General features: G+C 72.7%; 50 protein-coding genes (1 of these 50 only partly in view). 26 read left to right on the top strand and 24 right to left on the bottom strand.

Annotated features, from left to right (window positions below; translation table 11 throughout):
- On the top strand, positions 1–208 hold the final stretch of the coding sequence (locus tag ACIPEQ_RS10415; protein WP_402715081.1) for a substrate-binding domain-containing protein. It extends 842 nt beyond the left edge of the window; only the last 208 of its 1,050 coding nucleotides appear in the window; its start codon lies beyond the left edge, outside the window; the stop codon is at positions 206–208.
- 9 nt (positions 209–217) lie between these two features.
- Here ACIPEQ_RS10415 and ACIPEQ_RS10410 read toward each other — a convergent pair whose 3' ends face one another.
- Positions 218–2,242: a glycoside hydrolase family 127 protein gene (locus tag ACIPEQ_RS10410; RefSeq protein WP_402715080.1), complete on the bottom strand. Its 2,025-nt coding sequence runs from the start codon at positions 2,240–2,242 to the stop codon at positions 218–220.
- A gap of 139 nt (positions 2,243–2,381) precedes the next feature.
- Between ACIPEQ_RS10410 and ACIPEQ_RS10405 the strand changes: the two genes are divergently transcribed.
- From ACIPEQ_RS10405 to ACIPEQ_RS10380, 6 genes are all read left to right on the top strand, one after another.
- Entirely contained in the window at positions 2,382–3,386 is a 1,005-nt protein-coding gene (locus ACIPEQ_RS10405; protein WP_402715079.1) for a LacI family DNA-binding transcriptional regulator, read from the top strand.
- Positions 3,387–4,108: 722 nt separating this feature from the next.
- Positions 4,109–5,851 (top strand): xylulokinase, encoded by a 1,743-nt coding sequence (locus ACIPEQ_RS10400; protein ID WP_402715078.1) that lies wholly within the window; start codon positions 4,109–4,111, stop codon positions 5,849–5,851.
- The gene (locus tag ACIPEQ_RS10395; RefSeq protein WP_402715077.1) at positions 5,848–6,558 is read left to right on the top strand and encodes an L-ribulose-5-phosphate 4-epimerase; all 711 of its coding nucleotides are present in this window, start codon (positions 5,848–5,850) and stop codon (positions 6,556–6,558) included. The genes ACIPEQ_RS10400 and ACIPEQ_RS10395 overlap by 4 nt, the downstream gene beginning before the upstream one ends.
- Positions 6,555–8,081 carry an L-arabinose isomerase gene (gene araA / locus ACIPEQ_RS10390; RefSeq protein ID WP_126890516.1) on the top strand — a complete coding sequence of 509 codons (1,527 nt, stop codon included), beginning with the start codon at positions 6,555–6,557 and terminating at the stop codon, positions 8,079–8,081. The genes ACIPEQ_RS10395 and araA overlap by 4 nt, the downstream gene beginning before the upstream one ends.
- Before the next feature lie 10 nt (positions 8,082–8,091).
- Entirely contained in the window at positions 8,092–9,351 is a 1,260-nt protein-coding gene (locus ACIPEQ_RS10385; protein ID WP_402715076.1) for a D-arabinono-1,4-lactone oxidase, read from the top strand.
- A gap of 583 nt (positions 9,352–9,934) precedes the next feature.
- Positions 9,935–10,837: a cation-transporting ATPase gene (locus tag ACIPEQ_RS10380; protein ID WP_402715075.1), complete on the top strand. Its 903-nt coding sequence runs from the start codon at positions 9,935–9,937 to the stop codon at positions 10,835–10,837.
- An 18-nt stretch (positions 10,838–10,855) separates the two neighbouring features.
- On the opposite strand, the gene ACIPEQ_RS10375 is transcribed toward ACIPEQ_RS10380, so the two are convergent.
- The gene (locus tag ACIPEQ_RS10375) at positions 10,856–11,812 is read right to left on the bottom strand and encodes a DUF5937 family protein (protein WP_402715074.1); all 957 of its coding nucleotides are present in this window, start codon (positions 11,810–11,812) and stop codon (positions 10,856–10,858) included.
- A gap of 56 nt (positions 11,813–11,868) precedes the next feature.
- Between ACIPEQ_RS10375 and ACIPEQ_RS10370 the strand changes: the two genes are divergently transcribed.
- The 5 genes from ACIPEQ_RS10370 to ACIPEQ_RS10350 all read left to right on the top strand — a co-directional run bounded on the left by ACIPEQ_RS10370 (position 11,869) and on the right by ACIPEQ_RS10350 (position 18,926).
- The gene (locus tag ACIPEQ_RS10370; protein WP_402715073.1) at positions 11,869–13,149 is read left to right on the top strand and encodes an MFS transporter; all 1,281 of its coding nucleotides are present in this window, start codon (positions 11,869–11,871) and stop codon (positions 13,147–13,149) included.
- 407 nt (positions 13,150–13,556) lie between these two features.
- The gene (locus ACIPEQ_RS10365; RefSeq protein WP_402715072.1) at positions 13,557–15,224 is read left to right on the top strand and encodes an ABC transporter substrate-binding protein; all 1,668 of its coding nucleotides are present in this window, start codon (positions 13,557–13,559) and stop codon (positions 15,222–15,224) included.
- Positions 15,221–16,996, top strand: coding sequence for a dipeptide ABC transporter ATP-binding protein (locus ACIPEQ_RS10360; RefSeq protein WP_402715071.1), 1,776 nt, complete (start codon positions 15,221–15,223; stop codon positions 16,994–16,996). The genes ACIPEQ_RS10365 and ACIPEQ_RS10360 overlap by 4 nt, the downstream gene beginning before the upstream one ends.
- On the top strand, positions 16,993–17,931 hold the full coding sequence (locus tag ACIPEQ_RS10355) for an ABC transporter permease (protein ID WP_402715070.1): 939 nt from the start codon (positions 16,993–16,995) through the stop codon (positions 17,929–17,931). The genes ACIPEQ_RS10360 and ACIPEQ_RS10355 overlap by 4 nt, the downstream gene beginning before the upstream one ends.
- A complete protein-coding gene (locus tag ACIPEQ_RS10350; protein ID WP_402715069.1) occupies positions 17,928–18,926 on the top strand; it encodes an ABC transporter permease in 999 nt (332 codons plus the stop codon). Before ACIPEQ_RS10355 ends, ACIPEQ_RS10350 begins: the two co-directional genes overlap by 4 nt.
- A gap of 107 nt (positions 18,927–19,033) precedes the next feature.
- On the opposite strand, the gene ACIPEQ_RS10345 is transcribed toward ACIPEQ_RS10350, so the two are convergent.
- From ACIPEQ_RS10345 to ACIPEQ_RS10335, 3 genes are all read right to left on the bottom strand, one after another.
- Positions 19,034–20,362, bottom strand: coding sequence for a GNAT family N-acetyltransferase (locus tag ACIPEQ_RS10345; protein WP_402715068.1), 1,329 nt, complete (start codon positions 20,360–20,362; stop codon positions 19,034–19,036).
- Between the two features lie 211 nt (positions 20,363–20,573).
- Positions 20,574–22,049: a cryptochrome/photolyase family protein gene (locus ACIPEQ_RS10340; RefSeq protein ID WP_402715067.1), complete on the bottom strand. Its 1,476-nt coding sequence runs from the start codon at positions 22,047–22,049 to the stop codon at positions 20,574–20,576.
- A gap of 114 nt (positions 22,050–22,163) precedes the next feature.
- Positions 22,164–23,933 (bottom strand): hypothetical protein, encoded by a 1,770-nt coding sequence (locus ACIPEQ_RS10335; protein WP_402715066.1) that lies wholly within the window; start codon positions 23,931–23,933, stop codon positions 22,164–22,166.
- 191 nt (positions 23,934–24,124) lie between these two features.
- On the opposite strand from ACIPEQ_RS10335, the gene ACIPEQ_RS10330 reads away from it, so the two are divergent.
- Positions 24,125–25,009, top strand: a complete 885-nt coding sequence (locus ACIPEQ_RS10330; protein ID WP_402715065.1) for an aminoglycoside phosphotransferase family protein — start codon at positions 24,125–24,127, stop codon at positions 25,007–25,009.
- Between the two features lie 12 nt (positions 25,010–25,021).
- Here ACIPEQ_RS10330 and ACIPEQ_RS10325 read toward each other — a convergent pair whose 3' ends face one another.
- Positions 25,022–25,576, bottom strand: a complete 555-nt coding sequence (locus ACIPEQ_RS10325) for a TetR/AcrR family transcriptional regulator (protein ID WP_402715064.1) — start codon at positions 25,574–25,576, stop codon at positions 25,022–25,024.
- Positions 25,577–25,644: 68 nt separating this feature from the next.
- Between ACIPEQ_RS10325 and ACIPEQ_RS10320 the strand changes: the two genes are divergently transcribed.
- Positions 25,645–26,385, top strand: a complete 741-nt coding sequence (locus ACIPEQ_RS10320) for a hypothetical protein (RefSeq protein WP_402715063.1) — start codon at positions 25,645–25,647, stop codon at positions 26,383–26,385.
- A gap of 67 nt (positions 26,386–26,452) precedes the next feature.
- Here ACIPEQ_RS10320 and ACIPEQ_RS10315 read toward each other — a convergent pair whose 3' ends face one another.
- Entirely contained in the window at positions 26,453–27,331 is an 879-nt protein-coding gene (locus ACIPEQ_RS10315; RefSeq protein ID WP_402715062.1) for an NAD(P)H-binding protein, read from the bottom strand.
- Positions 27,332–27,416: 85 nt separating this feature from the next.
- Here ACIPEQ_RS10315 and ACIPEQ_RS10310 point away from each other — a divergent pair, with 85 nt between their 5' ends.
- Positions 27,417–28,172, top strand: a complete 756-nt coding sequence (locus tag ACIPEQ_RS10310) for a TetR/AcrR family transcriptional regulator (protein ID WP_402715061.1) — start codon at positions 27,417–27,419, stop codon at positions 28,170–28,172.
- A gap of 32 nt (positions 28,173–28,204) precedes the next feature.
- On the opposite strand, the gene ACIPEQ_RS10305 is transcribed toward ACIPEQ_RS10310, so the two are convergent.
- Positions 28,205–28,747, bottom strand: coding sequence for a hypothetical protein (locus ACIPEQ_RS10305; protein WP_402715060.1), 543 nt, complete (start codon positions 28,745–28,747; stop codon positions 28,205–28,207).
- Between the two features lie 99 nt (positions 28,748–28,846).
- On the opposite strand from ACIPEQ_RS10305, the gene pnuC reads away from it, so the two are divergent.
- Together pnuC and ACIPEQ_RS10295 are read left to right on the top strand one after the other, a co-directional pair.
- Positions 28,847–29,512, top strand: coding sequence for a nicotinamide riboside transporter PnuC (pnuC, locus tag ACIPEQ_RS10300; protein WP_126890539.1), 666 nt, complete (start codon positions 28,847–28,849; stop codon positions 29,510–29,512).
- A gap of 82 nt (positions 29,513–29,594) precedes the next feature.
- Positions 29,595–30,227 carry a TetR/AcrR family transcriptional regulator gene (locus ACIPEQ_RS10295; protein WP_250367928.1) on the top strand — a complete coding sequence of 211 codons (633 nt, stop codon included), beginning with the start codon at positions 29,595–29,597 and terminating at the stop codon, positions 30,225–30,227.
- An 82-nt stretch (positions 30,228–30,309) separates the two neighbouring features.
- Here ACIPEQ_RS10295 and ACIPEQ_RS10290 read toward each other — a convergent pair whose 3' ends face one another.
- The 6 genes from ACIPEQ_RS10290 to ACIPEQ_RS10265 form a co-directional block, all read right to left on the bottom strand.
- Positions 30,310–31,536 (bottom strand): ABC transporter permease, encoded by a 1,227-nt coding sequence (locus ACIPEQ_RS10290; RefSeq protein ID WP_402715059.1) that lies wholly within the window; start codon positions 31,534–31,536, stop codon positions 30,310–30,312.
- Complete coding sequence (locus ACIPEQ_RS10285) at positions 31,533–32,498, bottom strand: ABC transporter ATP-binding protein (RefSeq protein WP_402715058.1); 966 nt, start codon at positions 32,496–32,498, stop codon at positions 31,533–31,535. The genes ACIPEQ_RS10290 and ACIPEQ_RS10285 overlap by 4 nt, the downstream gene beginning before the upstream one ends.
- 224 nt (positions 32,499–32,722) lie before the next feature.
- The gene (locus tag ACIPEQ_RS10280; protein WP_402715256.1) at positions 32,723–34,384 is read right to left on the bottom strand and encodes a glycoside hydrolase family 13 protein; all 1,662 of its coding nucleotides are present in this window, start codon (positions 34,382–34,384) and stop codon (positions 32,723–32,725) included.
- 59 nt (positions 34,385–34,443) lie between these two features.
- Positions 34,444–35,349 (bottom strand): carbohydrate ABC transporter permease, encoded by a 906-nt coding sequence (locus ACIPEQ_RS10275; RefSeq protein ID WP_174234680.1) that lies wholly within the window; start codon positions 35,347–35,349, stop codon positions 34,444–34,446.
- On the bottom strand, positions 35,349–36,299 hold the full coding sequence (locus tag ACIPEQ_RS10270; protein WP_402715057.1) for a carbohydrate ABC transporter permease: 951 nt from the start codon (positions 36,297–36,299) through the stop codon (positions 35,349–35,351). The genes ACIPEQ_RS10275 and ACIPEQ_RS10270 overlap by 1 nt, the downstream gene beginning before the upstream one ends.
- 10 nt (positions 36,300–36,309) lie before the next feature.
- Entirely contained in the window at positions 36,310–37,608 is a 1,299-nt protein-coding gene (locus ACIPEQ_RS10265) for an ABC transporter substrate-binding protein (RefSeq protein WP_402715056.1), read from the bottom strand.
- 134 nt (positions 37,609–37,742) lie between these two features.
- Here ACIPEQ_RS10265 and ACIPEQ_RS10260 point away from each other — a divergent pair, with 134 nt between their 5' ends.
- Together ACIPEQ_RS10260 and ACIPEQ_RS10255 are read left to right on the top strand one after the other, a co-directional pair.
- Positions 37,743–38,942 carry an ROK family protein gene (locus ACIPEQ_RS10260; RefSeq protein WP_402715055.1) on the top strand — a complete coding sequence of 400 codons (1,200 nt, stop codon included), beginning with the start codon at positions 37,743–37,745 and terminating at the stop codon, positions 38,940–38,942.
- 39 nt (positions 38,943–38,981) lie between these two features.
- A complete protein-coding gene (locus tag ACIPEQ_RS10255; protein WP_402715054.1) occupies positions 38,982–39,416 on the top strand; it encodes a hypothetical protein in 435 nt (144 codons plus the stop codon).
- 24 nt (positions 39,417–39,440) lie between these two features.
- Here the strand turns inward: ACIPEQ_RS10255 and ACIPEQ_RS10250 are convergent, their stop codons facing one another.
- The gene (locus tag ACIPEQ_RS10250) at positions 39,441–40,451 is read right to left on the bottom strand and encodes a threonine aldolase family protein (protein ID WP_402715053.1); all 1,011 of its coding nucleotides are present in this window, start codon (positions 40,449–40,451) and stop codon (positions 39,441–39,443) included.
- Positions 40,452–40,510: 59 nt separating this feature from the next.
- Here ACIPEQ_RS10250 and ACIPEQ_RS10245 point away from each other — a divergent pair, with 59 nt between their 5' ends.
- Positions 40,511–41,431, top strand: coding sequence for a metallophosphoesterase (locus tag ACIPEQ_RS10245; RefSeq protein WP_402715052.1), 921 nt, complete (start codon positions 40,511–40,513; stop codon positions 41,429–41,431).
- A 188-nt stretch (positions 41,432–41,619) separates the two neighbouring features.
- On the top strand, positions 41,620–42,681 hold the full coding sequence (locus ACIPEQ_RS10240) for an NADP-dependent oxidoreductase (protein WP_402715051.1): 1,062 nt from the start codon (positions 41,620–41,622) through the stop codon (positions 42,679–42,681).
- Between the two features lie 78 nt (positions 42,682–42,759).
- Here the strand turns inward: ACIPEQ_RS10240 and ACIPEQ_RS10235 are convergent, their stop codons facing one another.
- The 7 genes from ACIPEQ_RS10235 to ACIPEQ_RS10205 form a co-directional block, all read right to left on the bottom strand.
- Positions 42,760–43,602 carry an ABC transporter permease gene (locus ACIPEQ_RS10235; protein WP_402715050.1) on the bottom strand — a complete coding sequence of 281 codons (843 nt, stop codon included), beginning with the start codon at positions 43,600–43,602 and terminating at the stop codon, positions 42,760–42,762.
- A complete protein-coding gene (locus ACIPEQ_RS10230) occupies positions 43,589–44,599 on the bottom strand; it encodes an ABC transporter ATP-binding protein (RefSeq protein WP_402715049.1) in 1,011 nt (336 codons plus the stop codon). Before ACIPEQ_RS10230 ends, ACIPEQ_RS10235 begins: the two co-directional genes overlap by 14 nt.
- Positions 44,596–45,666: an outer membrane lipoprotein carrier protein LolA gene (locus ACIPEQ_RS10225; protein ID WP_402715048.1), complete on the bottom strand. Its 1,071-nt coding sequence runs from the start codon at positions 45,664–45,666 to the stop codon at positions 44,596–44,598. Before ACIPEQ_RS10225 ends, ACIPEQ_RS10230 begins: the two co-directional genes overlap by 4 nt.
- A gap of 107 nt (positions 45,667–45,773) precedes the next feature.
- A complete protein-coding gene (locus ACIPEQ_RS10220; RefSeq protein ID WP_402715047.1) occupies positions 45,774–46,268 on the bottom strand; it encodes a ribose-5-phosphate isomerase in 495 nt (164 codons plus the stop codon).
- Positions 46,265–48,007, bottom strand: coding sequence for a dihydroxyacetone kinase family protein (locus ACIPEQ_RS10215; protein ID WP_402715046.1), 1,743 nt, complete (start codon positions 48,005–48,007; stop codon positions 46,265–46,267). The genes ACIPEQ_RS10220 and ACIPEQ_RS10215 overlap by 4 nt, the downstream gene beginning before the upstream one ends.
- 65 nt (positions 48,008–48,072) lie before the next feature.
- The gene (locus tag ACIPEQ_RS10210) at positions 48,073–49,401 is read right to left on the bottom strand and encodes an MFS transporter (RefSeq protein ID WP_402715045.1); all 1,329 of its coding nucleotides are present in this window, start codon (positions 49,399–49,401) and stop codon (positions 48,073–48,075) included.
- Between the two features lie 18 nt (positions 49,402–49,419).
- On the bottom strand, positions 49,420–50,595 hold the full coding sequence (locus ACIPEQ_RS10205; RefSeq protein ID WP_402715044.1) for a zinc-binding dehydrogenase: 1,176 nt from the start codon (positions 50,593–50,595) through the stop codon (positions 49,420–49,422).
- Between the two features lie 142 nt (positions 50,596–50,737).
- Here ACIPEQ_RS10205 and ACIPEQ_RS10200 point away from each other — a divergent pair, with 142 nt between their 5' ends.
- Together ACIPEQ_RS10200 and ACIPEQ_RS10195 are read left to right on the top strand one after the other, a co-directional pair.
- Complete coding sequence (locus ACIPEQ_RS10200) at positions 50,738–51,589, top strand: GolD/DthD family dehydrogenase (RefSeq protein ID WP_402715043.1); 852 nt, start codon at positions 50,738–50,740, stop codon at positions 51,587–51,589.
- Positions 51,590–51,642: 53 nt separating this feature from the next.
- Complete coding sequence (locus ACIPEQ_RS10195; protein ID WP_402715042.1) at positions 51,643–52,608, top strand: sugar-binding transcriptional regulator; 966 nt, start codon at positions 51,643–51,645, stop codon at positions 52,606–52,608.
- Positions 52,609–52,671: 63 nt separating this feature from the next.
- On the opposite strand, the gene ACIPEQ_RS10190 is transcribed toward ACIPEQ_RS10195, so the two are convergent.
- Complete coding sequence (locus tag ACIPEQ_RS10190; protein WP_402715041.1) at positions 52,672–53,208, bottom strand: DinB family protein; 537 nt, start codon at positions 53,206–53,208, stop codon at positions 52,672–52,674.
- 189 nt (positions 53,209–53,397) lie between these two features.
- Here ACIPEQ_RS10190 and ACIPEQ_RS10185 point away from each other — a divergent pair, with 189 nt between their 5' ends.
- A complete protein-coding gene (locus ACIPEQ_RS10185; RefSeq protein ID WP_402715040.1) occupies positions 53,398–54,897 on the top strand; it encodes an MFS transporter in 1,500 nt (499 codons plus the stop codon).
- Between the two features lie 133 nt (positions 54,898–55,030).
- Here ACIPEQ_RS10185 and ACIPEQ_RS10180 read toward each other — a convergent pair whose 3' ends face one another.
- Positions 55,031–56,068: a GTP-binding protein gene (locus ACIPEQ_RS10180; RefSeq protein ID WP_402715039.1), complete on the bottom strand. Its 1,038-nt coding sequence runs from the start codon at positions 56,066–56,068 to the stop codon at positions 55,031–55,033.
- A gap of 58 nt (positions 56,069–56,126) precedes the next feature.
- On the opposite strand from ACIPEQ_RS10180, the gene ykgO reads away from it, so the two are divergent.
- Both ykgO and ACIPEQ_RS10170 read left to right on the top strand, forming a co-directional pair.
- Positions 56,127–56,249, top strand: coding sequence for a type B 50S ribosomal protein L36 (ykgO, locus tag ACIPEQ_RS10175; protein WP_058743312.1), 123 nt, complete (start codon positions 56,127–56,129; stop codon positions 56,247–56,249).
- A gap of 27 nt (positions 56,250–56,276) precedes the next feature.
- Positions 56,277–56,933 carry a histidine phosphatase family protein gene (locus ACIPEQ_RS10170; RefSeq protein WP_402715038.1) on the top strand — a complete coding sequence of 219 codons (657 nt, stop codon included), beginning with the start codon at positions 56,277–56,279 and terminating at the stop codon, positions 56,931–56,933.
- The last annotated feature ends 278 nt before the right edge of the window (positions 56,934–57,211 follow it).

Raw genomic sequence — 57,211 nt, 5'->3', positions numbered from 1 at the left:
GGGGCTCCGCGTGCCGGACGACATCGCCGTGGTCGGGTTCGACGACATCCCCGAGGCGGCGCACTTCACCCCGCCGCTCACCACCGTGCGACAGGACTTCATGGCCATGGGGCAGCGGGTGCTCGAGGCCGTGCGCGCCGTGGTCGAGGGGGAACCCCGCGACGAGACGCTGCTGCTGCCCGAGCTCGTGGTGCGCCGCTCGACCTGAGCGTCGGCCTCAGCGGGCGAGCGGGAGCCAGACGCGCATCGGCGCCGGGCCGCGGTTCGCCCAGGCGTAGTACGGCACGGCGACCGCGGTGACGGGCGGTCCGGCCTGGAGGCCCGTGGCCGCGTCCGTGGGACCGGCTGCGGTCGTGGGGCCGGCCACGTCGGAGGCGGCGGCCGCGTCGGCGGGGTGGGTCGCGCCTCCCGGTCGGTCGATCCGTCGGTACGGCCACGCCGCCTGCTCGTGCCGCGACGGTGCGTACCCGGGCACGCGCAGCGTGACGACGCCGTCGAGCAGGTCGTCGCGACGTTCCTCGGTGATGGGCGCGGTGGCGTCGACCGTCAGGTCGTCGACCGTGAAGCCCTGCTGGTCGGCCTGCTCGACGGCGTAGACGAGCGGGCCGCGCTCGATCGCGACCTGACCGCGCGCCGCGTCGATGCGGGGATCCGCGACGTACCGGTGCGGTGTCGTGTCGAAGGCGAGCTCGACGGTGTCGCCAGCCGACCAATCGCGGTCGACCACGTGCAGGGTGCCGGGCTCCGGCGACGCGGTGCCGTCGGGGGTCGTCACGGTGGTGGCGTCCGACCACGCGGGGATGCGCAGCCCGAGTGCCAGGGGGCCGTCCTCTATGACCGTGACCACCACGCGGCCGTCGTGCGGGTACCCGGTGGCGACGCGCACCGGGCCGAGGTCGGCGTCCGCGTACTGGTGGACCTGCAGGCCGTCCTCGGTCGCGGTCGCCAGGTAGCCGTCGAGGCTCGCGAACGTGCGCATGATGTTCGGCGGGCAGCAGGCGCAGTCGAACCAGCCGCGGCGCCCGTGGGCGGGGGAGCGGTTCTCGTCCCGGTGGGCGCCGTCGCGGTGCTGCAGCGGGTTGACGTAGAAGTACTCCGTGCCCGCCAGGCTGACCCCGGGCAGGAACGCGTTGTAGAGCAGGCGCTCGATCGCGTCGGCGTAGACCGGCTTCCCGGTCGCGAGCAGCAGGCGCCACGCCCACTGGACGCCGCCGATCGCCGCGCAGGTCTCGGCGTAGCCGCGGTCCGTCGGGAGCTCGTACGGGTCGCCGAACGCCTCCCAGTCCCAGCGGGCGCCGAGGCCCCCGGTGATGAACGCCTTGGTCGCCTGCATGTCCGCGAACTGCCGCTCGCTCGCCGCCAGGAGCTCGGCGTCACCGGTCTCGATCGCGACGTCCACGGCACCCGCGGCCAGGTACACGGCGCGGACCGCGTGGCCCTCGACGGTGGTGGCCTCGCGGACCGGGACCCGGTCGGAGAAGTACGTCGGCTCGCCGCCGGCACGCTCGATGATGCCGTGCCCCCGGGCGTCGACGAACCAGTGCGCCAGGTCGAGGTAGGCGCGGTCCCCGGTCTCGCGGTACAGCTCGACGAGGCCCGTCTCGACGACCGGGTGCCCGTCGATGTCCTGGGTGCGGTCGTCGCCGGGCCCGAACGTGGCGACGAGGTGGTCGGCGTTCCTCGTCGCGACGTCGAGCAGCCCGGTGTCGCCGGTCGCGCGGTGCTGTGCGACGGCGGCCTGGTACAGGTGTCCGGCGCAGTAGAGCTCGTGGCTCCACTTCAGGTCGACGTAGCGCTCGCCGTTCCCGCGCACCTGCTGCACGGAGTCGACGTAGCCGTCCGCGGCCTGCGCCCGGGCGTACAGGGCCGTGACCTCGCGCTGCAGGTCGAGCAGGTCCTGGGCGGGGGCGCGGCCGTACTCCCACGCGACGGCCTCGAGCCACTTCGTCACGTCGGAGTCCATGAAGACCGGCCCGACGACCTCGCCCTGCTCGTCGCCGGCGGCGATCCGGAGGTTCCGGAAGTTCCCGGCGGCGCGGAGGCGCTCGTACCCGCTTCGGACGGCGTCGCGACCGTTGCGGTCCTGGCGCAGGGCCCAGGAGCCCCCGGTGATGCGCGCGGCTCCGGCCGGGAGCGGCCGACACGACAGGTGCGCCGCCGCGGTCGGGAGGGCCGGGGTCGCGGTCCGCACGCGGCGCCCGGTCGCGGGGGTGTCGGTCGTGGTGCCGGTCGTGGTGGTCATGGCGCCTCCTTGCGTCTGACTGGTGGCCGTCCGTTCGGAAAGCGCTTTCCGTCCACGACGCTACGGCACCGTCCGGGCGTGCACAAGAGCCTTCCGCGCTAGCATCGGGCCAGCCCTCCGAGTCGGAAAGGACCTTGCCGTGGCCGTCGATCACCCGAACCGGTCCGTCCGCATCACCGACGTCGCGGCGCTCGCCGGGGTGTCGATCGGGACCGCCTCGAAGGCACTCAACGACACCGGGCAGCTGCGCGACGAGACCCGTCGTCGGGTGAAGGACGCCGCCGACAAGCTCGGCTTCGTCGGTGACGCACGGGCGCGAGCCCTGTCGTCCGGCCGCACGTTCACCGTGGGCATGATCACGACCGACTCGTTCGGACGGTTCACCATGCCGGTGCTGCTCGGCGCCGAGGACGCCCTGTCCGCCGGCGAGATGATGGTGCTCGTCTGCGACACCCGCGACGACCACGTCCGCGAGGCCCACTACCTCCGCTCGCTCGTCGCCCGGGGTGTCGACGGCATCGTCGTCACCGGTCGGTCCGCCGACGCCCGTCCGCCGATCGAGGTCCCCGTGCCGGTCCCTGTCGTCTACGCGCTGACGCCCTCGACCGACCCGTCCGACGTGTCGGTCACCCTCGACGACGCCGCCGGTGCTGCTGCCGCGGCCGCGCACCTGCTCGGACTCGGACGGCAGCGGGTCGCCGTCGTCACCGGGCCAGAGGACGCGCGGTCCGCGGTGGACCGGGCACGAGGCGCCGCTCCGGTGCTCGGCGAGCGGATGGTGGGCGCTCCGATGCACGGCGAGTGGTCCGAGCGATGGGGGCGGCAGGCCGTGGACCTGCTCGACCGGAGCCCGGCCGCGGTGGACGCGGTGCTGTGCGGGAACGACCAGATCGCCCGGGGCGTCTGCGACCGGCTGCGCGAGACCGGGCGGACGGTGCCGGGCGACGTCGCGGTGACCGGGTACGACGACTGGGACGTGGTGGCGCTGGCCTCGAGGCCGCCGTTGACCACCGTCGACCTGCGGCTCGACGAGCTCGGTCGCATCGCGGGCCGGGCGCTGCTCGACCTCGTGGCGGGTGGGAGTCCGGCGTCGACGGCCGTCACCCCGGCGCTCGTCGTCCGCGAGAGCACCCTCGGCGCGTAGTCCGGCGGGTGTCCGGGCGTCCTGGCTGTCCTGGCTGGTCGGAGCGTTCTCGTCGCACGACCTGCCGCTCAGTTCCGCCCGTGACGGCACGTCCTGCGACGGGAACGATCGCCGGCGGCATGTCGTGGCACCGGAACGCGCGCGGGTGCCGGGCAGTGCAGGGCGGCACGGGGCGGACCGCAGGGGCGTTGTCGTCGCACGACCTGCCGCGCGCTGACGCTCATGTCGCACGACCTGCCGTCCGTGGGGAAGTCGCGCGGCAAGTCTCGCGACGGGAAGGGGGCGGCCGGCAGCCGGCGGGTGGCGGGCGGTCGAGCGGGGCCGGGTGGACCGGGGCGCCGAGCGGGAGGGACATGCCGCGCGCGAGTCGCCGAGCGGGCGAGAAGTGTCGGCGAGGGATGCCGAGCGTGACGGTTCGTGCCCGCTCGACGGACCTCGACGGCGCCCGGCGGCGGGCGGTCGAGCGGGGCCGGGCGGACCGGGGCGCCGAGCGGGAGGGACATGCCGCGTGCGTGTCGCCGAGCGGGCGAGAAGTGTCGGCGAGGGATGCCGAGCGTGACAGATCGTGCCCGCTCGGCGCGACTCGAGTGGGGTACGGGCGGAGGGTGGCAGACGGAGCGGCGGGCGGCGGGGACCGCGGCGCGCCGTCGCGTTGCACGCGTGAGCGCTCACGTGCCAGGATGTGAGCGCTCACGCAGGACGACGAGGTCTCGGGAGGACACATGAGCGACGACCGCCGGCAACAGGTCGAGGACGGCCGCACGACCCTCGGTGTCGAGCTCGGCTCCACCCGCATCAAGGCCGTGCTCGTCGACGAGCAGCTGCGACCGATCGCGAGCGGCTCCCACGAGTGGGAGAACGAGTACGTCGACGGTCGGTGGACGTACCCGCTGGTCGCCGTCGAGGCCGGGGTCCGCGCGGCCTACGCCGACCTGGTCGCCGACGTCGAACGGCAGTTCGGCGTCCGTCCGACGACCTTCCGCGCCGCGGGCGTCTCCGCGATGATGCACGGCTACCTCGCGTTCGACGAGGACGGCGAGCTCCTCGTCCCGTTCCGCACCTGGCGCAACACCTCGACCGGCCCCGCCGCCGCGCGCCTGAGCGGCGCGCTCGACTTCAACGTGCCGCAGCGCTGGTCGGTCGCCCACCTGTACCAGGCCGTGCTCGACGAGGAGCCGCACGTGGCGCAGCTCGCGGGCATCACGACCCTCGCCGGGTACGTGCACCGCATGCTCACGGGCCGAGACGTCCTCGGGGTCGGCGACGCCAGCGGCATGTTCCCGATCGAGTCCGGCCCGGTCGAGAGCGCACCGGGTGAGCCCGGCCGCCGTGACTACGACGCCGCGATGCTCGCGACCACGCAGACCCTGCTCGGCGACCACGTCCCCGACCTCCGCACCCTGCTGCCCGAGGTGCTCGTGGCGGGCGAGGACGCCGGCGTGCTCACCCCCGAGGGTGCCGCGTGGCTGGACCCGACCGGCACGCTGCAGCCCGGCGTCCCGTTCTGCCCTCCCGAGGGCGACGCCGGCACGGGCATGGTGGCGACGAACGCCGTCGCTCCGCGCACCGGCAACGTCAGCGTCGGCACGAGCATCTTCGCGATGGTCGTGCTCGAACGGGCGCTCCGGACCCCGCACGAGGAACTCGACGTCGTCACGACCCCGGCCGGCGACGCCGTCGCGATGGTGCACTGCAACAACGGCGCGAGCGAGATCGCCGCCTGGGCTCGCGTGTTCGGTCGCTTCGCCGACGCCGCGAGCGAGCGGACCGGCAGCCCGTCGGTCGCGGTCGACGACGTGTACGCGACCCTGCTGGCCGAGGCCGCCGACGCCGACCCCGACGCCGGCGGGCTGCTCTCCTTCAACTACCTGGCGGGCGAACCCGTCACGGGCGTCGAGGACGGCCGTCCGCTGCTGCTCCGCACCCCCGGCGCCCGGTTCACCCTGGGCAACCTGGTCCGCTCCGAGGTCCACGGCGCCTTCGCCACCCTCGCGATCGGCATGGAGGTCCTGCACGGCGAACACGTCGCCGTCGACCGGATGACCGCGCACGGCGGACTCTTCCGCACGCCGGGTGCCCCGCAGCGCCTGCTCGCCGCGGCGCTGCGCGTGCCGGTCGCCCTCGAGGAGACCGCGGGCGAGGGCGGGGCCTGGGGCATCTCCGTGCTCGCGGCGTACCTGGAGCACACCGACCGGCCGCTCGAGGACTTCCTCGCCGACACGGTGTTCCGCGGCGACGCGGTGCACGTCGCCGAGCCCGAGGAGCGCAACGTCCGGGGCTTCCAGGACTACCTGGCCCGGTACCGCGCGGCCCTCCCCGTGCAGGACGTGGCAGCCGCGGCGACCCGCACCGGCCCGACGACCGACCAGGGCGAGCCGGCGGGGCAGCCCGCACCGACCGACCAGGGCGAGCCGATCGACGTGGTCGAGGCGCGCCTCCAGACCGAACAGGAGCCGACCCGATGACCGAAGCGCCCACCGACGAGACGAGGCAGGCCGTCGCCGCCGCGCGCGAGCGCGTCGCCGCCCTGCACGGTGAGCTCGTCCGTTACGGCCTGGTGATCTGGACGGGCGGCAACGTGTCGCAGCGCGTCCCCGGCACCGACCTGTTCGTCATCAAGCCGAGCGGGGTCGCCAGCGACGACCTGACCCCCGAGAACCAGGTGGTCTGCACCCTCGACGGCGTCCCCGCCGACGGGTGGGGCAACGCGCACGGCCCGTCGTCCGACACCGCAGCGCACGCCTTCGTCTACCGGAACATGCACGAGGTCGGCGGCGTCGTGCACACTCACTCGACGTACGCGACCGCGTGGGCGGCGCGCGCCGAGGAGATCCCGTGCGTGATCACGGCGATGGCCGACGAGTTCGGCGGACCGATCCCGGTCGGCCCGTTCGCGATCATCGGCGACGACTCGATCGGCCGCGGCATCGTCGACACCCTCGCGGGCCACCGGAGCCGCGCCGTGCTCATGCAGAACCACGGTGTGTTCACGATCGGCAAGGACGCGAAGGACGCCGTGAAGGCCGCGGTGATGTGCGAGGACGTCGCCCGCACCGTGCACATCGCGAAGCAGGGCGGCGAGCTCGTGCCCATCGCCCCCGATGACATCGATCGACTCTTCGATCGCTACCAGAACGTCTACGGACAGAACCCCGAAGGAGCCATGCGATGACGCAGGTGAACCCCCAGGCCACCCTCGACAGCTACGAGGTCTGGTTCCTCACCGGGTCGCAGGGCCTGTACGGCGAGGAGACCCTGCGCCAGGTCGAGGAGCAGAGCCGCGCCGTGCACGCCGAGCTGGCGCCGCACGTGCCGGTGAAGCTCGTGTGGAAGCCGGTCCTCAAGGACGCCGACGGCATCCGCCGCGCGCTGATCGAGGCCAGCGCCGACGACAAGGTCATCGGTGTGACGACCTGGATGCACACGTTCAGCCCGGCGAAGATGTGGATCGGCGGCCTGCAGGCGCTCACGAAGCCGCTGCTGCACCTGCACACGCAGGCGAACGTCGCGCTGCCGTGGGGCGACATCGACTTCGACTTCATGAACCTCAACCAGGCCGCGCACGGCGACCGCGAGTTCGGCTACGCCCTCGCCCGTCTCGGCGTCCGGCACGCGACCGCGGTCGGGCACGTGTCCGACCCGCGCGTGGTCTCGCGAGTGGAGAACTGGACGCGCGCGGCGGCCGGTGCCGCCGCCGTCCGTGAGCTCAAGCTCACGCGCTTCGGTGACAACATGCGCTACGTCGCCGTCACCGAGGGCGACAAGACCGAGGCCGAGATCGAGCTCGGTGTGCAGGTGAACACCTGGGCGGTCAACGAGCTGGCCGCAGCGGTGGCCGAGGCCGAGGCGGACACGGCAGCGGTCGACGAGCTCGTCGCCGTCTACGAGCGCGACTACGACGTCGACGCATCGCTGCGGCGTGACGGCGGTGACCGTCACCAGGCGCTCCGCGACGGCGCCGCGATCGAGCTCGGCCTCCGTGCGCTCCTGGAGCAGAACGGCTCCGCGGCGTTCACGACGAACTTCGAGGACCTCGGCACGCTCAAGCAGCTGCCGGGCCTGGCGGTGCAGCGGCTCATGGCCGACGGCTACGGGTTCGGCGCCGAGGGCGACTGGAAGACCGCGGTCCTGGTCCGCGCGATGAACGTCGCCGGCGCGGGCCTGCCCGGTGGCGCCTCGCTGATGGAGGACTACACGTACGACCTCACCCCGGGCGCGGAGAAGATCCTCGGCGCCCACATGCTCGAGGTCTCGCCGACGCTCACCACCACGAAGCCGACGCTCGAGATCCACCCCCTCGGCATCGGCGGCAAGGACGACCCGGTCCGCCTGGTCTTCACCGCGGACGCCGGCGAGGCGGTCGTCGTCGCCCTGTCGGACACCCGTGACGGCTTCCGCCTCACCGCGAACGTCGTCGACGTGGTGCCCCCGACCGAGGCGCTGCCCAAGCTGCCCGTCGGCCGCGCCGTCTGGGAGCCGCGGCCGTCCTTCCCGGTCGCCGCGGAGGCCTGGCTCACCGCCGGCGCCGCGCACCACACCGTGATGACGACCGCCGTCGGCCTGCAGGTCGTCGAGGACCTCGCGACCATGGTCGGCACCGAGTTCCTCGTCATCGACGAGCACACCACGGCACGCGCGTTCAAGGACGAGCTCCGCCTGCAGCAGGCGTGGCACCGTCTGGACCGCGGGTTCTAGGGCCGTGACCGTGGCCGCGACGACACGCACCAACTGGGCGGGGAACGTCACCTACCGCGCCTCCGCGCTGGAACGCCCCACCTCGGTGGCGGCCCTGCAGCAGCTCGTCGCGGCCACGCCGCGCCTGACGGCGCTCGGCTCGACGCACTCGTTCAACGACATCGCCGACACCGACGCCGTGCAGGTCACGCTCGCCGGCCTGCCGCCGGTGCTCGAGATCGACGCCGACCGGCGCGTGGTGCGGGTCGCGGCCGGCATGACGCACGCGCAGGTGGGGGCCGGCCTGGAGGCTCGTGGCTGGGCCCTCGCGAACCTCGCCTCCCTGCCGCACATCTCGGTCGCCGGCGCGGTCGCCACCGGCACGCACGGCTCCGGCGTCCGCAACCCGTCGCTCGCGCAGGCGGTCGTCGGTCTCGAGGTCGTCCGGGCCTCCGGCGACGTCGTCCGGGTCGACGCGTCGTCGCCGGACGGCGCCCTCGACGCGCACCGGGTGGCACTCGGCGCGCTCGGCGTCGTCACCGCGGTCGAGCTCGCGATCGAGCCGACGTTCCAGGTGGCCACGACCGTGCACCTCGACCTGCCGTGGAACGCCGTGACGGCACACTTCGACGCGGTGGTGTCGGACGCGTACTCGGTGTCGATGTTCACGTCGTTCGACGACCGCGGCGCCCGCCAGGTGTGGACGAAGCACCGCGTGGACGAAGCCGCACCGTCGGTCGACCTCGTCGCACTCGGTGCCCGCCGTGCCGACGGTCCGGTGCACCCGGGGGAGAACGACGCCGCGAGCGTGACCGAGCAGGGCGGTGTCCCCGGGCCGTGGGCCGAACGGTTGCCGCACTTCCGGTCGACCTTCGAGCCGTCCACCGGCGCCGAGATCCAGGCGGAGTACCTCGTCCCCGCCGAGCACGCCGTCGCCGCGCTGGAGGCCCTGCGTCCGCTCGAACCGCTCCTCGCGCCGCTGCTCATCGCGGCCGAGGTCCGAACGGTCGCTGCCGACACGGCCTGGCTGGCGCCATCGTCGGGACGGCAGTCGGTCGGGCTGCACTTCACCTTCCGACGGGATCCCGCCGCCGTCGCCGCGATGGTCGAGCGCATCGAGGAGCTCCTCGCGCCGTTCGACCCCCGGCCGCACTGGGGCAAGGTCTCGGCCGCGAGCGTCGAGCGCCTGCACGAGGCGTACCCGCGGCTGCACGACTTCTCGGCGCTGGCGCGGGACCTCGACCCGACCGGGCGGTTCCGCAACGCGTTCCTGGCGCGCCTGCTGTCCTGACGCGCCTGCTGTCCTGACGCGCCTGCTGTCCTGACCGACGGGGTGCCCCTCGCCGCTGGTGGCGGCGAGGGGCACCCGCATCCTCAGCCCTTGCGGAGCAGGTCGACCAGCAGCCTGGTGGTGTTCACGAGCAAGCTCGCGATCCCCAGCCAGAGCGCCTGACGCCTGTTCCGGCCGTCGTCGTCTCGCGACATCGAGGACCTCCTGGTGTCGTCGCCGGCGGACACGAAGAGCTTCGAGCCAGGGATGCGAAGCCGAGCGGGCTCGGCTACCATCGGTCCGAGCGCTGAGCTCGGGGATGGGTTTGCATCCCTGGCTTTCCACTCGGAAGGCGAACTGAGGCCCGGATCTGTTCCAGCAGATCCGGGCCTCGCACGTTCACCTGGCCGCGCTCCGGCGGGTGCGCGGCCGAGGACACCCTACCGAACCGTCCGGTGATGTACCACCGCCGTGGCCCTGCTGGTGTTCGTCCGCGGCCGGGCGATCCGCTGCTCCGGCGCTCACAGCGCTCTCGGACCTGATCGGCGGGTGGCGCACTGCTCCGTCGCTGAGTGCTCACATGTGTGATCACAAAGGTTGGGGCATGGCGAACCTCAACCGGATCCTCGGCATGGCCTCGAAGGTCATCGACAAGCAGATGCAGAAGCAGCGCGCGCAGGGGCACGCCGCCGCCGGCGACCAGCAGAACGCGCGCGGCACCGGGGGTGGAACCGACTGGCGCGACATCGTCCGCGGCGCGGCGGACAAGCTGACGGGCGACGACCGCTCACGGCAGCCGCAGCCGGGCCAGCAGCAGTACGGCCAGCAGCAGCAGCAGCAGCCGGGCCAGCAGCAGTACGGACAGCAGCAGTACGGCCAGCCGCAGCGACACCAGGGACAGGCGGACCCCGACAAGGTCGCCCTCGCGAAGTACGACTACCTGCTCCGCACGGCGAACCCCGACCAGATCGAGCAGGTGCACCACGACGCCTTCGCCCGGCTCACCCCGGCGCAGCGCCAGCAGGTGCGGGACCGGCTCAACTCGGAGCTGCCGCCGCACGAGCACCTGCGCGACGACTCGTCCGGCGGCATGGCCCGGGCGATGACCCGTGGTGAGATGTCGCGGCCCGGGCTCATCCGTCGCGTGCTCGGTGGTTCCGGACGGCAGGGCGGCGGCAGTGGGCGCGGCGGCGCGTTCGCCGGCGGCGCGGCCGTCGGTGCCGGTGCGATGGCCCTGGGCGGTCTCGCGGTGGCCGTCGCCGGTGGAGCGGTGGTCAGCGCAGCAGCGGCGCCGGTCCTGGCCGGCGCGGCCGACCTCGGCGTCGACTTCGAGGGCATCGCCTCCGGCATGGGTGACCTCGGACTCGCGGACCTGGGCGGCGGGGTCGAGGGCTTCGCCGCCGAGGGCGAGCAGTTCCTGGGCGGACTGGGCGAGCAGGCCTCCGGGCTGGGCGAGCAGGCGTCGAACCTGGGCAACGACCTCCTCGGCGGACTCTTCGACCGCTGACGCACCACGGCGGCGCGCTCACTCCCGGCGGACGAGCGCGTCGCCGACAGAGCTACGGTAGTACAGGACCGCTCGGCCGTACCGTGTGCGGTTCAGCAGTCCTCCGCGCTCCATCACCCGCAGGTGCTGGTTCACGGCAGAGGTCGAGACGCCGAACCGCATGGCGAGGTCGGTCGACGACGCCGGCTCGCCGAGCGCGTCGAGGAGCGCCGCCCGGGTGGCACCGAGCAGGTCCCGGACGGCCCCGACGTCGGGGTGCGACGCGGTCGACCACATCGCTCCCTGGCCCCGGGCCGGGTACATCACGGTCGGGGGCAGGTCGTCGTCGATCGGCGTCGAAGCACGGACGACGAAGACCGACGGGACGAGCGTCAAGCCCTCGCCCTGCACCGGACGGTCGCGGGCGATCGGGCTGTTCAGACGGACGTCGACGTGCCGACCGTCGAAGCGGACCGACTCGGAGAGGCCGCCGAGCACCGCGCCGACCCCCTCGTGCGCGGCGATCCGTCCGCGGTGCGTGACGTCGGCCTGCAGCACGCGGCGCATCCGCGGCCAGTACGGCGCGAAGCAGAGCTCCCACGTCGTCGCGAGCGCGCGCACGAGCCGGTCGACGACGTCCTCGTGCCGTCCGACGAACACGTCCGGCACGGAGCCGTGCACCCGCTCGAGGTCGGCGCGGAGCCGTGCGGGGGAGATCCGGCCGAGGGCTCGGAGCTCGTCGTCGAACGACCCGAGGGGCGAGTCCGGTCGGGGGTTGACGAAGTCCGCGACCCACCGACGCTCGTCGACCAGCCCGGCGAGGACGGGGCGGTCGAGGACGGGGAGCACACCGGTGATGCGCTCGAGCCACGGGCGCTGCAACGGGTACCGTTCCGGCGCTCGGAAGGCACGCAGTCCGAGCCCCAGCTCCGACAGCGGCGAGATGCCGAACCGCACCGCCGAGACGTCCGACGGGTCGAGGCGGTACCGGATCATGAAGCCCGACGCTACATCTGTTCGGGAGAGCGCCGCGACGGTGCGAGAACTGGAGCGTGAGCACCACGGCGCAACCGGTCCCGATCCGCACCCTCGTCCGGCAGGACCCGACCCTTCGACGTCTGCTCACGGTGACGCTGGTGGACACCCTCGGCCGCGGCGCGTTCTTCACGCTCACCTCGCTGTACCTCATCACGATCGTCGGGATCCCGGCGGTCGCGGTCGGTCTCGGGCTCACCGTCGCCGGAGCGGTCGGCGTGGCCTCGTCGCTGGTCTTCGGGCACCTGGCGGACCGGGTCAGCGCGCGACGGATGCTCGTCTGGCTGCACCTCGTGCAGGGGCTCGCGCTCATCAGCTACGTGCTCGTCCACGACCTGCCGACCCTGATCGCGACGGCGTCCGTCGTGACGCTCGCGCAACAGGGCGGGGGCTCCGTCCGGGGTGCCGCGGTCGGACGGGCGTTCCCCGGTGCCGAGCGTGTCCGCGTCCGGGCGACCATGCGCACGGTCACGAACGTCGGTATCGGCGTGGGCACCGCACTGGCCGCGGTCCCGCTCGCGATCGGCACCGGCGAGGCCTACCGCGTGACGATGGTCCTCTCGGGCGCCCTGTTCCTGGCGTCGGCGGTCCTCGTCGCCGGTCTCCCGAGCGTGCGGGTCGACGCAGCACCGGCCGACCGGACCGACACCGGCACGATCGTCCGGCAGGAGCCCGCCGGCCGCAGCCCCTACCGCGACGTCCGGTTCCTCGCGGTCACCGCCCTGACCGGGCTGTTCGGCATGCAGTTCGGCCTGTTCGAGGTCGGCGTGCCGATCTGGGTCGTGCAGCACACCGTCGCGCCGGACGTGCTCGTCTCGCCCCTGCTGCTCGTGAACACCGTGATCGTCGTGCTGCTGCAGGTCCGGCTGAGCCGCGGGACCGACACCGTCGCGGGTGCGGCGCGGGTCATGCGGCACGCGGGGTGGGTCATGGCGGTGGCGTGCGGGCTGTGGGCGGCTGCCGGATGGGTACGCGGGGACGACTGGGTGCCGGCGGCGATCGCGACCGCCGTGCTCGTCCTCGCGGCGGTCGCCCACTCGCTCGCGGAGATCACCTCGAGCGCCGCCGGGTGGGCGCTGAGCTTCGAGCTCGCACCGGCGGACCGCGTCGGCGCCTACCAGGGGGTCTACGGCACCGGGTACGCGGTGGCGGCGATGGTCGCCCCGACCGTGGTGACCCTGACCGCCGTCGACCTCGGGACGGTCGGGTGGGGGATCCTCGCCGTCGTGTTCCTCGGCTCGGCGCTCGGCGTGGGTGCGATCACCGGACGGGCCGCGCGCACGACGGTCGCGGCCTGACGGGGCAGCGATCGACCGGGCGGGCCTCGCGCACGACGATCGCGCCCTGACGGGGCAGCGATCGTCCGGACGGGCCGCGCGCGCGACGATCGCGGCCTGACGGGGCCGCACCGTGCCTCCCGGCCGGTCCGACCTGGCCCGGCACCGGGCGGGATCCGGACGACCCGCGCGCCCCGGGAATACGCTCGGGGCGCAGACGTTGGCACGTTGCGTCATGCAATGTTGCGTTGCATGTCGTCCGGACCCCGCGGGCGTTCGGATCCGCGCACCGACCGGTGCGACCATGGACCGCCCGGCCACCCGAACCGGGCCGGACGCCCGGTCCACCACGACGACGAGGGCCGCAGCCGACCGGGCCACCCGGTCGTCCGCGCCCGACACCCCCACCCCACGAGGAGCAGCACACCATGCACCGCCCCAAGCGCTTGACGATCACCGCGGCCGTCGCCGCCGCCGCAGCCCTCGTGCTGACCGGCTGCTCGGGTGGCGGCGCGTCGGACGACGCGTCCACCGGCACGAGCAAGGGCGGCACGCTCGACATCCTGACGGCGCAGACCGCGCTGCACTGGGACCCGGCGACGAGCCAGAGCCTCGGTATCACCTCGATGGGCCTGGTCGCCCGCCGCCTGACCACGTGGGACGTCCAGCCCGGCAAGACCGCGAAGGTCGTGCCGGACCTCGCGACCACCACCGGTGAGTCGAGCGACGGCGGCAAGACCTGGACCTACACGCTGAAGGACGGCCTGAAGTTCCAGGACGGCACGCCGATCACCACGAAGGACGTCAAGTGGGGGATCGAGCGGTCGTTCGCCCCGAACCTCACCGGTGGCCTGAGCTACCACAAGTCCCTGCTCGTCGGCGGCTCCGACTACCAGGGCCCCTTCGAGGGGAAGACGCTCGACAGCATCGAGACCCCGGACGACAAGACCATCGTCTTCAAGCTCGACGCCCCGTACGGCGACTGGCCGTGGCTCGCCTCGATGCCGGCGTTCGCACCCGTGCCCGAGGGCGCGGGCAAGGACACCGGCGCCTACGACGCGAAGCCCGTGTCGAGCGGCCCGTACCAGATCGAGTCGAACACGCAGGGGTCGCAGGTCACGCTCGTCCGGAACAAGGAGTGGAGCGCGAAGACCGACGCGATCCGCACCGCGGGTCCGTCGAAGATCGTGTTCAAGGAGAGCCAGGACGCCTCGACCACGACGCAGAGCCTGATCGCCGACAACGGCGACGCGAAGAACGCCTTCGGCGCGCAGTTCCTCGGTGCCGCCGAGCTCAACCAGGTGCGCGCCAACCCCGCTGCACAGGACCGCCTCGCGACCAGCAAGGCCGGCCCCATCACCTACATGGCGATCAACACCCAGCGTGGAGCGCTGAAGGACCTCAAGGTCCGCCAGGCGCTGCAGTACGCCGTCGACCGCAAGTCCTTCCGCATCGCGGCTGGAGGCGCGCTCGCCGGTGAGTACGCGACGACCCTCGTGACGCCGGGCATCGCCGGACGCCAGGACTACGACCTGTACGAGACCGGCGCGACGGGCGACGTCGACAAGGCGAAGGCGCTCCTGAAGGAGGCGGGGGCCGAGGACCTGTCGCTCACCCTCGTGACGCAGAACGACCCGACGTACCTGGCGCAGGCGCAGGCGCTGCAGGCCGGACTGAAGCGCGCCGGCATCACCGTGACGCTCAAGCCGCTCGACTACGACTCCTTCACGCAGGCCACCACGAACGGCACCGACTTCGACCTGTCGCTGTCGAGCTGGCAGCCGGACTTCCCGAGCGCGAACGCCAACATCCAGCCGCTCTACGACTCGTCGCAGATCGGTGGGGGCGGCTACAACGTCTCGAAGTACAGCAACCCCGAGGTCGACGCCCTCATCGCGAAGGCGACCGGCACCGTCGACCAGTCCGAGGCGCAGGAGCTGTGGGCGCAGGCGGACCGCCGCATCATGGAGGACGCCCCCGTCGTCCCGCTGATCTACGCGAAGCAGTCCTTCCTGGCCGGGTCGAACGTCGAGAACTTCCGCATCGCGGACTTCCCGGCCTACCCGAACTACCTCAAGGTCTCGCTCGCCCAGTGAGTGCACCGCTGCTCGAGGTCGAGGGGCTCCGCGTCGCGTTCGGCGACGCGGAGCCCGTCGTCCGTGACGTCTCCTTCACCCTGACGCCCGGTCGGGTGCTCGCACTCGTCGGCGAGTCCGGTTCCGGCAAGTCGGTCAGCGCCATGAGCGTGCTCGGACTCCTGCCGGCCGCCGCCCGGGTGTCGGGCAGCGCCCGCTTCCGCGGGACCGAGTTGATCGGCGCCTCCGCGGAGGAGCTGCGTGCCGTGCGGGGTGCGGGCATCGGGGTCGTGTTCCAGGAACCGATGAACTCGTTCACCCCCGTGCTGTCGATCGGCACGCAGATCGCCGAGGCCGTGCGGGCACACCCGACCGACCTCGACCGCGCGGGCGTCTCGGCCCGCGTGGACGAGCTGCTCCGCGCCGCCGGGCTCCCGGACCCCACCCGGATCCGGAAGGCGTACCCGCACGAGCTGTCCGGCGGGCAGCTCCAGCGGGCGATGATCGCTACGGCGCTCGCGGGCGACCCCGTCGCGCTGTTCGCCGACGAGCCGACGACCGCGCTCGACGTCACCGTGCAGGCCGGGATCCTCGACCTGCTGCGTCGGCTCGGTCGCGAGCGCGACCTGGCCGTCCTGCTCATCACCCACGACATGGGTGTGGTGGCCGACGTGGCCGACGAGGTCCTGGTGATGCGCCGCGGCGACCCCGTCGAGCACGGCACGGTCACCGACGTCTTCGCGCACCCGACGGCCGACTACACGCGCGAGCTCCTCGCCGCGGTCCCCGCCCTGGAGGCACGACCCGCGTCCGCACCGTCGGCTGCGGCCGAGTCGGAGGTCGAGTCTCGGGCCCAGCGACCGTCCTCGGGCGCCGCGGCGCGAGGAACGTCGCCCAGCGCGAGTCTCGCGTCCGGAGCCGAGCCCGTGCCGGGCGCGGGCGAGGCGGCCGACGCGAGCCGTGCCTCCCGACCGGAACCCGTGGTCGCGCGCCTGCGCGACGTCGCCGTGCGCTACGCACGCCGCGGTGAACCCACCGTGCGCGGGATCGACCTCGAGCTCACGGCCGGTCGGACGCTCGGCCTGGTGGGGGAGTCGGGGTCCGGCAAGTCGACCATCGGACGCGCACTCGCCGGACTCGTCCCCGTCGTGGACGGCTCGGTCGAGGTCGACGGGAACGACCTGCGCACCGCACGCGGGAAGCGCCTGCGCGAGCTCCGCAGCCGCGTAGGCATCGTCTTCCAGGACCCGGCGTCGTCGCTGAACCCGCGACAGACCATCGGCTGGAGCATCGCCGAACCGCTGCTCGTGCACGGCGAGGGCACCCCGGCATCGCGCGCCGACCGCGCCCGCGAGCTCCTGTCCGCGGTGCAGCTCGACCCGTCGTGGACCGAACGGTTCCCGCACCAGCTGTCCGGCGGCCAGCGGCAGCGCGTCGCCGTCGCCCGGGCACTGGCGCTCCGACCGGCGCTGGTGATCGCCGACGAGCCGACCAGCGCCCTCGACGTCACCGTGCAGGCCGCGGTGCTCGACCTGCTCGCGGACCTGCAGGACGAGTTCGGCTTCGGCATGCTGCTCATCAGCCACGACCTGGCGGTGGTGCGCCAGCTCGCCGACGACGTCGTCGTGCTGCACGACGGCCGCATCGTCGAGCGCGGCGCGACCCCTGCCGTGCTCGACCACCCGCAGCAGGACTACACGCGCATGCTGCTCGCGGCGGCCCCGGTCGCCGACCCCGAGCGACAGGCCGCCCGCCGCGAGGCCTGGCGGGCCTGGGAAGGAGTGGTCTCGTGACCGCGAACGTCGTCGACCGGCCTGTCTCCGCGTCGGCAGGTCGGACCACCGGGTTCCGGTCCGTTTTGCGCCGGGTCCGTCAGGATCGCTGGGCCGTGGCCGCCGCGCTCGTCATCGCGGTGTTCGTCGTCGTGGCGATCGCCGCACCGCTCATCGCAGCCGTGACGGGGCAGAACCCGTACAGCTACAACGTCGACGCGCTCAACGACTTCGGGGCGCCCCGCGGCGCTGCCGGCGGTGTGAGCGGCGAGCACTGGTTCGGCGTCGAGCCACTGACCGGGCGGGACCTCTTCGCCATCGTGACGTACGGCGCGCGGACGTCGTTGGGCATCGGGCTCGCTGCGACCGCGATGTCGATCGTGATCGGGGTGCTCGTCGGTGTCACCACGGGGTTCCTCGGCGGCTGGTACGACCGGGTGCTGTCGCGCGTGGTCGACGTGATCTTCGGCTTCCCGTCCCTGGTCTTCATGATCGCGCTCACCGCGGTCGTGCCGACCTCGTTCCCGAAGCCGCTGCTCGTCGTGCTCGTGATCGGGTTCTTCGGGTGGCCCTCCGTGGCCCGCGTCGTGCGGGGACAGACGCTCTCGCTCGTGAGCCGGAACTACGTCGTCGCCTCGACCGCGATGGGTGCGGGGCGCTGGCACGTCATCCGCAAGCAGCTCCTGCCGAACCTCGCCGCGACCATCACCGTCTACGCGACCATCTCGATCCCGTCGATGATCGGCGCCGAGGCCGCGCTGTCCTTCCTGGCCGTCGGCGTCAACCCGCCGACGCCGTCGTGGGGCCGCAGCATCGGCGACGCGATCGGCTGGGTGCAGACCGACCCGATGTACCTCGTCTTCCCCGGAGCCGCACTGTTCCTCATCACCCTGGCCTTCAACGTGCTCGGTGACGCCCTGCGCGACGCCCTCGACCCGCGAGGGGGCGACCGGTGAGCACCTTCCGCTTCCTGGCCGTCCGGATCCTCGGTGCGGTCGTCGTGCTGTTCGTCGTCGCGGCGATCACCTATGCGCTCTTCATGCTGCTGCCGACGAACCCGGCCCGGGCGATCTGCGACAAGCCGTGCACGCCCGAGCGGCTCGCGGACGTGCAGGCGTTCCTCGGCACCGACAAGCCGTGGTTCGCGCAGTTCGGGGCGTACCTCGCCGGCATCTTCGCCGGTCGCACGTTCGGGTCCGGCGCGTCCACGATCACGTGCGCGGCGCCGTGCTTCGGGTACTCGTTCCAGCTGCACGACAGCGTCACGAACCTCATCGCGTCGCGCCTGCCCGTGACCGCGTCGATCGCCGTCGGGGCCGCCGTGCTGTGGCTCGTCGCCGGTGTCGCGGGCGGCACGGTGTCCGCGCTCAAGCGGGGGACGCTGGCCGACCGCGCGGTCATGACCGTCGCCGTGGCCGGGGTGTCCTCGCCCGCGTACCTGATCGGGCTGCTCGCGATCCTGGTGTTCGGCTTCACCCTCGGGTGGCTGCCCACGAGCGGCTACGTGCCGTTCGTCGAGGACCCGGTCGGCTGGGTGACGCACCTGGTGCTGCCGTGGTGCGTGCTCGCGTTCATCAGCGCCGCCATCTACGCCCGGCTGACCCGCGGCGAGATGCTCGAGTCGATGTCGCAGGACTTCGTCCGGACCGCCCGCGCGAAGGGCCTGCGGGAACGTCAGGTCGTCGTGCGGCACGGACTCCGGACGGCGATCCTGCCCGTGGTGACGCTGTTCGGGCTCGACCTCGGGTCGCTGCTCGGCGGTGCGGTCATCACCGAGAAGGTGTTCTCGATGCAGGGCCTCGGAGCGCTGCTGATCGACGCGGTGCACACCCTCGACCTGCAGGTGGTCGTCGGCTTCACGGTGTTCTCGGCGCTGCTCATCGTCACCGCGAACGTGATCGTGGACGTGGTCTACGCGTTCGTCGACCCGCGGGTGCGCCGCCGGGCCTAGGCGCCGCGTCCGCCCGCCTCCGCGAAACGCAACGGGGCGACTCCTCGCAGCGATGTACCGCTGCGCGGAGTCGCCGACGTTGCGTTTTGCGGAAGGGGAAGGGGCGCCTAGAAGTACGTGATCCCGTGCGGCGTCCGCGTCGGCGTGAGCATCGCCCGGAGCAGCGCCGGCGCCGCCGGGTCCGCCGCCCGCACGAGCCCGGCCGCCGCGAGCGTCACCGGTGACACCGAACCGATGAGCACCGCACCGAGGTCCGCCACGTCGAGCCGCAGGTCGGCCTCGCCGTCGTCGCCGTCGGACAGGCGCGTCACCGAGCCCTGCCCGTTCACGACGTCGAGCCGGTAGGTGCCCGCCGCGAAGCCCATCGCGTCCGAGACCGCGAGGGTCACCGACCCGTCGACCGCGTACGGCCGGCTGGTGAGCACCGCCGGCACGTCGAGCACCCGGAGCCAGACGTGGTCCTCCTCGTGCTCGACGTCGTACGCACGGTTGTCGCCGAGCGCCGCGACGATCGGGTCGTCGAGCCGCGAGCGGTTGTACTTCACGACGTCGTTCAGGTCGATCGACAGCAGGAACTCCCACAGCGACAGGTACGCGGCGTCGGTCGCGTAGACGAGGTCGACGACCTCGAGCACGGTGTCGCCCGTGCCCTCCTTCACGCGCCAGGTCACGTAGCCGTCGATCTCGGCCGGGTCGGCCCCGGCACCCTCCGGACGGTGCACCGCGGCGCGGACGTCCTTCGCCGGGGAGCCGTCGCCGTTCCGCTGCCCGAGGACGATCGGCCACGTGCCGGCGTTCCGGACCATCGAGCCGGGGGTTCGCGCGTCGAACCGGTCGAACACGGCGCGGCCGGTGCCCTCGGCGAGCCACTCCGGCGTCACGACCGTCACGGTGCCGGTCGTCGGTGCGAGCAGCGGCAGGGCACGCTCGCGGCGGACGGTCACGGCTCGCTCGCGGATGGCGCAGCCGAAGCCGAAGCGTCGGTAGATCGTGCCCTCGGACGCGGTGAGCGACGCGACGGCGTAGCCCTCGGCGACACCGCGCTCGAGCGCGTGCGTCATCATCCGTCGGAGGATCCCCCGACGGCGCTCGGTCGGCCGGACCGTGACGGCGGAGATCGCCTGGGTGTCGATCGAGGCGCCCTCGTCCCAGGTCAGGCGCTTGCGGAACCACGTGAAGGTCCCCGCCGGCCAGGTCTCGTCGACGGATCCGGGGAGCGGGTCGCGCACGTACACACCGAGGAACGTCTCCTGGTCCTCGAGGAAGTGCGACGCCATCCGCGCGGCGCCCTCGGCATCGGGGTGCGGCTCGTGGAAGCCGAGCCCCACGGCGTGCATCCACGCCTCCGTCTCCGGTGTCGGAGCGCCCTGGTCGTCGGTCGTCGGCGCGAACTCGCGCAGGTCGTAGCGGTCGTCGAATGCGTCGTTGCTGGCCACGAGCCGACCCTACCGGGGCGCTCCTCACGGGCGCCTCCCTCGCGCGGTGGAGCAGGAACCGTCGGGTGGACGGGGGCGACCCGACGTCTGCTGCTCCATGAACGCACGCCGGTTGCGTGCGCGGTGGTGACGGAGGACGGACGGGAGGCACGTGGCGGCGTCGCACCGAGCCTCCCGTCCGCCTCGTGGCCACCCGACCGACCGTGGCCGGTCAGGGCGTGCCGCGTCGCGCCTCCTGCGCCACCACCTCGTCGAGATCCGCCAGCTTCCGCATCTGCTGCAGCGGCCGCGCCATCCGGTTGTTGTCGCGCAGCGCGGGCTCCGTGCGCGACAGGAAGGCCCAGTAGCCCGCCGTGAAGGGGCAGGCGTCCTCGCCGAGCCGCTTCGTCGGGTCGTAGCGGCACCCGCCGCAGTGGTCGGACATCCGGTCGATGTACCGCCCGCCGGACGCGTACGGCTTCGTCGCGACCATGCCGCCGTCGGCGTGCTGCGACATCCCGATGATGTTCGCCGGCATCACCCAGTCGGTGCCGTCGACGAACACGTCGGTGAACCACTCGGTCAGGTGCACCGGGTCGTACCCGCGCTGCAACGCCCAGTTGCCGAGCACCATGAGCCGTTGGATGTGGTGCAGCCAGCCGTGGTCGTGCAGCCCCTCCATCGCCGTGGACAGGCAGACCGCGTCGATCTCCGACGCGTCCAGCTCCTGCCACCAGCGGGGGAGCCGCTCGTGTGCGCCGAGAGCGTTCTCGTCTGCGCCGTAGTCGTCGCCGAACCACCAGTAGAGGTGCCAGACGTAGTCGCGCCAGCCGGCGACCTGGCGGACGAAGCCCTCGACGCTCGCGAGCGGCGCGTCGTGGTCGCGGTGGGCGGTGAGGGCTGCCTCGACGACCTCGAACGGGTCGAGCACGCCGAGGTTCATCGGGACGCTGAGCAGCGAGTGCGCCATCGTCCAGTCGTTCGTCAGCGTGGCGTCCTCGAACGGCCCGAAGTCCCCGAGCCGGACCTGCACGAAGTCGTCGAGGGCCTGTCGGGCCTCGTCGGCGGTGACCGCGAAGCGGCGGGTGTCGTCCCGGCCGACGAACCGGACGTGGCCGTCGCGTTCCCAGCGGTCGAGGTCGTGGCGGACCTCGTCGTCGATGTCGTCCTCGGTCGGCCACCAGGGCTCCGGCAGCCCGAGCGTCGTCGCGCCCCTGGGCGGGGGTTCGCGGTTCTGGTCGTCGAGGCTGAACTTCCCGCCGACGGGCTGGTCCGAGTGCATCAGCCAGCCCTCGCGGCGGCGGACCCGCTCGTAGTGGGTCTCCATGCGGAAGCGCCCCGTGCGCTCGGCGGCCCACTCGGCGAACTCGGCCTCGTCGGTGATGAACCCGCGGCTCGGCAGGACCTCGGTACCGCGGCCCCAGTGCCGGACCTGCGCGCGGAGGGTGCGTGACGGCGGGTCGACCACGTCGAGGTCGTCGCGTCCGACCAGGGCGTCCTCCAGGGTCGCGACCTGCACGTGCTCGGCCCGGTCGCCGAGCTCGCGCACGCGGTGCCGGAGGGCGCTCAACCAGAGGTGCGCCTTCGCACGGTGCACCGGTCGGGCGGTGAAGAACTCGCGGGCCTCGACCACGAGTGCGGGGCCACCGTCGTCGAACAGCGGTCCGTACTGTCCGGGGAGGACGAGCCTGGTGCGGTCGGATGCCATGCCCGGACGGTACCGACGGCGTGTGACGACCGGCTGACGGGACGTGTGCCCCGACGACCGGGGGCCGCCGACGACCGGTGTCGTCGACGGCCCCGGGGCGGCCGGACGGCCGCGTCAGTTGTACGACGCGAGCCGGTTCGGTGCCGTGTTGCCCGCCGGCGTCGGCACCGCCCCGCCGGCCCCGTTGATGACGCTCGAGATCGTGCCGGTGTCCCCGAGCGACACCGTCACGAGCCCGTGCGCCCGGATGCCCGACCCCGTCGGGGTCTCGAACGCCCGGTCGGCGTGGACGGAGGGGTTCGTGTTGAAGAAGCAGTACACGCCACCGCCCCAGATCTCGTGGTTCGTCACGCCCGACGCGACCTTGTACGCCGCGTAGCCGGCCCCGGTCGGGCTCTGCCACGAGGCGTTGTCCGGCACGTCGTACGGCATCTCGTTCTGGAAGAAGATCGTCCGACCCCGGTTGCCGTTCCACAGCACCTCGTACTGCTGGTAGTGCTCGACGAACAGCCCCGTGGCGAGCACGTCGTCCCCGTTCACCTCGACGTCCCGGGCGCCGGTGTTGACGTTCCACCCCGTCGCTGCTCCGCCGTGGTCGGCCCGCCACGCCCAGATGTGGTCGACCAGCGTGTCGTCCGCGTTGACCTGCAGCGTCGTGGACGCCTTGCCCTGGATGCTCGACCCGACACGGAAGAACACGTCCTGGATGCTCTGCGGATCGGCAGCGTGGTCGGCGTGCGACCCGCTGGTGCCGAGTCGGACGAGCTGCGCGCTGTTCTGCGTCCCCGCGTCCAAGACCAGGTTCGACACGTTCACCCCGGAGACGTCGGCGGTGGTGAGCACCGCGTTGCCGGCGGTCGGCACGAGCGTCGGGAAACCGATGCCCGTGACGACGGTGTCCGGACGTGTGACGTTCAGCGCGGCGTTCAGCTGGTACGTGCCCGGAGTGAAGAACAGGTTGAGCCCCTGCGCGAGTGCGCTGTTGATCGTCGCCGCGCTGTCACCGGGGTGCGCGACGTAGAAGTTGCGCATCGGGATGTCCGTCCCCGGCGTGTTGGGCCACGTCACCCCTGCGGAGTTCGTCCGCAGCGACGGCACGAACACGTGGTACCGGTTCGACGAGTCGACGTACAGGTACGGCTTCTCCCGCGTCACCGGGGTGGTCGACAGCGTCGTGAAGCTCTTCGAGAAGTCGTTCGCCGGCGCGCCCTGCACGCCCGAGAACACCATGTTCCAGTTGCCGCCCTGCCAGCTGCCGAGCGTCGAGTTCCGCGTGTACCACTGCTGCTGCGACCCGCTCGTGACCGTACCGTCGACCTTCGAGTCGGCTATGTAACCACCGGACGAGTACCCCTGCCCGCCGTCCTGGTTCGACGGCCCCATCGTCAGGTTCCCCTTCACGTGGACCCGCCGCATCGGTGCGGCCTGCGACACCGCCCACCGATCGGTCCCGCCCTCGGGCACCACCGACAGGTTCTCCGCCGACCGCCAGAAGTTCTGCGTCGCGTTCTTCTCGTCGCCGGCGTTCCAGCCGGAGTCGACGTTGAGCGCGCCGGAGATCGTCACGTCGTCGGGGTTCTTCCCGAGACCGGCCACCGAGGTGTAGAAGCCGAGGTTCGCCCAGACCCGACCGTAGCTGCCCGGCTTGAACAGGAAGGCGTACCGCTGCGAGCCGAACTGCGCGCTGGTGCTGCGGAGCTGCGAGGAGAACGCCGCGTCGACGTCGGCCTGGATCGTCGACGTCGGGGTGGACTGGTCGTAGACCTTGACGCTGCTCCCGAAGTCCGGGGTGTCGCTGGTCGGGACGGCTGCATGTGCCTGCAGGGCAGGGGTCAGGGCGCCGACCAGGCCGACCGCCGTGATCGTCGCGAGGAGCGTGCTCATCCGTCGTTGCATGATGCTCGATTCGTCTGCGGGCGGCCCCGTTGCCGCCCGCAACAGACGGTAGACCCGCTTCGGCGCCGCGGCAGTCGGTGCTGCGGCGGACAAGCGCGTACCCCGTTCGGGGGTCGGTCGGGAGGCCCGGACCGCGCCCGCCTCGCCGCTCCCGGTGCGGTGGTCGGTACGCTGCGCGCATGTGGCCGACCGAGCCGGACTGGCGTGCGTCCGTCCCGCGCCTGCTCGCCCGCGCGGTCGAGCGCTGGGGCCTGCGCCCCGGCGAGCCGTACACCGGCGGCAGCGTCTCGCACGTCGTGCCCGTGCGACTGCCCGACGGTGGCGACGCCGTCCTCAAGCTGTCCCTCCCGCACCGTGAGGCCGAGCACGAGGCCGCAGCGCTCGCGTGGTGGGACGGCGCCGGTGCGGTCGGCCTGCTCGCCGTCGACCCCGACGACCCCTTCGTGCTGCTGCTCGAGCACTGCGACCCCGGCACCCGACTCGTGGAGCGCGACGACCTGCCGGCCGCGGACTGCCTCCGCACCGCGGCCGGCCTGCTCACCCGGCTCTGGGCGACCGGGGTCCCGGACGACCACCCGTTCGAGTCGGTCGCCGACGTCGCCGCAGAGTGGGCGGCGCTCGCCGATGCCCGGATGCGCGAGCTCGCGCCTCCGTTCGACCCCGGACTCGTGCGCCGCGGCACCGACCTGCTCCGCACCCTGCCGAGCGGGGCTTCGCGGTCGGTGGTCGTGCACGGGGACGCGAACCCGGGCAACGTGCTCGCCGCCCGGCGGGAGCCGTGGCTCGTCATCGACCCGAAGCCGATGGTCGGCGATCCCGCGTACGACCTGTGCCCGTTGCTCGTGCAGGTCGACGACCCGTTCCGCGCGGACGACCCCCTGCGCGCCGTCCGACAGCGCGTCGCCGTGCTCGCGGACGCGACCGGCGAGCCCGGGGACCGGGTTGCCGCCTGGTGCACGGCGCGGCTCGTGGAGTCGGCGCTGTGGTCCGTCAGTCGTGGTGCGCTCGACGACGGCCGCGACGCGATGCGGCGCGCAGCGGTGACGGGCCGACTCGCGACCTGACCGTCCTGGGGATCAGCGTCGCTCGAGTCCGGCGACGTAGGCCGTGAGCACCGCGGTGGAGTCGACCGTGGCGACCGTGCCGACGCGGTAGAGCAGCAGGGCGTCGACGACCCCCACGAGGTCCGGTGCAGTCGCATCCGGATCGACGACGCCGATGCCGTCGAGCAGGGCTCGAGCTGCACGGACGAGCTCGTCGCGCACCGGGTCCGCCCCGGTCAGGGGAGCGCGGAGCTCGGTGTCGTCCCGCAGCTCGACGAGGAGTGCCAGCCGCGCGGCCTGTGCGTCGCTGCGGGCGGCCAGTGCGTCGAGGAACCCCGTCGCCACGGCCACGACCGCGGCGTCGTCCGGGTCCTCCGGCAGTCGGAGCCCGGCGACGTCCGCCGCCAGCTGCTCGGTGATCCGTGCCGCGACCAGCGCGAGCAGGGCGCGTCGGGTGGACGCGTAGTACGTCGTCGACCCGGGTGGGACGCCTGCCTCGGTGTCGACACCACGGTGCGTGAGCGATCGCGCACCCCCGCGCGCCACGAGGCGGACCGCTGCGTCGGCGAGGTCCTCGCGTCGTCCCATGGCTTCCCCTCCCGGCTCGACCATCGTACTGTTCTCTACATCTGTAGAGGAACGATCGGGAGGGTGTCGTGCGCGCAGTCGTCATCGGCGGGGGAGCATCGGGTCGAGCGATCGGAGCGGCGATCGCAGCGCGCGGGTGGGCGGTGCAGCTGTCGTCCCGGAGGACGGGCCTCGACGTCCTGCGCGACGACGTCGTGTCCGCGCTCACCGGCGCCGACGTCGTGGTCGAGGCCACGGGTCGCTTCACGACGAGCCGTCGGCGTGCCACGGACTTCTTCGTCCGGTCGACCACCGCGATCGGGTCCGCTGCAGCGGTGGTCGGCGCGCGGCACGTCCTGCTGTCGATCGTCGGGTGCGAGCGGCCGGAAGTGCAGGGGTACGGCTACTTCGCCGGCAAGGCCGCGCAGGAGCGCGCCGCGCTGACGACGGGCGCCCCGCTGACCGTGGTCCGTTCGACGCAGTGGCACGAGTTCGCGGAGCAGAACGCCGAGCGGTTCGGTGTCGGTCGCGTCGCGCTGGTCCCGGCGATGACGATCGCTCCCGTGGCACTGACCGCGGTGGCCGCCGTCGTGGCGGACGTCGTCTCGCGTGACCGCGCCGAGCGGCGGGTCGAGGTCGGCGGTCCGGAGCGCACGACACTGCTCGAGATGACCAGGGCGTTGCCCGGTCCCGGGGTCCGCGCGCTGTCGCTCCGCCTCCCCGGGCGTCTCGGGCGCGCGTTCCGAGACGGTGCGCTCCTGCCGGGTGCGGGCACGGAGGTGGTCGGGCCGTCGTTCGACGAGTGGGTCGCCGCTCCGTCACGACGCTGACGCCGGTCGGCCGACGGACTCGCGCTCGTCAGCCGGCTGGCCGTCCGTCGGGTTCGGCGGACTCAGCTCAGCGGGAAGCGGATGCGGAAGCGGCAGCCACGACGGCGCCGAGCGCATCGTCCACCGACCGCGGCTCGCGTCCGAGCAGCGTCCGGAGCGTCGGGTCCGCGCCGGCGAACCACCCTGCGCCCGCGGCCTGGTGCATGCCGAGCAGGAACCGGACCATGCGCTCGTCCTGCCCGGCCCCGACCGCCCCCTCGACCCAGCGATGCGGGTCGACGAGCGTGAAGCGGACGTCGTGTCCGACCCGCTCGGCCAGCCGGTCCGTCAGCTCGGCGAAGGTCGGTGCGGCGGGTGCGGTGATGGTCACCGGCCCCTCGGGAGGGGTCTCCTGCAGCAGCAGGGCGGCGGCGGCCTCGGCGGCGTCCTCGCGAGCGGTCCACGAGACCGGGCCGTCCGCCGGCAGGGCGACCGTCCCCGTCTCCGCCCACGGCCCGAGCAACCACTGGAGGCTGTGCGCGTAGAACCCGTTCCGGAGCGCGGTCCACCGGAGGCCTGCGTCGGCGAGCAGGTCCTCGGTGGCCGCGTGGTGCTGTGCGGGGACGAACGGCGATCCGGCCCCCGCGCCCTGGTGGCTCGTGTAGAAGACGTGTCCGACGCCGGCATCGGTCGCTGCCTGCACGGCGTTCCGGTGCTGCCGGACGGTGTCCCCGGTGGGGTCGTTCGACGAGACGAGCAGCAGGCGGTCCGTGTCGGCGAAGGCGGCGGTGAGTGCCCCCTGGTCGTCGTAGTCACCCTGCCGGACCGTCACGCCGCGCTCGGCGAACCGCGCTGCGCGGGCGGGGTCCCGGGTCACGACGACGAGTTCGGAGGCCGGTACGTGTCGGAGGAGGTGGTCGGCGGTGGCGCCGTTGAGGGCACCGGTCGCCCCGGTGATCGTGATCATGGCGTGCTCATTCCTGTTATCGGTGGAAACATCAGAACGGTAACGCTGGTTTCCGCTGGAAGCAAGCACCTGTTAGCGTTGCTCCGTGAGCAACACCGCGCCGGAGTCCGACGCCCGCCGAGACGTCCGCGACCGCATCGTGCTCGCCGCAGCCGACCTGCTGCACGACGGCGTCGATGCGGTGACGACCCGAGCGGTCGCTGCGCGGGCAGGTGTGCAGGCGCCCACCATCTACCGGCTCTTCGGCGACAAGGACGGACTGCTCGACGCGGTCGCCGAGCACACCATGACGGTGTTCAGCGCCGAGAAGGCAGCGGTGGCCGACGCTGCAGGTGCGGACGGGACCGACCCGGTCGAGGCGCTCCGGGCTGGGTGGGACGCGACCATCGCCTTCGGCCTCGCGAACCCCGACCTGTTCGTCATCATGAGCGACCCGCGCCGTGGGCGGGACTCACCCGCGGTCGCCGCCGGGTTGCAGGTGCTCGAGGAGCGACTGCGACGGGTCGCCGCGGCCGGACGCCTGCTCGTCCGCGAGGCGGAGGCGGTCCGGCTGGTGCACGCCGCCGGTACCGGAGCCGTGCTCGCGATCCTGGCGGAACCGGAGGGTGCGCGCGACCCGGCCCTGGCGGACGCGATGTGGGCCGCACTCGAGACACAGGTCGTGGTCCCGGAGCGCGACGTCGTCCCCGGTGCCGCCCGGCCGCTCCGCACGGCGGCGTTGACCCTGCGGGCCGGCGTCGACGGACTCGACCGACTGTCGGTGGGCGAGCGTGCCGTCCTCGCGGAGTGGCTCGACCGCGTGGTGGCGGAACGCGAGGGATCCGGGTCCGACGCCGTCTGACCCCCTGCCCGTCGTCGCACCGGGCCCGCGGCTCAGTCGGTCGCGCCCCTCGGCGGGTCCACGAGCAGGGCGACCCGGTCGCGCAGGTAGTCCTCGAGCGGCACGGCGGTCCCGGCTGTGGGGGACCAGCGGACGACCGGTTCGCCGTCGACCACGGCGAGCACGCCGTCGGCGCCGACGAGCGAGTCGTCGAGCGGGACGGGTACCGCGCCGTGGTTGACGGTGTCGCCCGCGGCGAAGTGCCCCTTCGCCGCGGCGGCCCGGTACGCGCGACGCACCTCGGCGGAGACCGAGACGAACTGCTGACGACCCGGATCGGTCACCCGGGTGATCCGGCCGGTCGCCCAGACCCGACCCGCCGTCTCGGGGGAGGACCCGAGCAGCAGCGCACCGACGCGCCACACCCGGCCGAGGGAGCGGATCGTCGGCTCCCGCCGGATGCCGAGGACGGCGCGCGGCTCGACGTACTCGCCGAGGGCCTCGTCGCGGACGCCGGCTCCCCGGAGGCAGGCCGCAGCCTCGTCGAGGGCAGCGCGGGTGCGCTGCACCGCGTCCTGCACGACCCCGTCCGTCACGGTGCCCGAGCCTAGCCCGGCGCGTCACGCGGGGTCTCGCGGCCGGTGGAATGCGTCTGCTGCCCGTACGGTTGCACGGTCTTGGAACGAGGAGGGCCCATGGGCATCGTGCGGTGGTTGTTCGACGCGCAGCTCGTCATCGGTGACCAGACGGTGCTCTGGCGCGAGGTGATCGGCAACGTGTTCGGGTTGCTCAGCGCGCTCGGCGGGATGCGCCGCAAGGTCTGGGCCTGGCCGGTGGGGATCCTCGGGAACGCCCTGCTCTTCACGGTCTTCATGGGGGCGCTCTTCGACACCCCGAACCCGGTGAACCTGCTCGGCCAGGCCGGCCGACAGGTCATGTTCATCGCGGTCAGCGTCTACGGGTGGTACCGGTGGACGCACCGTGCGGACGAGGCGACGACCGTCGTGGAGCCGCGGTGGGCCTCCTGGTCGACCCGCGGTCTGCTGGTGCTGGCGCTGGTCGGCGGCACCGCCGTCCTGACCCCGGTGTTCCGCGCCCTCGGTTCGTACGAACCGGTGTGGAGCGACGCCTGGATCTTCGTCGGGTCCGTGCTGGCGACCTACGGCATGGCGAAGGGGTGGGTCGAGTTCTGGCTCGTCTGGGTCGCGGTCGACCTGGTCGGTGTGCCGCTGCTCTTCTCGGCCGGGTACTACGCGTCCGGCCTCATGTACGTGTTCTACGGGGTGTTCACCCTGACCGGGTTCTTCGTCTGGATGCAGCAGGGGCGGAAGCCCTCGGCCGCGCCGGTGACGGTGGGCTGACGCACTCGACCGGTGCGACACCTGTCGACTGGCCCCCGCACTGGGTGGGGACACCGTGTCACCGGTGCGATGGAATGTCGGGATGGCAGACATGCACGGCGGGCGCGTCGAGGACGACGCGTCATCGGCCGAGCGGATCGTGCGCGGAGCGATCCGGGCCTTCCGGCTGCACCCGTTCCACGAGGTCGACGCCGGCACGGTCACCGAGACGTGTGGCGTGGACCGCACCGTCGTCGACCGGCTCTTCCCGACCTGGGACGGACTGCTCCTGGTCGCGTACGACCGCTGGCTGCAGCTCCGCGGCTCCCGACGCTCGTCCGTGCCGCGGTGCACGATCGACCACGTGCGGATGACCCTGGCCGAGGACGTCGCCGACCCCGGCCTCGTCCGGTTGCTCGCCGGCGTGCTGCCCCTCGCCGCCTCGGAGCGTGACTTCGCCGGCTTCTTCCGCAAGCGGTTCGAGGAGTACGTCGAGGAGCTGACCGTCGGGCTGCAGCGTGACGTCGCCACCGGCGTCGAGACCATCGGGATCCCGGCGCACCAGGCGGCCACCCAGCTGCTCGCCGTCCACGAGGGGCTGCAGGTGCAGATGCTCGTCCGGCCGTACCTCGACGTGCTGGTCGAGTACGACCGCGCCGTGCACACGCTCCGGCACGGGTGGCGCCAGCCCGAACCCGTGGCCTGGGACCTCGACGCGGCGCTCGTCCTCGGCTGAGTCCGCGGCTGAGCCCGCGGCGCTCGTCCGTGGCTGAGCCTGCTTCAGCGGGTCGCGCCTGCTTCAGCGGGTCGCGCCCGCTTCAGCGGGTCCGGGGCCGGCCCTTCCGCCACCCGGCGATCTGCTTCAGGCTGACCTTCGACCCGTACTGCGCGACCGAGTGGCGGAACAGGTACTCGGCGAACCAGAGCAGCAGTGCGGCGACGGCGAACACCTCGACGATGCAGACGACCGACTCGGCGACGGACAGCGACCCGACCGCGTTCCGGACCATCGCCGTGATCGGCGTGAAGGTCGGGAACCACGTGAAGAACGCCGCCACCGGTGACGAGGGCGTCGTCATCACGAAGAACGCCGCGTAGAGGGGGATGATCAGGGCGAAGATCGCGGCGGACTGCAGCGTCGAGGCGTCCTTGATCGAGGGCACGGCGGCTCCAACGGCGACGAAGAGGCCACAGGCGAGCAGCACCCCGCCGACGAGCAGCAGGGCCCCGACGACCATCCGCCACGGGTCCACCGTCAGACCGCCGAGCCGCGAGGCGACCAGGGGCAGTGCAGCCAGTGCCACCGCGAGCCCCGGCAGGACGACGACCCCGACCTGCACGAGCCCGACGAGCAGCATGGCGAGGACCTTGCCCCGGATCAGGTCACCGGCCGTCACCGTGGTCAGGATCATCTCGGAGATGCGGTTCTCCTTCTCCTCGACCACCACCGTCACCATCCGGGTCGCGAGCAGGATCACGATCCCGAAGAACGCGAGCGGGAACAGCAGGGGCGGCACGATCGACAACCAGCCCGGCGCCACCCGGCCGTCCGCGTACGTGGTCAGGTCGGTGGACGGCGGTGCTCGGAGGAGCGCGACGGCTTCGTCGTCGCCCACCGAGTCCGCGACGCTCCGCTCGAGCACGCGTTCGGCGAGCGTCGAGTAGCCGCCGTTCTCGAACAGTCCGCGGTCGGCGGCGTCCAGCCGGACCGACTGCGACGAGGGCTTCTCGGGGTACTCGACGAACAGTTCGAGCGTCCCCGCCCGGACTGCCGCCCGGTCGGCTGCCGGGTCGTCGGAGGGCGAGCCGCCCCACTCCGCGGCGATCCTGGCCGACACCAGACCGGAGTGGTCGACGTACCGGAACGGTGTCTTCGCCGCCGACGTGCTCGCCGAGATCGAGTCGGAGCCGGCCGCCTGTCCGATGCCGACGAGCACCGAGACCAGGACGACCACGATCGGCAGCGCGAGCGTGCCGATCCAGAACGTGGGCTTCTTGATCGCGCGCACGAACTCGAAGCGGACGACCGTCCCGAGCCGGCTCACGCGGCTGCCCCGCGCGCGGTGCCCGTGGTCGTCGTCGGGCCGTCCGCGGACCGGTCCTCACCGGCGTCGTGGCCGTAGACCTGGACGAAGATCTCGTCGAGCGGGATCCGTCGCATCTCGAACCCGGTGACGTGCACCCCGGCCGCGACGAGCGAGGCGAGGACGTCCGACCCGTCGACCGCCGCGTCCGCCGTGGGCACGAGGTGCGCGACGTGCCCCTCGTGCCGGGCCAGCTCGTACAGCGGGGAGCGGGGGACCGAGCCGGTGAGCTGCACCCGGGCGACGGCACCACCGAAGGCGTCCTGCACGTCGGGGATGCTGCCGTACGCGGCCGCCCGACCGTCCTTGAGCAGCAGGATCCGGTCGCAGAGCCGCTCGACCTCGTCCATGTGGTGCGTCACGAGGACCACGGTCGCGCCGTCCGCCTTCCGTTCGTCCACCAGGTCGAGCAGCAGCCGACGGTTGACCGGGTCGAGGCCCTTCGTCGGTTCGTCGAGGATGAGCAGGCGCGGGCGGTCCATGATCGTGATCCCGAGCTGCACCTTCTGCTGCTGCCCGCCGGACAGCTTGTCGACGCGGAGCTTCGCGCGGTCCGCGAGCCCGACGCGCGCCAGGTACTCGGTGCTCCAGGCGGCGGCCTCCGAGCGGCGCAACCCCCGCAGCGTGCCGAAGTAGGTCATGACGTCGAGCACGGATTCCTTGCGGTAGAGCCCGCGTTCCTCGGGCAGGTAGCCGATCCCTCCGGTCGCCGGACGGTAGGGCGACCCGTCGATGTGCAGCGTGCCGGAGGTCGGCGTCGTGATGCCGAGGAGCGCCCGGATCGTGGTCGTCTTGCCGGAGCCGTTGCTGCCGAGCAGCCCGAACGTCTCGCCGGGGGCGACGTCGAACGACAGCCCGTCGACGACGTCCCGGTCACCGAAGCGCATGACGAAGTCCCGCACGCTGATGGCCGCACCGCTCATGGTGCCGACCCTACCGACCGCCACCGCGAGTTCAGCGCGCCCGTTCCTTCCCATAACGCCTGCGATGGAAAGCGAGAACGGGCGTACCTGGTCGAACGGTTCGACCAGGTACGCCCGTTTCGGCCAGGTACGCCCGATTCCGCCAGGCACGCGGGGTGAACCCCTGACGGACTGGAGGCGCGGTGCCTGCCCGCACCGCGCCTCCAGACCGCCATCGGGCTGCGTCAGGAACGCAACCAGGCGGTCCCCACGCCCGACAGTGCGCCGTCTGCCACCGGCGCGGAGGCGAGCAGCAGCTCGCCGGCGGGGAGTGCGTAGGGCTCGTCGCCGAACACCGTGACGCTCGTCCACCCGTTCGGCCGGCGGAACGCGAGCACGTCGTCGCGGCCGGTCTCCAGCCACTCGAGGTGCTCCTCGGACTGCAGCTGGCCGCGCAGACCCAGGGCCTTCCGGTACAGGTTCAGCGTCGAGTCGGGGTCGGCGTCCTCCGCCTCGACCGACGACTCGGCGAACCACGCCGGCTGCGGCAGGTGGGAGCCGCCCTCGCCGAAGCCGAACGACGACCCCTGTCGCGTCCACGGGATCGGGACGCGGCAGCCGTCACGGCCGACGTCGATGCCCGGGTTCCGGAAGAACGCCGGGTCCTGGCGGTCGGCGTCCGGGATGTCGCCCACCTCGTGCAGCCCGAGCTCCTCGCCCTGGTACAGGTAGGCCGAGCCGGGCAGTGCGAGCTCGAGGAGCGTCGCCGCCTGGGCGCGTCGGAGGCCGAGCGAACGGTCGAGCGCCGCCTGGTCGCCTCCGGCGAGCAGCCACGCCGACCCCTGCTTCTGCTCGTCGCCGTCGCGGGCGGGGAGTGCGTAGCGGGTGGCGTGCCGGACGACGTCGTGGTTCGAGAACACCCACGTGGTCGACGAACCGGACTGCTCGGCGAGGCCGAGGTTGAACTCGATGATCGTGCGGAACTGCTGGGCGTCGAAGTCGGCCTCGAGCAGGTCGAAGTTGAACGCCTGCCCGAGCCCCTCGGCACTCGCGTACCGGGCGCGGCGGTCCGCGGCGACCCACGCCTCGGCGACCGCGGTGCGGGCCGGGGTGTACTCGTCGAAGACCTTCCGCCACTCGGCGTAGATCTCGTGCACGTCGTCGCGGTCCCAGAGGATGTGCGACCCGTCCTTCGGCGCCGCCAGGACCTCGGCCCAGGTGGGCAGCTCGCCCGCGGGCAGGTCCTTCGCCAGGCCGTGCGCGACGTCGATGCGGAAGCCGTCGACCCCGCGGTCCGACCAGAAGCGCAGCGTGTGCAGGAAGTCGTCGCGCACCTCGCGGTTCGCCCAGTTCAGGTCGGGCTGCTCCTTCGCGAAGTTGTGCAGGTACCACTGGCCGTCGCCCACTGCGGTCCACGCCGGGCCGCCGAAGATCGACACCCAGTCGGCCGGCGCCTCGGACCCGTCGGGACCGGTGCCGTCACGGAAGACGTAGCGGTCGCGAGCCGGGCTGCCCTTCGGCGACGCCAGGGCCTCGCGGAACCACTCGTGCCGGTCGCTCGTGTGGTTCGGCACGATGTCGACGATCACGCGGATGCCGGCGCCGTGCAGGGCCTCGACCATGTCGTCGAAGTCGGCGAGGGTGCCCAGGCGCGGGTCGACGTCGCGGTAGTCGTCGACGTCGTAGCCGCCGTCGGCCAGCGCGGACGGGTAGAACGGGCTGAGCCAGACGGCCTCGATGCCGAGCGAGGCGAGGTACGGCACGCGCGAGGTCACACCGCGCAGGTCACCGATCCCGTCGCCGTCCGCATCGGCGAACGAGCGCGGGTAGACCTGGTAGACGCTCGCCTGGCGCCACCAGGTCTCGGCGTCGGTGGATGCTGCGGGCTGGACGAGCGTGTCGGTCACGTCGGGCCTTTCGTTGGTCGTGCGGGTGGTGGTGGTGGTCGTGTCGTCGGTCGCGGTCGTCACTTGATCGCGCCCTGGGTCACACCGGCCATCACCCATCGCTGGGTGACCAGGTAGACGAGGATCGCCGGTGCCATGGCCATCAGGTACGAGGCGAACGACACGTTGTAGTTGTTGCTGAACTGCGTCTGGAACATCTGCTGCAGCACCGGCAGGGTCTGCAGTGCCGGGTCGGAGGTGATCAGCGACGGCATCACGAAGTCGTTCCAGGACGCGAGGAACGCGAAGATGCCGACGGTGGCGCTCATCGGTGCGAGGAGCGGGAACACCAGTCGCCAGAACACCTGCCCCGTGCTCGCACCGTCGATGCGTGCACTCTCCTCCAGCTCCGCCGGGATCGAGCGCAGGAACGCGGTGAAGAGCAGCACGCTGAACGACAGCTGGAACATGACGTGCAGGATCGCGACGCCGAACGGGTTGTCCAGTCCGGCGAGACCGGTGAGCTTCACCTGCGACAGCGCGAGCACCGGGAACGGCAGGAACATCGCGGCGAGCAGGTAGAAGAACGACCAGCGGAAGAACCGGCGCTCCCAGTTCCGGGCGATGGCGTACGCGGTGAACGACGCGAGCAGGATCGTCCCGACGACGGTGATCGCCGCGATGAGCACGGAGACGCCGAACGCCCGCGGGAAGTCCGTCAGCTCCCAGGCCTGCACGAAGCCGTCGACGCTGAACGGCGCGGGCAGCGAGAACGCGTTGCCGTCCACGGCCTGCGACGTCGTCTTGAACGCCATCGTCACGGTGACGTACAGCGGGACGAGGACCGACAGCGTGCACAGCGCGAGGACGATCGTGACCGGCCAGTTGAAGCGCTCGCCGCGACGTCCGGCGGTGCGGTCGGCGTCGACGGACCGGATGCTGCCGGTGGCCGTCGTGCCCGGGCGGAGGGGTGCTTGCATGGTCATCAGAGCGCAGCCTTCCCGCGGGTCGCCCGCAGCTGGATCACGGCGATGACCACGGCGATCACGAAGAAGATCGTCGCGTTCGCCATCTGGTACGCGTAGTCGCCGCCGCTGAAGCCCTTGAAGATCGACATCGCGACCGACGTGGTCGAGGTGCCCGGGCCGCCGTCGGTCAGGCCGACGATGATGTCGTACGAGTTCAGGAAGTTCTTGAACCCGATCACCAGGTTGATGAGGATGTAGCCCGCCGTCAGCGGTGCCGTGATCGAGACGAGCTGCCGCCACGCGCTGGCGCCGTCGAGCGACGCCGCCTCGTAGACCTCGCCGGGGATCGACAGGACGCCGGCGATGTAGATGAGGAGCGTCGACGGGATCGCCTGCCACGCGGTGACGACGACGATCGCGACCCAAGCCAGGTCGGAGTTCGCCAGGATGCTCTGCTCGAGCGGGGCGAAGCCGAGCGCCGACGCGAGCGCCGGCAGGCTGTTCGCGAAGAGGAACGAGAACACGTAGGCGATGACGATGCCGGAGATCACCATCGGCAGCACGAAGACCGCGCGCAGGGCGATCTTGCCGCGGATCTTCGACGTCAGCGCGATCGCGAGCAGGAACGCGACCGCGTTCACCAGGAGCACGGTGACGAGGGAGAAGCCGATGGTGAACAGGTACGCCTGCAGGATCGCGGGGTCGGAGAACACCGCGACGTAGTTCGTCAGGCCGGTGAACCGGAACTCGCCGAAGCCGACGGAGTTCGTGAAGCTCAGCACGATGCCCATCACCGCGGGGAGCGTGATGGCGAGCGTGAAGAGCACGAGCGTGGGGACGAGGAACACGAGGAAGAGCGGGTCGACGCGCTTCCCGCGTCCGCGGCTGCCGGCCTGGAGGCGCGGTGCGGCTCCGCCCCGTCGGCGGCGGTCCGCCGTCGTGGTCGATTCGGTGGTCGTGGTGGCCAAGGTCGTCTCCTTACGCGGCCGACCGGAGCGCGAGCCGCGCCCAGTCGCCGTCGAGGGTGCGGAGTTGCGGTTCGGGCGCACCGCCGAAGGCGATGGACTGCAGGTAGTTCGCCACCGGGATCTCGGCGGGGATGAGCTGCGAGGCGCCGAGGTAGAACGCGGCGCGGTCGTACGAGTCCTGCATGCCGCTGAGCGCGGGGTTCGCCACCGGCGGGGAGTCCTTGCGGACGCCGAAGCCGTTGTTGTCGGCGTTGTACTGGTCGCTGATCGCCGGGCTCATCAGGAAGGACAGGAACTCGCGGGCGGCCTCCTGCTTCCGGGATGCCTCCGGGATCCACAGCCCGAGGTCGACGTTGACGCGCACCTTGTTGTCGGCGGGGTCGTCGGTCGCGGGGAACGGGAACGTGCCGAGGTCCATGTCGGGGTTCGTCTTCGCGATCTCGCCGAGCGCCCACGGGCCCTGCAGGTACATCGCGGCCTTCCCCTGTGCGAACGCCAGGTTGCCGTCGCCGTAGCCCCGACTGGCCGCACCCTCCTGGTGCCACTGCAGCAGGTCCACCATGCGTCCGACCGGAGCGGCGAAGTCCTTCTCGAACGACACCTTCGACCCCTTGCCGACCGAGGTGCCCTCGCTGTCGAGTGCCGCGAAGGTCGCCGGCACGTCGAGCATGCCGCCGACCGAGTAGTCGAACATGCCCTGGGCGATGGTCCAGTTGTCCTTGTAGGTGCCGAACATCGGGGTGATCCCGGCCGCGACGAGTCGCTTGCACACGTCGGTGAACGCGCTCCAGGTCGTCGGCACCTCGAGGCCCTGCTGGGCGAACAGCTGCTTGTCGTAGATGACGGACGCGGCGGTGACCGAGTACGGCAGGACGCTCGTCCGACCCGGGTAGTCCGCGGTCTGCTGCATCAGCGGCCACAGGTCGGGGTTGACCGTGTCCTTCTCGGGCAGGTCGGACAGGTCGGTCAGGGCACCGTGCTCGACGAACGACACCATCGCGTAGTTGTAGTTCAGGCACCCGAGGTCCGGCGGTCGGTTCCGGACGAAGTTCGCGGACATGTTCGACGTCGAGTCGCGGACCACGCGGATCTTCGACTGGCTGTCGTGGAACTTCGCGATGACGTCGTCGAAGTACCCGATGACCTCGGGCTTCGACACGTAGAAGGTGATGGTCTCGGGCCGGCTGCTCGATCCTCCGAGCGGGGCACACCCGGCGAGTGCCAGGCCCGCGCCGATGCCGCCCGCACCGAGCAGGAACCCACGGCGGGTGACCCCGGCCGCGCTCCTGGTGGTGGCGTGTGCTTGCACGTCGTCTCCGTCCGTCCGGACCCGGCGTCCCTGCCGTTCCGGCTCGCGTGCCGGCGTCGGTGTCGGCTCGCGAGAGTAAATATACGCAGAAAATCTAATCGCGCAAGCAAGTCTTCGGGCGGTAGGGTCGGCGCATGCCGCAACGCCGTGTGACCCCCCGCGCCACCAGCGCCGAGACGGTCCTGGCGTTCGCCCTCGACCCGGTGTCCGGGGCCTTCACGGCGACCGAGGCGATCGAGGCGACGGGGCTGACCCGGTCGACCGTGCTCGCCGCGTGTGCGGAACTCGTCCGGCTCGGCTGGCTCCGCGACCTCGACGACGCCCGCGCGGCGGGGGAGTACCGGAAGGGCCGACCCGCGCGACGCTACGAGCTCGACGCCGACGCCGGCGTCGTCGTCGGTGTCGACGCGGGACAGCACCGCGTCACGGCGCTCGTCGCGGACCTCCGCGGCACGGTGCTCGCCCGGACCGAGGGCGCGCTCGGGGAATCGGGACTCGACGTGCCCGTCCGACTCCGGGTGACGACCGAGACGATCACGGAAGCGCTCGCCGTGGCCGACGTCGACCCGGCCCGCGTGCTCGTGACGGTCGTGGGCATCCCGGCCCCCGTGGACTCGCTCGGCGCGTCGCCCCGCGACGGCGGGTTCTGGGACAGCATGAACCCGGGCTTCGCCGACGTGGTCCCCCACGGTGTCGTGGTCGTGGAGAACGACGCGAACGCTGCGGCGCTGGCCGAGCGACCCTCCTCCGGTGACGCGTCCTTCGCCGCGCTGCTCTCCGGTGAGCGCTTCGGTGCCGGCCTGGTCGTCGACGGCGTGCTGCTCCGCGGTGCCCGGGGCGGTGCGGGCGAGCTCCGGGTGCTCGACCTGGTCGAGGGGGTGTCCTCGTCGAACGGCATCGGTCGGACCGCCCGCGAGCTCGTCCGCGAGGCCCGCGCCGAGGGGCTCGTCGAGCCGGCGTCCCTGCTCGGCGGGGACGAGGAGCCCGGGGCCGAGGCGGTGTTCGCCGCCGCAGCGCTGCTCGACCCCGTCGCGCTCGAGGTCGTCGACCGGCTGGGGGACCGGCTCGCCCGGGTCTGCGTCCTGCTCGCGAGCCTGCTCGACATCGACCGCGTGGTCGTCGCCGGGGCGATCGCCGATGCAGCAGCGCCGGTGATCGAGCGTGCACGCGAGCGCCTGGCGACCGGGGAGTACGACCCGACGCCCGAGGTCGTGGCCTCCCGCCTCGGCGGCGACGTCGTCGTGCTCGGTGCCGTCGCGCGTGCGCTCGACCTCGTGCACGCCGACCCGCTGACGTTCCCGCTGCCGGCGGAGACCTCCGCCCTGGCGACCTGACCGCTGACGCCGCGGCGTGTTCCGCGCCAGACTGGGCACGTGACGAACCGACCCGTCCTCGTCCCCGCGGTCCTCGGCGTGCTCGCGGCGGTGCTCACCGGATGCGTCGCCGTCGGCCCGCAGGAGGGCGTCCTCACGCTGACGGGCAGCGACGCGGTCCCGCTCCCGGCGTGCGACCACGCAGCGCCCGTGCCGGTCGCCGCGCTCGCGTCCGACGACCTGCCGGCGTGCGAGCCCGTCGGTCAGGTGCTCGTCTTCCCCGACGGCGGTCAGCTGCAGTTGCCGGAGGAGTCGATCGGCGCCGGTTCGCAGGCGGGTTCGTCGGACGTCCGGTACTCGTACAGCGGTGTCGGGCGGTTCGGCGTCGTCGCAGCGCAGGCCGGTCCGGGTTGCGTCGACGTGCGAGAGTGGGGCACTCCGGAGGCGCTGCGCCGGGTCCACGACGCGTTCGGCTCGCGCTGGATGTGCGACTGAGCGGCTCGAGGACGCGGAACGTCCTCAGCGGGGGAGTGACGCCAGGACCTCGGCGGCACGAGCGGTCTGCTCGCCGCTGACGTCGAGGTGCGTCACGAGCCGGACGCTCCTCGGGCCGAGCTGCATCACCCGGACGCCCTGGTCTGCGGCCGCGGCCACGAACGCTGCGGGATCGGGCACCTGGGCGAAGACGATGTTCGTGTCAACCGTCGCCGGGTCGACGTCGAGCGCCGCCGCGAGCACCCGCGCGTTCGCGTGGTCCTCGGCGAGCCGGTCGACGTGGTGCCGGAGCGCGTACCGACCGGCGGCGGCCAGGAACCCGGTCTGCCGCATGCCCCCGCCGTAGCGCTTCCGCCAGATCCGGGCCGCGTCGACGTGCTCCCGGAAGCCGACGAGCACCGAGCCGACCGGCGCCCCGAGGCCCTTCGACAGGCAGATCGACACGGTGTCGAAGCCGGCGGCGAGCTCGCGGAGCGGGACCCCGGACGCGACGTGCGCGTTCCACAGCCGGGCGCCGTCGAGGTGCACCGCGATGCCGTGCTCCCGCGCGAAGGCCTGCACGGCGCGGACCTCGTCGACGGGCTGGACCGTGCCGCCACCGAAGTTGTGCGTGTTCTCGATCGCGATCGCCGTCGTCGACACGCTGTACGCGCCGGCGTTCGGCTCCGCCACCTCGGCGACCGCCGCCGCGACGAGTCGCCCGCGCTCCGAGGGCCACGTGCGCGTCGTGATGCCGGAGAACACCGCCGCGGCCCCGAGCTCGGCGCGGACGACGTGCGCCCGGACGTCCGCCAGGAGCTCCTCGCCCGGTGCGACGTGCAGCCGCAGGCCGAGCTGGTTCGCCATCGAGCCGGTCGGGGTGAACAGCCCCGCTTCGTGCCCGAGCAGGTCCGCGACCTCGCGCTCGAGGGCGTTCGTCTCCGGGTCCTCGCCGAAGACGTCGTCACCGACCTCGGCCTCGGCCATCGCCCGGCGCATCGCGGGCGTGGGGCGGGTCACGGTGTCGGAGCGCAGGTCGATCGGAGCGTCGGTCACCAGGCAACGCTAACCCGCCGTCCAGACCCCGGATCACCACCGCGGCTACCGTGAGCCGCATGCAGCCGCCAGCAGCCGGGAGCCTCCGGATCCTCCACCTGTCCGACACCCACGTGACCGGCGACGGCGCCCTGCACCAGGGGTCCGTCGACACGACGGCGGCCCTCGACGCGGTGCTCGCACACGTCGACGGCGTCCCCGGTGTCGGCCTGGTCGTGGTCTCGGGGGACGTCTCCGAGGACGGCAGCCCCGAGTCGTACCGCACCGCCCGCGAGCGCATCGGCGCGTGGGCCGAGCGTCACGGGGCAGCGCTCGTGCTGGTGCCCGGCAACCACGACCTCCGCGAGGGCTTCCGCCAGGTCCTCGCGAACGGCCACGTCCTGGGCGAGGGTGGCACCCCGCTCGCGCACACGATGGAGTACTCGCCGCCGTCCGTGCCGGTCTCCGGTCAGTCCGTCGTCGCGGGCTTCCGCGTGGTGACGGTCGACACGAGCGTCCCCGGAGCGGGCTACGGCGCGCTGGGCGACACCGCGCTCGAGCGACTCCGCACGGCGCTGGCCGGCGAGCCCGTGCCGCACGGCACGGTCGTCGTGCTCCACCACCCGCCGGTCCCCTCGCCGACGCTCCTGCACGAGGCCCTCCGCCTGCAGGACCCCGAGGACCTCGCGGAGGTCCTCGACGGCTCCGACGTCCGGGTCGTCCTCGGCGGCCACCAGCACCACCACGCCGTCGGCTCGCTCGCCGGCGTCCCGGTGCTCGTCGCGCCCGGCGTCGCCAACGACACGGACGTCGTCGGCCCGTACGACGAGGAGTCCGCCCACGTCGCCCACGGCGCACTGATCGTCGACGTCGGTGCCGACGGCTCCGTCTGGTCGACGCCGGTGCGCGTCCCGGACCCGGACCGCGACGCGCTCGCCTTCGCGCTCGACGCCGGGACCGTCACGCGGATCGCGGAGCAGGCGGGACCCGCCGCGCGCTGACCGCGCGCCCTCAGGGACGCACGGCTGCGCACCGGCCGCACCGGGCGCGGTGGACGTACCGACGGCGGACGGGAGGCACGCTGCCGGCCCGCCCCGCGCCTCCCGTCCGCAGACCGGTACCCCTCGCTCACGGACACCGTCCCGTCGGCGCGAGTACACCGGAGCCATGACCACGGAAGGAGTCAGCCATGCGCATCGGTAGTGCCGTGCAGTACGACCGGTACGGCGGGTTCGACGTCGTCGACCTCGTCCCGCAGGAACGTCCCGAACCCGGACCCGGCGAGATCGTCGTCGAGGTCGTCGCCGCAGGTCTCAACCACGTCGAGCGGTTCCTCCGCGAGGGGAAGCTGCGCGACCACATCGACCTCGAGTTCCCGGCGCACCAGGGCGTCGACTTCGCGGGCATCGTCCGCGCTCGTGGCACCGAGGTCCGCGACCTCAAGGTCGGCGACGAGGTCATGGGACACGCCCCCGAGGGCGGCGCCCACGCGACCTGGGTCCGCGTGCCCCGCGGAGCCGTCGTGAAGAAGCCCGAGCACGTCGGGTGGGAGGTCGCGGGTGGGCTGTACCTGGCCGGCGCGACCGCTGCGACGATCGTTCGGAACCTGCGCCTCGGTCCCGAGGACACCGTGGTGATCTCGGCCGCAGCGGGCGGGGTCGGACACATCGAGTGCCAGCTGGCGCACGACGCCGGCGCCACCGTGATCGCCCTCGGGAGTCCGCGGAACCACGACTACCTGCGGCAGATCGGTACCCTGCCCGTCGCCTACGGTGACGGCGAGGAGGACCGCATCCGCGAGATGGCGGGCGGTCGGCCGATCACGGCGTTCATCGACAACCACGGCGGTGGCGGTGCGGCGGACCTGGCCTCGCGACTCGGCGTGCCCGCCGAGCGGCTGGTGACCTCCGAGCACCGGCGGGACGTGGAGATCCGGTTCCTGCGGGCCCCGGCCGACGACGAGGAGGCCCGCGACCTGCTGACCCTGCTGGCGAAGGCGGTGCAGGACCGCCGCGTGCAGGTGCTCATCTCGGGCTTCTACCCGTTCGAGTACATCGTCGACGCGTACGAGGACCTGGCCGAGATGCGCTCCCGCGGCAAGGTCGTGATCGGCATGCAGACCGTCGAGACCGGCGCTCGGCTCGACTGGTACCGCTCCGAGAAGGCCCGCGACCTGCGTGACCGGTACGCCGACGAGCGCGGGGCGGACACGGAGACGATGGCCGGCGGATCGGCGAGCCCGACGGCCTGAGCCGACCCCGGCACGATCGGGCCCGGTCTCCTGCGGGAGGCCGGGCCCGATCCGTGTCCGGCGGCCGTCGGCCGTCCGTCAGCTCAGCACGTCCTTCGTCGCGAAGCGGCCGTACGCCAGCGCACCGAACACCGCGACGTAGCCGAGCTGCAGCAGCGCGTTCGACCCGAACGAGTCGAAGGAGATCGGGTCGCGGAGGAGGTCCCCGAACCCGAGCCAGAGGTGCGAGAACAGGAACGGGTGCAGCCAGTCGAGCTGCGGGAGCTGGTCGAGCACCTGCGAGACCCCGGCGAGCACGACCGTCGCTGCCATCGCTCCGACCGGCACCGTCGTCAGCGTCGAGGCGAACAGCCCGATCGCGGCCAGTCCGAGCATCGAGAGCGTGACGTACAGCGCCAGGAGCACCGCTCGGCTGGCGTAGGACCAGCCGCCGACCTGCGTCCCCGACAACAGGGTGACCGGTCCGATCGGGAAGAGCAGCGCGCCGACCGCCGCCCCGACGAGCACCACGAGGAGCGTCGCCGCCAGGCAGAAGGCCACCGCGCCCGCGTACTTGACGAGGACGAACCGCAGCCGCCCGGTCGGCGCGACCAGCAGGTAGCGGATCGTGCCCTGGGACGCCTCGCCCGCCACGGTGTCGCCGGACACGACACCGACGGTGAGCGGCAGGAACAGCGGGATCGAGACGGTGAGCGCGGTGAAGGCGACGAACAGCCCGTTGTTCGTGATGTCGCCGAGGAAGGCCGGGCCGCCCGAGCTGCGGTCGGTCGTCAGGCGGACGGCGATCGCGATGAGCACCGGCACCAGGGCGAGCGCACCGAGCATCGCCCAGGTCCGTCGACGGCGGAACACCAGGGCGAGTTCGGACCCGAGCAGCGCGAACGGCCGCCTCGGGCGGCGCACGGAGTCAGGCTGCGACATCGAAGCCCTCCCCGGTGAGCGCGACGAACAGGTCCTCGAGCGTGCCACCCCCGACGGCGATGCCCCGCACGCGGACGTCGGCGCGGACGAGCGCCGCGGTGACGGCCTCGGGCTCGACGTCGGCGGGCAGGTCGGCGACCACGGCGTCCGGACCGGCGTCCCGGCGGGGGACGAGCCCGATCCGGACGAGGACCGCGGAGGCCTCACCGACGTCCGGTGTCCGCACGGTGACGGTCCGCCCGCCGGTGGACCGGAGCTCGTCGAGGGATCCCTGCGCCACGAGACGTCCGCTCCGCATCACCGCGGCGTGCGTGCAGACCTGCTCGATCTCCGCGAGCAGGTGGCTCGACACGAACACCGTCGTGCCGTCGTCGGCGAGGGATCGGATGAGGTTCCGGACCTCGCGCGTGCCCTGCGGGTCGAGGCCGTTCGTCGGCTCGTCGAGCACCAGCAGGTCGCGCGGTGCGAGCAGGGCGTTCGCCAGCCCCAGGCGCTGCTTCATGCCGAGCGAGTACGCGTGCGCCTTCTTTTCCGCGGCGTGGGTGAGCCCCACGCGCTCGAGGGCGGCGGCGACGCGGTCCCGACGGGTGCGCGGGTCCGAGCTGGGGTCGGCGGCGTCGAACCGCTGCAGGTTGGCCCGGCCGGACAGGTACGGGTACGCGGCCGGACCCTCGACGAGCGCACCGACGCGGGGGAGGGCCTCCTGCAGGGCACCGGGCACCGGTCGGCCGAGCACCTCGATCGTGCCGCTCGTGGCGGACGACAGTCCGAGCAGCATGCGGATCGTGGTGGTCTTGCCGGAGCCGTTCGGCCCGAGGAAGCCGAAGACCGATCCGCGAGGAACGGCGAGGTCGATCCCGTCGACCGCACGCTGCTTCCGGAACACCTTGACGAGCGCCTCGGTCCGGACCGCGTACTGCGGCGCCGCGTCGCCCGGCTGCCGTGCTGGGTCACCGGACGGCCGTGCTGCGCCGTCCGGCTGCGGTGCTGCCGTCACTTCGCGGCGGCGACCAGCGCGGACACCGGCACGGCACCGGCGAGCACCCGACCGTCGTCCGTCAGGTAGACCGACACGAGCGACGTCTGCAGCGCCCGACCGCCGTCGACCGGCTTCGTCAGCTGGTCGAGGAGCGCCGTGGCGTCCGTGTCCCGGGTCGTCCGAGCGGGGTCGCCGGCGGGCAGCTCGACCACGGTGTCCCAGCCGGATCCGGTCACGGTCGGCTCGACACCGCCCCGCTCGCCACCGTGTGCCCGACCGCCCTGCCCGGACTGCTGGGCGTCGGAGAGGTCCTTCGTCGTGACCTCGGCGCCGGCCGGCGGCGTGAAGTCGAACAGTCGTGCGTCGGGTGCGCCGTAGTCGAGGCTCGTGAACCCGACCTGGAACGCTGGGTCCTGCTGCCCGGCCGCCGTCACCGTGACCCGCAGCGGCAGGCCGGTCTGCTGGTCGACCGCGAGCCGCACGGTGCCGACCAGGGTGTCGTCGGACCTGGGCGTCAGCGTGACCTGCCACGCCTCGTGTCCGGCGACCCGGACAGTCGTCGGGGCGGACACCCGGGTGCTCGGGGTGATCGCCGCGACCGCGCGCTCGGCCGCCTGCGCCGGCGTGGTCGCGCCGGCCGTGGGGGCGTCGGAGTCGGCGGGGAGCGTCAGGTGCACGGCCTTCCGCGCCTTCGAGTCCCACGTCCACACGTCGGACCCGTTCCGCACGACGTCCTGTTCCGCCAGCTGCTGCGTGAGCTGGAAGCGCTGCTCGTCCTCGCCGCCGACGTACAGCCGCGCGGTGTGCGACGCGGTGAGCAGTCCGAGGACGTCGGACGCGTCGCCTTCGAGCGAGGACCCACCGCTGCCGGAGGGGAGTTCGGGCAACCCGAGGTCGCTCGTCTGCGCGAGCGTGCCGGAGTACTGCGCGGTGCGCGACGCCGCGATGCTCGCGAGCACGTCGGCCGCGGTCGGGTCCGAGCCGGCGACCGGTTCGGCGGCGGCGTTCGCGATGACGGGCGCGGCGATCGCTCCGGCGACGACGACCGGGGCGATCGCGGCGGGCAGCCAAGCTGACTTCTTCATCGGGTCCCCTTCGGTGGTGCGGTGGGTGCACGAGCGGCGTCACCGTGGAGCGTCGGGTGCGCGAGCACCGTACGTCGCGCACCCGACAGCGCGCTGGGGATCAGCGGTCAGTGGCCGGTCGCCGCCGCCGTGTCGGCCCCCACCGGCTCCGAGCCGTCGTAGCCGCAGATCGCCGCGACCTTCTCGGCAGAGGCGCTGGACGGGTCGAACGTGTACCCGAGCCACTCCGTCGCCAGACGACGTGCGAGCTCGAGTCCGATCACGCGCTGCCCCATGCAGAGCACCTGGGCGTCGTTCGACAGCACGGAGCGCTCGACGCTGAACGAGTCGTGCGCGGTGACCGCCCGGACGCCCGGCACCTTGTTCGCGCTGATCGCGACACCGAGTCCGGTCCCGCAGACCAGGATCGCCCGGTCCGCCTCGCCGTCGGCGACCATCCGCGCGGCGTCGACCGCGACGTGCGGGTACGCCGTGTGCCCGTCCGCGTCCACGCCCACGTCGACCACGCTCACCACGCGGTCGTCCGCCTCGAGGTCACGCTTGATGACCTCCTTGTAGTCGAAGCCCGCGTCGTCCGAGCCCACCACCAACCGGAACGTCATGCGTTCACTCCTTCGCGTCGTCGTGCACGGTCGGCGAGCACCTCGCCGATCCGCGTGAGGACCATCCCCATCGAGGTCGCGCCCGCGTCGGGCGTCCCCACGCTCTTCTCGGCCAGGGGCCGGGCTCGCCCGACCTTCGGTCGGAGGTCCGCGGTGGCCGCCGCCTGCTCGACCGCGACCCCGGCCGCCACCTGCCACGCCTCCGACAGGTCGGCGCCGTCGTCGACCCGGGACCGCAGCGCGTCGACGAACGGCAGCAGGGCGTCGAGCAGCGTCTTGTCGCCGCGAGACGCACCGCCCAGGTGCACGATCGAGTCCGCGAACGCCTGCGCCGCCGTGACGACCTCGGCCGCGCCGACCTCTTCGGCGTCGTCGCCGAGCGCGCGACCGAAGGCCTCGAGCGCCGCACCCCACAGCACACCGGACGTGCCACCGGCCGACGCGGCCCACGCCTCACCGGCACGGCCGAGGACGAAGGCGACCCCGGCCTCCCGGTCGGTCTGCTCGACCGCGCGACGGGCCGCACCGATCCCCTTCACCATGCCGCGACCGTGGTCGCCGTCCCCGGCGACCGCGTCGATGCGGCCGAGCGTCTCCTCCTGCTCGCGGAGCAGGACGTCCATCGCCGCGACGGCGACACGTGCGGTGTCGGCGGCCCGCCGGGAGGCGCCGGTCGCCTCCGGCACGACCGTCGCCTCTGCCGCGGCCTCGGCGACCGCGGTGGCCGGCACGAGCGCGGCGACCGGCGCGGCGACCTTGCGGTACGCCGGCGTGTAGGCGTCCGCGCGCCAGTACCGTTCGAGCTCGTCGTCGAGGAACTGCAGCGTCAGCGAGCACCCGCCCATGTCGAGGCTGGTGACGAGCTCCCCGACCTCGGGGTCGACGACCTCGAGGCCCGCCTCCTGCAGGAGCGGCAGCACGCGACCCCACAGCAGGAAGAGCTCCTCGTACTTGGTGTCGCCCAGTCCGTTGAGGATCGGTGCGACCCGCGGCCCGGCCCCGTCGGGGCGTTCGGCCAGCAGCCGGTCGACGAGCAGTGCGGCGAGCTCCCGGGCGGGCAGTACCGGGACGTCCCGGATGCCCGGTTCGCCGTGGATGCCGAGGCCGAGCCCGAGGTGGCGGTCCGGGACGGAGAAGAGCGGTTCGGTGGCACCGGGCATGGTGCAGCCGGAGAACGCGACGCCGATCGTGCGGGTGGCGGCGTTCGCGGCGGTGCCGACCCGCTCGACCTCGTCCAGGTCCGAACCGGCGGTGGCAGCGGCACCCATCGCCTTGAAGACCGAGAAGTCCCCGGCGATGCCCCGACGCGCGGCGACCTCGTCCGCGCTGGCCACGTCGTCGGTGACCACGACGATGCGGGTGTCGATGCCCTCGGCGCGGAGTCGTTCGGCGGCGAGCCCGAAGTTCATCGTGTCGCCCGCGTAGTTGCCGAAGGACAGCACGACGCCGCGGCCCTGGTCGGCGGCCTTGGCGACCGAGTACACCTGCGCCGCCGAGGGTGACGTGAACACGTTGCCGACGACGGCACCGGTGGCGAAGCCGGGGCCGACGACACCGCAGAACGCGGGGTAGTGACCGGACCCGCCGCCGACGACGACGGCGACCTGCGGATCGGCGCCCTCGGTCGGGAGGGCGACGACCCCGCCGTGTACGCCGCGGACCCGGTCGGCGTACAGGGCCAGCCAGCCGGCGAGCTGGTCCTCGGCGAAGTCCTCGGGGTCGTCGTGGATCGTGGTCATGGGAGTGCGTTCCTGTCGTGCGGTGGACCGGGGTCCGGGGTGGGTTGAGGGAGAGGCGACGTGTCTCAGCGGGTGCCGCGGTGCGGGCGCCCCTGGGGCACGTCGAGGAAGTGGATCATCACGAACGCGCAGGCGTAGAGGCCGACGAAGGTCCACGTGACCGCCTGGCCGCCGCCGCCGAGCGCGAAGACCGCCGCGACGACACCGGTGCCGAGGAAGGCCGCGCCACCGGCGGCGGTCGTGTACATCGCCATCGCGGCGCCCTTGTGTTCCGGGGCGAGCGCCGGCATGATCGCGCCCATCGGGACGAAGCCCGCGAGCAGGCAGCCGAAGACGCAGCCGGCGACGACCGAGAGCACGTAGCCCCAGTCGGACCCGGCGGGCACGAGCTGCGGGACGTACCACCAGGCGACGAGCCCGGTCGCGGAGCCGACGATGCCGAACCACTTCACGGTGCGCTGCCAGCCGATGCGGTCGCCGACCCAGCCGAACAGGGCGTTGACCAGGATGTTCGTCGCGTACACGCAGACCGTCATGAGCAGCCACCGGCTCTGGCCCCAGCCGCGGTCGTTCGCGATGATCGCGGGGAGCACGACGAACATGCCGAACTCGGGTGCGGTGTTGATCAGGCGGACGAGGAAGCCCATCAGGACCTTCGGTCGCGTCGCGGTGAGCCGGATGCCGCTGGTCAGGACCCGCCAGGCGCTCTCGCCGGCCGGCGCGATCCGCGAGAAGCCGTTGGGCAGGCGGACGCCGAACAGCATGATCAGGAACCCGGCGACCACCAGGCCGATCGACGCGATCATCGCCCCCGTCTCGCCCACCGCGCCGCCGCCGAACACGGGGATCGCCCCGATGGCGAAGAGCGACCCGAGGGTCGGGAGACCGCCCGTGAACGCGACGTAGAACCAGCCGACCGCCGCACCGTTGCGCTCGACCGGCGTGGTGATGTTCACCCACACCAGGAAGGCGAACGCGAAGAGCGGGTAGCCGAAACCGCGCAGCGCGTAGGCGACGGCGGCGAAGGGAACGCTCTCGACGTTCAGCGCCAGCAGGAACAGCACCTCGAAGACCACCCAGACGGCGAACCCGAGGATCATCACCCGGCGCGGCCCGACCAGGTCGGAGAGGGCGCCGGAGACGTAGCTGCCGATGAGCGCGGCGAGGCTGTAGGACGTGACGATCGTGGCGACGGTGGCCTCGGGGCTGCCGAGGACCGCGACCATGTGCGGCGTGATGAAGTTCGACTCGACACCGTTGCCGGTCATGAAGACCAGCACGGCGACGAAGCCGAGGGCGAGCGGACGGGGGATGCCCATCCGGTCGAGCCGACCCTCGGAGCGGGTGGCGGTGGTCGTGGGCGCAGTGGTGGTGCGCGCGGTCGTCGTCGACATCGCGGGACTCCTCGGCGCTCAGGCCCGCGCGGCGGACGTGGTCGGGACGGACGTGGTGGGCGCCGACAGCGACGGGACGATCGACACCTTGACGGACGCGCCCGCCGAGTCGCCGACCAGGTCGAGCGCCTGCTGGAAGTCCTCGAGCGGGAACTGGTGCGTGCAGATGTCGTCCATCGGCAGCGTGCCCGACTCGAGCAGCTTGATCGCGGCCGGCCAGGTGTGCGGCCCGAGGTGGGCACCGCGGACGTCGAGCTCCTTGTCGTCGGAGATGATCGACCAGTCGACCGAGACGGCGTCCTTGAACACCGAGTACTCGACGAAGGTGCCGAGCTTGCGGAGCAGGTTCAGCCCCTGGGGCACGGCGGAGGGGTGGCCGGTCGCCTCGATGTAGACGTCGGCGCCGTAGCCGTCGGTGAGCTCCTTCACCCGAGCGACGGCGTCCTCGTGCGCGATGTTGATCGTGAGGTCGGCACCGACCCTGCGGGCGAGCGCGAGCTTGTCGTCGACGACGTCGAGCGCGATGATCCGCAGCGGGTTCTTCTGGCGGGCACCGGCGATGGCGGACAGGCCGATCGGGCCGGCGCCGGCGATCACCACGGTGTCGCCGAACCGGATGTCGCCGCGCTCGACGGCGTGGAAGGCGCAGGACAGCGGCTCGGCGAACGCGGCGACCTGGCCGGGCAGCGAGCGGTCGACCGGGTGCGTCAGGGCCTTCGACGGCACGAGGACGTACTCGGCCATGGCGCCGTCGAAGCCCTTGAACCCGAACATGTCGTGGACGTTGCACATCCAGTAGGCACCCTCGAGGCAGTACCGGCACTCCCAGCAGGGCACGATCTGCTCGCAGGCGATCCGGTCGCCGAGGGACATCCCGCGCTTCGCGAGCGCGACGTCGTCACCCGCGACGATCGTCCCGACGAACTCGTGACCGGGGATGCGGTCCCGCTCGGCCCACGCGGGGCGGTTCTCGTCGCCCCAGAACTTCGCGGCGCCGTGGTAGCACTTCAGGTCGCTCGCGCAGATGCCGACGGCGTCCGTGCGGAGCAGGAGCTCGCCCGGTCCGGGCTGGGGGACCGGGCGTTCCTCGAGTCGGTAGTCGCCCGGTCCGTGGACCACGACGGCGCGCATCGTGGTCGGGATCTCGCGGTGCGCGTCGCCCTGCGCCGGGGTCTCGGTCGTCGTCGTCGACATGTGCTGGTCCTCCGTTGGTCAGCCGGGCGGTGTGCCCGTTCCGATGGTTCGGCGACGACTGTACACGGTCGGGAACAGATGTCCAGAACACAATTTCTGGTACCGTTCCCTCTCGACCACCGCGCATCGCAAGGGAGCGACCATGACCACAGCCGACACGGACCGCACCGCCGACACCGACCGCACCGCCGACACCGACCTCGCCGCCGCGCTCCGACCGGGCCCCGGCGCCGTCGACCTGACCAACGACCTGACCGGCCGGACCGCCGTCGTCACGGGCGGCGCGTCCGGCATCGGCAACGCGATCGCGCACGCCTTCGCCGCGCGCGGTGCCCGGGTCGCGATCGTCGACGTGCTGGCGGACCCCGCAGCCGAGGCCGCCGCCGAGCTGCCCGCCGTCACCGCCGGCGCGCACCTCGGGCTCGCGTGCGACGTCACCGACGACGACTCCGTCGCCGCTGCGGTCCAGCAGGTCGTCGACGCCGCGGGCTCGATCGAGGTGCTCGTCAACTGCGCCGGCATCGTCGCGCTCGACGCCGCCGAGGACCTCGACGCCGGGGCCTGGGCGCGCACGCTCGACGTCAACCTGACCGGGACGTTCCGGCTGGCGCAGGCCGTCGGGCGGCACATGCTCGCCGCGGGCAGCGGCCGGATCGTGAACATCGCGTCGCAGGCCGCCCACGTCGGCCTCGACCGGCACGCGGCCTACTGCGCGTCGAAGGCCGGCGTCCTCGGGCTGACCCGGGTGCTCGCGCTCGAGTGGGGCGGACGCGGGGTCACGGTCAACACGGTCTCGCCGACCGTCGTGCTCACCGACCTCGGTCGGGCGGCCTGGGCGAACGAGGCGGGCCTCCGGCACCAGGACGAGATCCCGACCGGCCGCTTCGCGACCCCCGCCGAGATCGCCGCCGCGGTGCTGTTCCTGGCGAGCGACGGTGCCGCGATGGTGAACGGCGCGGACCTCCGCGTGGACGGCGGGTTCACGATCCGGTGACCCTCGGTCGGACTACGATCCGAGTGTCCGACCGATCCGAAGGGTCCCGCAGCATGTCCTCCGAGAGCACCACCGGCGCCGAGGGGTCGCGGGCCCGCTTCCCGCTCGACACCGTCTACCAGGCGGCGCGGATGTACTACCTCGAGGACGCCACGCAGGTCGAGATCGCCTCGCGCCTCGGGGTCTCCCGACCCACGGTGAGCCGCCTCGTCGCGGAGGCCCGTCGTGCCGGCCTCGTCCGCATCGACGTCGTGGACCCCTTCCAGGACGAGACCGTCGCGCTCGCCGAACGGCTGCAGGTCGTGCTCGGCCTCGGCGCCGTGCACCTGGCCGCCGTGACGCACCAGGCAACGCTCGGCGCCGACCTGGCCGCCCCCATCGCGACCGCGGTCGAGGGGATGGGACTCACCCCTGGTGACGCGGTCCTGGTGTCCTCGGGGCGGACGGTCTACGACGTCGCGCAGACGGGGATGCCGCCGCTCGCGGGCGTGCAGCTCGTCCCCACCGTCGGTGGCCAGGCGGACCCGATGCCGTGGTTCCAGACGAACGAGATCACCCGCACCGCAGCGGAGCACTCCGGTGCGATCCCGGCGTTCCTGTTCGCACAGGCCCTGCCGTCGGCCGCCATGCGGGCGTCGCTCGACGAGGACCCCGCCTTCCAGCACGTCGTCGGGCTCTGGGGGCGCGCGAAGGGGGCGATCCTCGGTGTCGGTGCGCCGACCGCGACGCGCGACGCACTCGCGCGGGGGATCCCGGTCGAGGACGCCGTCTTCGACCAGGCCGCCGGTGACGTCTGCCTGAACTTCTTCGCCGCCGACGGGTCGCCGATCGAGTTCCCCGGCAGCGAGCGCATGGTCCGGACCTCGCGTGAGGTCCTCGCGGTCGTCCCGCACGCGGTCGGCGTCGCCGTCGGGGCGGCGAAGGTACCGAGCATCATCGGCGCCGTCCGCGCGGGCATGATCAACGAGCTCGTGACGGACGCCGCGACCGCGCGCGCCCTGCTCGACGCGCTCGCCTGAGCCGCGACGCGACCACGGACGGACGGGAGGCGCGGTGCGGGCCGGCACCGTGCCTCCCGTCCGTCACTCCGTGCGGTCGGCGGTCCGGCGTACGTCCCACAGGTGGTGCACCGGGTCGTGCGCGTAGTAGGTCGCGAGGGTCGCGACCGTGAAGACGCTGCCGTCCGACCGGCGACCGGTCCGCCCGAGGGCGTCGTCGGGGACCGCTGCGAAGGCGGCCGCGGCGGCGCGCGCCGTGTCGGTGAGCTCGCGGGAGACGACCGCCGGGTCCTGCTCGTCGTAGCGGTCCTGGACGGCGGTGGCGTCCTGGTCCCAGTTCGGGAAGGCCGGGTCGTCCTCGGCGAGGACGAGCCGGAGGCGCTCCGTCATCTTCCGGTGGACGTCGCGGACGTGCGCGCCGTACTCGAGCGGCGACCACGTGCGGTCGTCGGGGCGCTGCCGCACGTCGTCGCGGGCGAGCTGCTCCGGCCAGGCGGCGGCGTTGTCGGTGAGCACCGCCGGGACGTCACGGAACGCCAGGGCCGCGCCGTCGAAGCCGCAGTCGGGGCAGGCGCTGCCGATCACCCAGGTCCAGTCCTTCGTGTCCGCTTCGATCGCCACGGGGCCGACGTTACCGCCTCGTGACCTCGCGGCACATCGGCACCGGCGAGCGGAAGCGCGGTGACCCCCGTCCGGGTGACACGCCGGTACCTGTGAATCCCCGACCAGTGACATGTCGGTCGGTCGGTACCGTAGCTGGCTGTTCCGGGCCGGTACCGATCGGCCCGCCCCACCACGAGGAGATCGCGTATGGGTCCCGACCCCAGCAGTACCACCACCCGACCGCCCCGACGTCTGCGGGTCAGCGACGTCACGGTGGTCGACAAGAGCATGATGCGCCGGGCCGTCAGCGGCATGGTCGTCGGCAACACGATGGAGTGGTACGACGTCGGGGTCTACGGCTACCTGGCGGTGACGATGGGCAAGGTGTTCCTGCCCACGGCCGAGCCGTCGGTGCAGATCCTCTTCAGCCTCGGGGTCTTCGCGGCCACCTACGTCGCACGGCCCCTCGGCGGGATCGTGTTCGGGCGGCTGGGAGACCGGCTGGGTCGGCAGAAGGTGCTCGCCACGACGCTGGTCCTGATGGCGTCGTCGACCTTCCTCATCGGGGTGCTCCCGGCGTGGTCGACCATCGGTGCGATCGCACCGGTCGTCCTCGTCGTGCTGAAGCTCGCACAGGGCTTCTCGACCGGTGGTGAGTACGCCGGCGCCACCACGTTCGTCACCGAGTACGCACCCGACCGCCGACGCGGCTTCTTCGCGAGCATCCTCGACTTCGGCAGCTACATGGGCTTCGCGCTCGGCGCCACCGTGGTGACCGTGCTGCAGGTGACGCTGGGCGACGAGACGATGACCGCCTGGGGCTGGCGCCTGCCGTTCCTGCTCGCCGGTGTGATCGGCGTCGTCGCGATCTGGTTCCGCCTGCGCATCGAGGAGTCGCCGGTCTTCCAGGCGACCCAGGCCGCGCAGGAGGCTGCTGCGTCGGACCGCGAGGCAGCCGAGGGCGGTCGCCCCGCCAACGTGCTCGTCATGGTGCGGGACCACTGGCGCCCGATCGTCATCGCGATCATGCTCGTCGGTGCCTCGAACACGGTCGGCTACGCGCTGACCTCGTACATGCCGACGTACCTCACCGACTCGCTCGGCTACTCCGCGATCGACGGCACGCTCCTCACCATCCCCGTCCTCGTGCTCCTCGCCGTGATGCTGCCCGTCGCCGGACGGCTGTCGGACCGCATCGGGCGTCGCACCGTGATGTGGATCGGCGCCGGCACCACGGTCGTGCTCGCCGTCCCCGCGTTCCTGCTCATCGGTCACGGTGCGCAGTGGTCGACCCTCGCCGGTCTCGGGCTGCTGGCGCTGATGACCGCGCTGTGGGTGTCGAACCAGGCGGCCTCGCTGCCCGCACTCTTCCCGACGTCGACCCGCTACGGCGGCATGGGCTTCGCGTACAACATCGCCATCGCGGTGTTCGGCGGGACGACACCGCTGATCGTGCAGGCACTCCTGACCGCCACCGGGGACCAGCTCGCGCCCGCGTACTTCCTCGTGGCGATGAGCATCGTCGGGGCGATCGGCGTGTTCTGCATGCGGGAGTCGTCGCAGCGGCCGCTCCCGGGGTCGATGCCCGCGGTGGAGTCGGAGGACGAGGCGCGCGAGCTCGTGCTCACGCAGGACACGAACCCGAACCTCGACCTGGGGGACCTGCCGTTCGCGGCGCAGGACCGGGCGGACGCCGTCCGGCGCTGAGGGCGACCGGCTCGCTCGGGTGACCGGCACACGGTCTGCGACGTCGCACGTGTCGATCGACGCGTGCGACGTCGCTGTCCGTCCGGGCGCGCGCCCGGTGTCGCTGTCCGTCCGGGCACGCGCCCGGCGTCGATCAGTCGTGTCGGTGCTCGTGCGAGGGGTCGAGCGCCGGCCACACCGGGAACGGGTCCGCCCACCGTCGCCAGACGTCCGGTCCGGCGAGCAGCTCGTCCGGCGTGAGCAGGGCGCCGTCGAGGGCCCGCTCGATCGCGTGCACGTCGAGGCGCTCGCCGACGAACCAGATCGCCTGACCGACGGGTGCGTCCTCGTCCCAGGACGGGTTCGCCGTGGGGTCGAGCGCGAGCATCGCCCCGAAGCTCGACCACGACCCGACGTGGTCCGGTCGGGACGCCAGGCGGAAGAAGCCCTTCGTGCGCAGCACACGGCCGTTCGCCCCCGCGGCGAGGTCGTGTGCGATGACGTCGGCGAGTCGGCCAGGGTGGAAGGGCAGCGGTTCGCGGTACCGCATCGACACCAGGTCGTCCCGCGGACCGCGGCCGGTGTCGGCCCGGTCCGCGTCGGTCGAGAGCGCGCGCATCCATCCGGCGCCGGACACCAGCAGCCGCGCCGCGCCGCCGTTCGACGCCGGGAGGTCGAGCGGGCTGCGCAGGGCGGGCGCCGCGACGATCACCGCGTGCGGTGCCATGCGGTGGAGCAGTGCCACGAGCGCACGACGCCGTCGACCGGACAGCGGCTCGATGCGGTCGAGTGCGATCACCGTGGCGTACTCGACGACGGAGACCACCCGCTCTGCCGCCACGAAGGCGTCGTCCACGTCCGACCAGAGCAGGTGGGCGACGTCGTCCGCACGGAGCACGGCGACGACGTGGCGCAGGACCCGGTCGTCCCCGGTCTCCGAGCGTGCGGCGTTCGCGAGCATCATGCCGACCGCGCGGACGTCGACCTCGGGCGCGAGCGTCACGACCAGGTCGTGGTCGGCGTCGGGCCCGCACACCCGGTCGAGCTGGTCGCGGCGCGCGGCGATGCCCCGGGCTGCGGCGAGGGCGTTGCCGGCGACGTGCATGCGGTGGCCGCTGCTGATCCGTGCGGCGGTGCGGACGGCGTCGGCATCGTGCAGGGCGGTGACGAGGGTGGTTGCTGCGGGGCGCATGTCGAGTACCCTACATGACAACCGTTCTCAACAAGGAGGCGGTGCAGGAAGGAGCCCCGTGAAGGTCCGCAACTCGCTCAAGGCGCTGAAGAAGATCCCCGGTTCGCAGATCGTGCGTCGCCGCGGACGCGTCTACGTCATCAACAAGCGCGATCCTCGCTGGAAGGCCCGCCAGGGGTAGGTCATCGGCCGTCCGTAGGGTGGGATCATGCGACTCCTGCTCATCCGGCACGGCCAGACCCCCGCGAACGTGGACGGCGTGCTCGACGCCGAGGTACCGGGCCCCGGGCTCACCGAGCTCGGGCAGCAGCAGGCGGACGCGCTGCCGGCGGCCCTGGCCGACCGGGGCATCGAGCGGCTCTTCGTGTCGTCGATGGTCCGGACGCAGGTCACCGCGGCGCCGCTCGCCGCCGCACTCGGGATCGACCCCGTCGTGCTCCCCGGACTGCGCGAGATCGAGGCCGGGGACCTGCAGGGCAAGCGCGACCGGACGTCGGTGCAGCTGTACATCTCGACCGTGCACGGCTGGTCGGCGGGCGACCGCGCGAGCCGGATGCCCGGTGGCGAGAGCGGCGACGACTTCTTCGCGCGCTACGACGACGCCGTGCGGGAGGTCCTCGCGTCGGGGGTCGAGGTCGCTGCCGCGTTCAGCCACGGCGCGGCGATCCGGACGTGGGCGAGTGCGGTCGCGCAGAACACCCCCGACGAGTTCGGCACGAAGCGGCACCTCGAGAACACCGGCATCGTCGAGGTCGAGGGGTCCTTCGACGACGGGTGGCGCCTGGTCGACTGGGAGGGCGAGCCCGTCGGGGGCGAGGACCTGATCGACCGGACGGCGCAGGACCCGACCGGCGACGCGTTCTGACCCGCTGAGCCGCGCCCGAGACGCCGGCGTCGACTCGAGACGCCCGCAGTCGAGCGAGACGCCGCCGGAATCGGCGGCGTCTCGTCGGGACGGCAGTGTCTCGTGATCCGAGCGGTGCGCGGGTCCGTGACCACTCGACGGACGGGAGGCGGGGGGGCCCCGGGGCCCCCGCCCCCCCCCCGGGGGGGGGGGGGGGGGCGGGGCGGGGCCGCGCCGCCCCCCCCCCGCGCGGGCGGGGGGGGGTGGCCCCCCGCGGGGGGGTTTTTGGGGGGGGTGAT

Source organism: Curtobacterium sp. NPDC087080 (genome assembly GCF_044745105.1).
Taxonomy (GTDB): domain Bacteria; phylum Actinomycetota; class Actinomycetes; order Actinomycetales; family Microbacteriaceae; genus Curtobacterium.
This window is presented reverse-complemented; position numbering and strand designations above follow the sequence as displayed.

Bases quoted from the DNA above. Each gene is read 5' to 3' on its own strand.
- ACIPEQ_RS10410 (WP_402715080.1), bottom strand. From the start codon at position 2,242: ATGACCACCACGACCGGCACCACGACCGACACCCCCGCGACCGGGCGC.
- ACIPEQ_RS10400 (WP_402715078.1), top strand. From the start codon at position 4,109: ATGAGCGACGACCGCCGGCAACAGGTCGAGGACGGCCGCACGACCCTC.
- ACIPEQ_RS10395 (WP_402715077.1), top strand. From the start codon at position 5,848: ATGACCGAAGCGCCCACCGACGAGACGAGGCAGGCCGTCGCCGCCGCG.
- araA (WP_126890516.1), top strand. From the start codon at position 6,555: ATGACGCAGGTGAACCCCCAGGCCACCCTCGACAGCTACGAGGTCTGG.
- ACIPEQ_RS10380 (WP_402715075.1), top strand. From the start codon at position 9,935: ATGGCGAACCTCAACCGGATCCTCGGCATGGCCTCGAAGGTCATCGAC.
- ACIPEQ_RS10375 (WP_402715074.1), bottom strand. From the start codon at position 11,812: ATGATCCGGTACCGCCTCGACCCGTCGGACGTCTCGGCGGTGCGGTTC.
- ACIPEQ_RS10365 (WP_402715072.1), top strand. From the start codon at position 13,557: ATGCACCGCCCCAAGCGCTTGACGATCACCGCGGCCGTCGCCGCCGCC.
- ACIPEQ_RS10340 (WP_402715067.1), bottom strand. From the start codon at position 22,049: ATGGCATCCGACCGCACCAGGCTCGTCCTCCCCGGACAGTACGGACCG.
- ACIPEQ_RS10335 (WP_402715066.1), bottom strand. From the start codon at position 23,933: ATGAGCACGCTCCTCGCGACGATCACGGCGGTCGGCCTGGTCGGCGCC.
- ACIPEQ_RS10330 (WP_402715065.1), top strand. From the start codon at position 24,125: ATGTGGCCGACCGAGCCGGACTGGCGTGCGTCCGTCCCGCGCCTGCTC.
- ACIPEQ_RS10325 (WP_402715064.1), bottom strand. From the start codon at position 25,576: ATGGGACGACGCGAGGACCTCGCCGACGCAGCGGTCCGCCTCGTGGCG.
- ACIPEQ_RS10315 (WP_402715062.1), bottom strand. From the start codon at position 27,331: ATGATCACGATCACCGGGGCGACCGGTGCCCTCAACGGCGCCACCGCC.
- pnuC (WP_126890539.1), top strand. From the start codon at position 28,847: ATGGGCATCGTGCGGTGGTTGTTCGACGCGCAGCTCGTCATCGGTGAC.
- ACIPEQ_RS10295 (WP_250367928.1), top strand. From the start codon at position 29,595: ATGGCAGACATGCACGGCGGGCGCGTCGAGGACGACGCGTCATCGGCC.
- ACIPEQ_RS10285 (WP_402715058.1), bottom strand. From the start codon at position 32,498: ATGAGCGGTGCGGCCATCAGCGTGCGGGACTTCGTCATGCGCTTCGGT.
- ACIPEQ_RS10275 (WP_174234680.1), bottom strand. From the start codon at position 35,349: ATGACCATGCAAGCACCCCTCCGCCCGGGCACGACGGCCACCGGCAGC.
- ACIPEQ_RS10260 (WP_402715055.1), top strand. From the start codon at position 37,743: ATGCCGCAACGCCGTGTGACCCCCCGCGCCACCAGCGCCGAGACGGTC.
- ACIPEQ_RS10245 (WP_402715052.1), top strand. From the start codon at position 40,511: ATGCAGCCGCCAGCAGCCGGGAGCCTCCGGATCCTCCACCTGTCCGAC.
- ACIPEQ_RS10240 (WP_402715051.1), top strand. From the start codon at position 41,620: ATGCGCATCGGTAGTGCCGTGCAGTACGACCGGTACGGCGGGTTCGAC.
- ACIPEQ_RS10235 (WP_402715050.1), bottom strand. From the start codon at position 43,602: ATGTCGCAGCCTGACTCCGTGCGCCGCCCGAGGCGGCCGTTCGCGCTG.
- ACIPEQ_RS10225 (WP_402715048.1), bottom strand. From the start codon at position 45,666: ATGAAGAAGTCAGCTTGGCTGCCCGCCGCGATCGCCCCGGTCGTCGTC.
- ACIPEQ_RS10220 (WP_402715047.1), bottom strand. From the start codon at position 46,268: ATGACGTTCCGGTTGGTGGTGGGCTCGGACGACGCGGGCTTCGACTAC.
- ACIPEQ_RS10215 (WP_402715046.1), bottom strand. From the start codon at position 48,007: ATGACCACGATCCACGACGACCCCGAGGACTTCGCCGAGGACCAGCTC.
- ACIPEQ_RS10210 (WP_402715045.1), bottom strand. From the start codon at position 49,401: ATGTCGACGACGACCGCGCGCACCACCACTGCGCCCACGACCACCGCC.
- ACIPEQ_RS10205 (WP_402715044.1), bottom strand. From the start codon at position 50,595: ATGTCGACGACGACGACCGAGACCCCGGCGCAGGGCGACGCGCACCGC.
- ACIPEQ_RS10200 (WP_402715043.1), top strand. From the start codon at position 50,738: ATGACCACAGCCGACACGGACCGCACCGCCGACACCGACCGCACCGCC.
- ACIPEQ_RS10195 (WP_402715042.1), top strand. From the start codon at position 51,643: ATGTCCTCCGAGAGCACCACCGGCGCCGAGGGGTCGCGGGCCCGCTTC.
- ACIPEQ_RS10185 (WP_402715040.1), top strand. From the start codon at position 53,398: ATGGGTCCCGACCCCAGCAGTACCACCACCCGACCGCCCCGACGTCTG.
- ACIPEQ_RS10180 (WP_402715039.1), bottom strand. From the start codon at position 56,068: ATGCGCCCCGCAGCAACCACCCTCGTCACCGCCCTGCACGATGCCGAC.
- ACIPEQ_RS10170 (WP_402715038.1), top strand. From the start codon at position 56,277: ATGCGACTCCTGCTCATCCGGCACGGCCAGACCCCCGCGAACGTGGAC.